45 protein-coding genes and 2 pseudogenes (2 of these 47 running past the window's edge) are annotated in these 57,671 nt (G+C 74.8%); 31 read left to right on the top strand and 16 right to left on the bottom strand.

Features of this window, described 5'->3' with window-relative positions; genetic code table 11:
* The 8 genes from BS72_RS05195 to BS72_RS05160 all read left to right on the top strand — a co-directional run.
* Positions 1–1,676, top strand: the 3' portion of a protein-coding gene (locus BS72_RS05195) for a S53 family peptidase (RefSeq protein ID WP_078901023.1). 286 nt of this gene lie to the left of the window's left edge; the window shows 1,676 of its 1,962 coding nt (coding positions 287–1,962); its start codon lies off the left edge, out of view; it ends in the stop codon at positions 1,674–1,676.
* Positions 1,677–2,114: 438 nt separating this feature from the next.
* Positions 2,115–5,021, top strand: coding sequence for a leucine--tRNA ligase (leuS, locus tag BS72_RS05190; RefSeq protein ID WP_037906761.1), 2,907 nt, complete (start codon positions 2,115–2,117; stop codon positions 5,019–5,021).
* Positions 5,022–5,345: 324 nt separating this feature from the next.
* On the top strand, positions 5,346–6,065 hold the full coding sequence (locus tag BS72_RS05185) for a hypothetical protein (RefSeq protein WP_232792216.1): 720 nt from the start codon (positions 5,346–5,348) through the stop codon (positions 6,063–6,065).
* Positions 6,066–6,358: 293 nt separating this feature from the next.
* Positions 6,359–7,204 (top strand): DegV family protein, encoded by an 846-nt coding sequence (locus BS72_RS05180; RefSeq protein ID WP_037906759.1) that lies wholly within the window; start codon positions 6,359–6,361, stop codon positions 7,202–7,204.
* Between the two features lie 939 nt (positions 7,205–8,143).
* On the top strand, positions 8,144–8,866 hold the full coding sequence (locus tag BS72_RS37750) for a ComEA family DNA-binding protein (protein WP_232792215.1): 723 nt from the start codon (positions 8,144–8,146) through the stop codon (positions 8,864–8,866).
* Between the two features lie 713 nt (positions 8,867–9,579).
* On the top strand, positions 9,580–11,922 hold the full coding sequence (locus BS72_RS05170; RefSeq protein ID WP_407638941.1) for a ComEC/Rec2 family competence protein: 2,343 nt from the start codon (positions 9,580–9,582) through the stop codon (positions 11,920–11,922).
* A 262-nt stretch (positions 11,923–12,184) separates the two neighbouring features.
* The gene (locus BS72_RS05165) at positions 12,185–12,865 is read left to right on the top strand and encodes a winged helix-turn-helix domain-containing protein (RefSeq protein WP_063835963.1); all 681 of its coding nucleotides are present in this window, start codon (positions 12,185–12,187) and stop codon (positions 12,863–12,865) included.
* The gene (locus BS72_RS05160; RefSeq protein WP_063835962.1) at positions 12,862–14,304 is read left to right on the top strand and encodes an MFS transporter; all 1,443 of its coding nucleotides are present in this window, start codon (positions 12,862–12,864) and stop codon (positions 14,302–14,304) included. The genes BS72_RS05165 and BS72_RS05160 overlap by 4 nt, the downstream gene beginning before the upstream one ends.
* A gap of 312 nt (positions 14,305–14,616) precedes the next feature.
* On the opposite strand, the gene BS72_RS05155 is transcribed toward BS72_RS05160, so the two are convergent.
* Positions 14,617–14,868, bottom strand: a complete 252-nt coding sequence (locus BS72_RS05155; RefSeq protein ID WP_037906756.1) for a hypothetical protein — start codon at positions 14,866–14,868, stop codon at positions 14,617–14,619.
* An 83-nt stretch (positions 14,869–14,951) separates the two neighbouring features.
* Between BS72_RS05155 and holA the strand changes: the two genes are divergently transcribed.
* A complete protein-coding gene (gene holA, locus BS72_RS05150) occupies positions 14,952–15,941 on the top strand; it encodes a DNA polymerase III subunit delta (protein ID WP_037907726.1) in 990 nt (329 codons plus the stop codon).
* Between the two features lie 99 nt (positions 15,942–16,040).
* Here the strand turns inward: holA and BS72_RS05145 are convergent, their stop codons facing one another.
* Together BS72_RS05145 and rpsT are read right to left on the bottom strand one after the other, a co-directional pair.
* Complete coding sequence (locus tag BS72_RS05145) at positions 16,041–16,619, bottom strand: hypothetical protein (protein ID WP_157856151.1); 579 nt, start codon at positions 16,617–16,619, stop codon at positions 16,041–16,043.
* Positions 16,620–17,496: 877 nt separating this feature from the next.
* Positions 17,497–17,763, bottom strand: a complete 267-nt coding sequence (gene rpsT / locus BS72_RS05140; RefSeq protein WP_037906750.1) for a 30S ribosomal protein S20 — start codon at positions 17,761–17,763, stop codon at positions 17,497–17,499.
* A gap of 447 nt (positions 17,764–18,210) precedes the next feature.
* Here rpsT and lepA point away from each other — a divergent pair, with 447 nt between their 5' ends.
* From lepA to BS72_RS05125, 3 genes and pseudogenes are all read left to right on the top strand, one after another.
* The gene (gene lepA, locus BS72_RS05135; protein WP_051950685.1) at positions 18,211–20,106 is read left to right on the top strand and encodes a translation elongation factor 4; all 1,896 of its coding nucleotides are present in this window, start codon (positions 18,211–18,213) and stop codon (positions 20,104–20,106) included.
* Positions 20,107–20,450: 344 nt separating this feature from the next.
* On the top strand, positions 20,451–22,334 hold the full coding sequence (locus BS72_RS05130) for an AMP-dependent synthetase/ligase (protein WP_037906746.1): 1,884 nt from the start codon (positions 20,451–20,453) through the stop codon (positions 22,332–22,334).
* A 163-nt stretch (positions 22,335–22,497) separates the two neighbouring features.
* A pseudogene (locus tag BS72_RS05125) lies at positions 22,498–23,333 on the top strand (DUF3097 domain-containing protein).
* Between the two features lie 137 nt (positions 23,334–23,470).
* Here BS72_RS05125 and hemW read toward each other — a convergent pair.
* The gene (gene hemW / locus BS72_RS05120) at positions 23,471–24,703 is read right to left on the bottom strand and encodes a radical SAM family heme chaperone HemW (RefSeq protein ID WP_037906744.1); all 1,233 of its coding nucleotides are present in this window, start codon (positions 24,701–24,703) and stop codon (positions 23,471–23,473) included.
* A 90-nt stretch (positions 24,704–24,793) separates the two neighbouring features.
* Entirely contained in the window at positions 24,794–25,696 is a 903-nt protein-coding gene (locus BS72_RS05115; RefSeq protein WP_063835961.1) for an MBL fold metallo-hydrolase, read from the bottom strand.
* A gap of 292 nt (positions 25,697–25,988) precedes the next feature.
* On the opposite strand from BS72_RS05115, the gene hrcA reads away from it, so the two are divergent.
* The 4 genes from hrcA to BS72_RS05095 all read left to right on the top strand — a co-directional run bounded on the left by hrcA (position 25,989) and on the right by BS72_RS05095 (position 30,050).
* Positions 25,989–27,005 (top strand): heat-inducible transcriptional repressor HrcA, encoded by a 1,017-nt coding sequence (gene hrcA, locus BS72_RS05110; RefSeq protein ID WP_037906742.1) that lies wholly within the window; start codon positions 25,989–25,991, stop codon positions 27,003–27,005.
* Positions 27,006–28,139 (top strand): molecular chaperone DnaJ, encoded by a 1,134-nt coding sequence (dnaJ, locus tag BS72_RS05105; protein ID WP_037906740.1) that lies wholly within the window; start codon positions 27,006–27,008, stop codon positions 28,137–28,139.
* An 88-nt stretch (positions 28,140–28,227) separates the two neighbouring features.
* Entirely contained in the window at positions 28,228–29,310 is a 1,083-nt protein-coding gene (locus BS72_RS05100) for a nitronate monooxygenase (protein WP_037906738.1), read from the top strand.
* On the top strand, positions 29,307–30,050 hold the full coding sequence (locus tag BS72_RS05095; RefSeq protein ID WP_037906737.1) for a 16S rRNA (uracil(1498)-N(3))-methyltransferase: 744 nt from the start codon (positions 29,307–29,309) through the stop codon (positions 30,048–30,050). Before BS72_RS05100 ends, BS72_RS05095 begins: the two co-directional genes overlap by 4 nt.
* 44 nt (positions 30,051–30,094) lie before the next feature.
* Here the strand turns inward: BS72_RS05095 and BS72_RS05090 are convergent, their stop codons facing one another.
* The 3 genes from BS72_RS05090 to BS72_RS05080 all read right to left on the bottom strand — a co-directional run bounded on the left by BS72_RS05090 (position 30,095) and on the right by BS72_RS05080 (position 34,796).
* The gene (locus BS72_RS05090) at positions 30,095–30,610 is read right to left on the bottom strand and encodes an NUDIX domain-containing protein (RefSeq protein ID WP_232792214.1); all 516 of its coding nucleotides are present in this window, start codon (positions 30,608–30,610) and stop codon (positions 30,095–30,097) included.
* A gap of 137 nt (positions 30,611–30,747) precedes the next feature.
* Positions 30,748–34,164 carry a S41 family peptidase gene (locus tag BS72_RS05085; RefSeq protein ID WP_037907718.1) on the bottom strand — a complete coding sequence of 1,139 codons (3,417 nt, stop codon included), beginning with the start codon at positions 34,162–34,164 and terminating at the stop codon, positions 30,748–30,750.
* Positions 34,165–34,424: 260 nt separating this feature from the next.
* Positions 34,425–34,796, bottom strand: coding sequence for a hypothetical protein (locus BS72_RS05080; protein ID WP_037907715.1), 372 nt, complete (start codon positions 34,794–34,796; stop codon positions 34,425–34,427).
* A 212-nt stretch (positions 34,797–35,008) separates the two neighbouring features.
* Between BS72_RS05080 and BS72_RS05075 the strand changes: the two genes are divergently transcribed.
* Both BS72_RS05075 and BS72_RS05070 read left to right on the top strand, forming a co-directional pair.
* Positions 35,009–35,365 carry a histidine triad nucleotide-binding protein gene (locus BS72_RS05075; RefSeq protein WP_037906735.1) on the top strand — a complete coding sequence of 119 codons (357 nt, stop codon included), beginning with the start codon at positions 35,009–35,011 and terminating at the stop codon, positions 35,363–35,365.
* A gap of 24 nt (positions 35,366–35,389) precedes the next feature.
* Positions 35,390–36,328 (top strand): ribonuclease Z, encoded by a 939-nt coding sequence (locus BS72_RS05070; protein ID WP_051950684.1) that lies wholly within the window; start codon positions 35,390–35,392, stop codon positions 36,326–36,328.
* Between the two features lie 61 nt (positions 36,329–36,389).
* On the opposite strand, the gene BS72_RS05065 is transcribed toward BS72_RS05070, so the two are convergent.
* Positions 36,390–37,199, bottom strand: coding sequence for an HAD family acid phosphatase (locus BS72_RS05065; RefSeq protein WP_037906734.1), 810 nt, complete (start codon positions 37,197–37,199; stop codon positions 36,390–36,392).
* Between the two features lie 313 nt (positions 37,200–37,512).
* A pseudogene (locus BS72_RS05060) lies at positions 37,513–38,843 on the bottom strand (family 4 glycosyl hydrolase).
* 158 nt (positions 38,844–39,001) lie between these two features.
* Between BS72_RS05060 and BS72_RS05055 the strand changes: the two are divergent.
* The 4 genes from BS72_RS05055 to BS72_RS05040 all read left to right on the top strand — a co-directional run bounded on the left by BS72_RS05055 (position 39,002) and on the right by BS72_RS05040 (position 43,240).
* On the top strand, positions 39,002–40,183 hold the full coding sequence (locus BS72_RS05055; protein ID WP_051950683.1) for a carbohydrate kinase family protein: 1,182 nt from the start codon (positions 39,002–39,004) through the stop codon (positions 40,181–40,183).
* Between the two features lie 103 nt (positions 40,184–40,286).
* The gene (locus BS72_RS05050; protein WP_037906732.1) at positions 40,287–41,366 is read left to right on the top strand and encodes a PhoH family protein; all 1,080 of its coding nucleotides are present in this window, start codon (positions 40,287–40,289) and stop codon (positions 41,364–41,366) included.
* A 13-nt stretch (positions 41,367–41,379) separates the two neighbouring features.
* Entirely contained in the window at positions 41,380–41,874 is a 495-nt protein-coding gene (gene ybeY, locus BS72_RS05045; protein WP_037906728.1) for an rRNA maturation RNase YbeY, read from the top strand.
* A 22-nt stretch (positions 41,875–41,896) separates the two neighbouring features.
* Positions 41,897–43,240: a hemolysin family protein gene (locus BS72_RS05040; RefSeq protein ID WP_037906725.1), complete on the top strand. Its 1,344-nt coding sequence runs from the start codon at positions 41,897–41,899 to the stop codon at positions 43,238–43,240.
* Between the two features lie 162 nt (positions 43,241–43,402).
* Here BS72_RS05040 and BS72_RS05035 read toward each other — a convergent pair whose 3' ends face one another.
* Positions 43,403–43,585, bottom strand: a complete 183-nt coding sequence (locus tag BS72_RS05035; RefSeq protein ID WP_157856150.1) for a hypothetical protein — start codon at positions 43,583–43,585, stop codon at positions 43,403–43,405.
* A gap of 214 nt (positions 43,586–43,799) precedes the next feature.
* On the opposite strand from BS72_RS05035, the gene BS72_RS05030 reads away from it, so the two are divergent.
* Positions 43,800–44,177: a cytidine/deoxycytidylate deaminase family protein gene (locus BS72_RS05030; RefSeq protein ID WP_037906721.1), complete on the top strand. Its 378-nt coding sequence runs from the start codon at positions 43,800–43,802 to the stop codon at positions 44,175–44,177.
* Between the two features lie 117 nt (positions 44,178–44,294).
* Here the strand turns inward: BS72_RS05030 and BS72_RS05025 are convergent, their stop codons facing one another.
* Together BS72_RS05025 and BS72_RS05020 are read right to left on the bottom strand one after the other, a co-directional pair.
* Positions 44,295–44,633: a P-II family nitrogen regulator gene (locus BS72_RS05025; RefSeq protein ID WP_037906720.1), complete on the bottom strand. Its 339-nt coding sequence runs from the start codon at positions 44,631–44,633 to the stop codon at positions 44,295–44,297.
* Complete coding sequence (locus tag BS72_RS05020) at positions 44,630–46,000, bottom strand: ammonium transporter (RefSeq protein WP_407638939.1); 1,371 nt, start codon at positions 45,998–46,000, stop codon at positions 44,630–44,632. Before BS72_RS05020 ends, BS72_RS05025 begins: the two co-directional genes overlap by 4 nt.
* Before the next feature lie 191 nt (positions 46,001–46,191).
* Between BS72_RS05020 and era the strand changes: the two genes are divergently transcribed.
* A complete protein-coding gene (era, locus tag BS72_RS05015) occupies positions 46,192–47,190 on the top strand; it encodes a GTPase Era (RefSeq protein ID WP_037906717.1) in 999 nt (332 codons plus the stop codon).
* Between the two features lie 58 nt (positions 47,191–47,248).
* Here the strand turns inward: era and BS72_RS05010 are convergent, their stop codons facing one another.
* Positions 47,249–48,283: an Lrp/AsnC family transcriptional regulator gene (locus BS72_RS05010; protein WP_051950749.1), complete on the bottom strand. Its 1,035-nt coding sequence runs from the start codon at positions 48,281–48,283 to the stop codon at positions 47,249–47,251.
* Between the two features lie 216 nt (positions 48,284–48,499).
* Between BS72_RS05010 and BS72_RS05005 the strand changes: the two genes are divergently transcribed.
* Both BS72_RS05005 and BS72_RS05000 read left to right on the top strand, forming a co-directional pair.
* A complete protein-coding gene (locus tag BS72_RS05005) occupies positions 48,500–49,942 on the top strand; it encodes an MFS transporter (RefSeq protein WP_051950682.1) in 1,443 nt (480 codons plus the stop codon).
* 275 nt (positions 49,943–50,217) lie between these two features.
* Positions 50,218–50,616: a YkvA family protein gene (locus BS72_RS05000; protein WP_063835960.1), complete on the top strand. Its 399-nt coding sequence runs from the start codon at positions 50,218–50,220 to the stop codon at positions 50,614–50,616.
* A gap of 66 nt (positions 50,617–50,682) precedes the next feature.
* Here BS72_RS05000 and BS72_RS04995 read toward each other — a convergent pair whose 3' ends face one another.
* Positions 50,683–50,949 carry a protealysin inhibitor emfourin gene (locus BS72_RS04995; protein WP_037906715.1) on the bottom strand — a complete coding sequence of 89 codons (267 nt, stop codon included), beginning with the start codon at positions 50,947–50,949 and terminating at the stop codon, positions 50,683–50,685.
* Positions 50,950–51,183: 234 nt separating this feature from the next.
* Between BS72_RS04995 and BS72_RS04990 the strand changes: the two genes are divergently transcribed.
* Positions 51,184–51,750 (top strand): DJ-1/PfpI family protein, encoded by a 567-nt coding sequence (locus BS72_RS04990; RefSeq protein ID WP_037906713.1) that lies wholly within the window; start codon positions 51,184–51,186, stop codon positions 51,748–51,750.
* Positions 51,751–51,866: 116 nt separating this feature from the next.
* Here BS72_RS04990 and BS72_RS04985 read toward each other — a convergent pair whose 3' ends face one another.
* On the bottom strand, positions 51,867–52,985 hold the full coding sequence (locus BS72_RS04985) for a M4 family metallopeptidase (RefSeq protein ID WP_078901020.1): 1,119 nt from the start codon (positions 52,983–52,985) through the stop codon (positions 51,867–51,869).
* A gap of 296 nt (positions 52,986–53,281) precedes the next feature.
* Between BS72_RS04985 and leuA the strand changes: the two genes are divergently transcribed.
* The 4 genes from leuA to BS72_RS04965 form a co-directional block, all read left to right on the top strand.
* Entirely contained in the window at positions 53,282–55,069 is a 1,788-nt protein-coding gene (gene leuA / locus BS72_RS04980) for a 2-isopropylmalate synthase (RefSeq protein WP_037906711.1), read from the top strand.
* Between the two features lie 662 nt (positions 55,070–55,731).
* Positions 55,732–56,433 (top strand): TerB family tellurite resistance protein, encoded by a 702-nt coding sequence (locus BS72_RS04975; RefSeq protein ID WP_037906709.1) that lies wholly within the window; start codon positions 55,732–55,734, stop codon positions 56,431–56,433.
* A gap of 151 nt (positions 56,434–56,584) precedes the next feature.
* Positions 56,585–57,388, top strand: a complete 804-nt coding sequence (gene recO / locus BS72_RS04970; RefSeq protein ID WP_051950681.1) for a DNA repair protein RecO — start codon at positions 56,585–56,587, stop codon at positions 57,386–57,388.
* A gap of 158 nt (positions 57,389–57,546) precedes the next feature.
* Positions 57,547–57,671, top strand: partial view of an isoprenyl transferase gene (locus tag BS72_RS04965; RefSeq protein WP_037906707.1) — the start only. The gene runs 673 nt beyond the window's last position; the window shows 125 of its 798 coding nt (coding positions 1–125); it begins with the start codon at positions 57,547–57,549; its stop codon lies beyond the right edge, outside the window.

Genomic DNA, 57,671 nt, shown 5'->3' with positions numbered 1-57,671 from the left:
ACTACCTGACGGCGGCCCAGGCTCAGGCCCGCTTCGGCGCCACCGCCGCCCAGCGGGAAGCCGTGCGCTCGTGGTTGACCTCCTCCGGCCTGAAGGTCACCGGCTCCAACCAGCACTTCCTGACCGTCACCGGCACCGTGAAGTCCGCCGAGAAGGCGTTCGGCACCCAGCTGCACAACTACGCCAAGGGCAGCCACACCTACCACGCCCCGGCCGCCACGGCCTCGGCGCCGGCCTCCCTCAAGGGCGCCGTGCTCACCGTGACGGGCCTCGACAACGCCCCCAGGCAGGCCACCCACGACGACACCCTGCCCCCGCCCGAGGCCGCGTTCGTCAACTCCGGGCCGTTCTCCACCTACTACGGCTCGAACGTCGACAAGAAGCTCCCCTCGGCGTACGGCAGCAAGGCCGCTTACACCATCCAGGGCTACTCCGGCGACCAGCTGCGCGCCGCCTACGGCGCCGGCAAGTACACCGGCGCGGGCGTCACCGTGGCGATCACCGACGCCTACGCCTCGCCGAACATCGTCTCCGACTCCGCCCGCCTGGCCAAGGACACCGGCGGCCAGAAGTACCGCAAGGGCCAGCTGACGCAGGTCACCCCGGCGGCCGACGGCTACAACAGCGTCGACGAGTGCGGCGCCTCCGGCTGGTACGGCGAGGAGTCGCTGGACGTCGAGTCCGTGCACGCCGTGGCCCCCGACGCCGACATCGTCTACGTGGGTGCCGCCTCCTGCGGCGACGACGACCTGCTCGACGCGCTGCAGAAGGTCGTCGACAACCACCTGGCGACCATCGTCAGCAACTCCTGGGGCGACGTCGAGGCCGACGCCACTCCGGACTCCCAGGCCGCCTACGACCAGGTCTTCGAGACCGGGGCCGTGGAGGGCATCGGCTTCTACTTCTCCTCCGGTGACGACGGCGACGACGCCATCGACGAGAACGGCGCGACCGACGTCTCGACCCCGTCCGACTCCCAGTGGGCGACCTCGGTCGGCGGCACCTCGCTGGCCGTCGGCAAGAACGACAAGTACCTGTGGGAGACCGGCTGGGGCACCGAGCGGGCCCCGCTGTCGGCCGACGGCAAGAGCTGGGACGGCTTCCCCGGCCCGTTCACCTCGGGCGCCGGCGGCGGCACCAGCAAGCTGGTGGGGCAGCCGTACTACCAGCGCGGCGTCGTCCCGGACTCGCTGTCCAAGGAGAACGGCTCCACCGCGATGCGCGTCCAGCCGGACATCTCCGCGGTCGCCGACCCCAACACCGGCTTCCTCGTCGGTGAGACGATGACCTTCCCCGACGGCACCGCGAAGTACAACGAGTACCGCCTCGGCGGCACCTCGCTGGCCTCCCCGGTCATCGCCGGCGTCCAGGCGCTCGCCGAGCAGGCCCGCGGCGGCGTGCCGATCGGCTTCGCCAACCCGGGCATCTACTCCCGGTACGGCACGTCCTCCTTCCACGACGTGACCGACCACCCGCTCGGCCAGGGCCAGGGCATCGCCAACGTCCGCGTCGACTACGCCAACACCACCGACGCGTCCGAGGGCACCATCACCTCGCTGCGCACCTTCGGCGCGGACAGCTCGCTGCACGCGACCGTCGGCTACGACAACGTCACCGGAGTCGGCACCCCCGGCACCGACTACGTGAAGTCCTACAAGCCGGCGAAGAAGAACTGACCGAGACATCGGCGCCTGGGCGGCCTTCCTCCTGAAGGGCCGCCCGGCACTGCCTCTCAGGGGTGCCGGTCCGGAGACACTCGGACCGGCACCCCTGGTGCGTTTCCGACCCCTATAGGCCGGTCTCCGATTCGGGCCCCAGTAGGTCGCCGGACCGCCGCTTCCCATAGGTCGCCCGGCTTCCTGGGGGCAAGCCCCAGCTGCCCCGGCTCGTGCGGCCCCGCACACCCCTGGGGTACCCTGAGCCCATGCGAGCCGTGAGCCTCCTGCTTAGCCAGCCGCGCTGACCACGAAACACGTCAGTGCGGCACCCCTCCTGTGCGAGGGGCTTTTTTGTTTCCGGTTTCATCCCGGAGACCCGCCCCCACGAGGGGCCGGCGAGGGCATCAGGCGATCCGGCGGCGCGGCCGTCACGACAGCGATGGAGTACCGAGGACGATGAGCGACACCACCCCGGCCGGCGAGACGGCCGCGCCCCACCGCTACACGGCCGCCATGGCCGAGCGGATCGAGAGCAAGTGGCAGGACTTCTGGGACGCCGCCGGCACCTTCGACGCCCCCAACCCCAGCGGCGAGCTGGACGGGGCGCCCGAGCTGGCCGCGCGCCCCAAGAAGTTCATCATGGACATGTTCCCGTACCCGTCGGGCGCGGGCCTGCACGTCGGTCACCCTCTGGGGTACATCGCCACCGACGTCTACTCCCGCCACCAGCGGATGACCGGCCACAACGTCCTGCACACCCTGGGCTTCGACGCCTTCGGCCTGCCCGCCGAGCAGTACGCCGTGCAGACCGGCACCCACCCCAGGGTCTCCACCGAGGCGAACATGGTCCGCATGAAGGAGCAGCTGCGCCGGCTGGGCATGGCCTACGACCGCCGCCGCTCCTTCGCCACCATCGACTCCGACTACTACCGCTGGACGCAGTGGATCTTCCTGCAGATCTACAACTCCTGGTACGACGAGGCCGCCGGCCGGGCCCGCCCCATCGCCGAACTGGTCGAGCAGTTCGCCTCCGGTGCCCGCCCCGTCCCCGGCCACGACCGCCCCTGGGCGGAGCTGACCGGGGCCGAGCGCTCCGACGTGCTGAGCGGCTTCCGGCTGGCCTACGCCGCCGAGTCCCCGGTGAACTGGTGCCCCGGCCTGGGCACCGTGCTGGCCAACGAGGAGGTCACCGCCGAGGGCCGCTCCGAGCGCGGCAACTACCCCGTCTTCAAGGCCAAGCTGCGCCAGTGGATGATGCGCATCACCGCCTACGCCGACCGCCTGCTGGACGACCTGGACGACCTGGACTGGCCCGAGGCGATCAAGCTGCAGCAGCGCAACTGGATCGGCCGCAGCGAGGGCGCCCGCGTCGACTTCCCGGTCCACGAGGCCGACGGCACCGCCGGCACCGGTCCGGAGCGGGCCGTGACCGTCTTCACCACCCGCCCCGACACCCTGTTCGGGGCCACCTACATGGTGCTGGCCCCCGAGCACGAGCTGGTGGACGCCATCGTCCCGGCCGTCTGGCCGGAGGGCACCCACTCCGTCTGGACGGGCGGCCACCCCACGCCCGCCGACGCCGTCGCCGCCTACCGCAAGGAGGCCGCGGCCAAGTCGGACGTCGAGCGGCAGGCCGACGCCAAGGAGAAGACCGGCGTCTTCACCGGAGCCTTCGCCGTCAACCCGGTCAGCGGCCGGCCCGTCCCGGTCTTCATCGCCGACTACGTGCTGATGGGCTACGGCACCGGCGCGATCATGGCGGTGCCCGCGCACGACAGCCGGGACTTCGCCTTCGCCCGCGCCTTCGAGCTGCCGATGCGCTGCGTCGTCGAGCCCACCGACGGCCGCGGCACCGACCCCGCCACCTGGGACGACGCCTTCGTCTCCTACGACGCCGTGATCACCGGCTCCACCGCCGAGGGCCCCGACGGCATCAGCCTGGACGGCCTGGGCGTGGTGGCGGCCAAGGCGGCCGTCACCACCTGGCTGAGCGAGCGCGGCATCGGCGAGGGCACCGTCAACTACCGGCTGCGCGACTGGCTGTTCAGCCGCCAGCGGTACTGGGGCGAGCCGTTCCCGATCGTCTACGACGAGGACGGCGTGGCGCACTCGCTGCCGGACTCGATGCTGCCGGTGGAACTGCCCGAGGTCGACGACTACAGCCCGCGCACCTTCGACCCGGACGACGCCGACACCTCGCCCGAGACGCCGCTGTCGCGCAACCAGGAGTGGGTCAACGTCACCCTGGACCTGGGCGACGGCCCGCGCGCCTACCGGCGCGAGACCAACACGATGCCCAACTGGGCCGGCTCCTGCTGGTACGAGCTGCGCTACCTGGACCCGCGCAACGAGCGGGAACTGGTCTCCAAGGAGGCCGAGGCGTACTGGATGGGCCCGCGCGAGGGCCAGCCCGCCGGCGGCGTCGACCTGTACGTCGGCGGCGCCGAGCACGCCGTGCTGCACCTGCTGTACGCCCGCTTCTGGCACAAGGTGCTGTTCGACCTGGGCCACATCTCGTCCTACGAGCCGTTCCACCGCCTGTTCAACCAGGGCATGATCCAGGCGTACGTCTACCGCGACGCGCGCGGCATCGCGGTGCCCGCCGCCGAGGTCGAGGAGCGGGACGGCGCCTGGTACTACCAGGGCGAGAAGGTCTCGCGACTGCTGGGCAAGATGGGCAAGTCGCTGAAGAACGCCGTCACGCCGGACGAGATCTGCGCCGAGTACGGCGCCGACACGCTGCGGCTGTACGAGATGGTGATGGGCCCCCTGGACGCCTCCCGTCCCTGGGACACCCGCGCCGTCGTCGGCCAGTACCGGCTGCTGCAGCGGCTGTGGCGCAACATCGTCGACGAGTCCACCGGCCGGCCCACCGTCACCGAGGCGGAGCCGGACGAGGAGACGCTGCGGCTGCTGCACAAGGCGATCGACGGCGTCAGCGGTGACATGGAGGCGCTGCGCTTCAACACGGCCATCGCCAAGATCACCGAGCTGAACAACCACCTGGTGCGTATCGCCGGCGCGGGCCTGCCCCGCTCGGTGGCCGAGCCGCTGGTGCTGATGGTCGCGCCGCTGGCGCCGCACGTCGCCGAGGAGCTGTGGACCCTGCTGGGGCATGACGGCTCCCTGGCGAACGAGCCGTTCCCGGTGGCCGACCCGGCACTGGCCGAGGACCCGAGCGTCACCTGTGTCGTCCAGGTCAAGGGCAAGGTCAAGGCCCGCCTGGAGGTGCCGCCGTCGATCAGCGACGCCGAGCTGGAGGCGCTGGCGCTGGCCGCGCCCGGCGTCGTGGAGGCGGTGGGCGACGCGCCGGTGCGGAAGGTGATCGTGCGGGCGCCGAAGCTGGTCAACGTGGTGGTGTGACCCCTGGGGCGCCACCGGGGTACCGGGGGCTCCCGGGCCGAGGGGCCGTGTCCGCGCACGCCGCGGGCACGGCCCCGGTCCGTTTCGGGAGCTGTTCGCCGCGTGGGCACGGGAGACCGGGTATCCCGGCCCTCCGGTATCCCGGTATCCGGGTATCCCGGCGGCCCGGTCTTCCAGGGGCCCGGCGGCCCGGTGGTCTGCTGGTCTCCGCGGTCTGGGGGCGGTCGACGCGGGTCCGGTGGCCTCGGCACCCGGCATCGGCATCAGGGGAAGTCCAGGGCCGGAGCGGCTCGGCCCGGCCGTCGGGACGGCTACGGTGGAGGCGTGCGGGCTTTCTCGCCGCACACCGTCCGCCGCCCTTGGGAGACGCTCGTGGAGACTGTCGGCCTCGTCGTCCTGGTCATCTTCCTGCTGCTGGTGACGGTGGCCGTGGTGGGGACCGTCAAAGGCGCGCGGGCGCTCAAGCGCGGCGTCGAGCGGCGCACCGACCAGGCCCGGCGGGCCGTCGAGGAGCAGAAACTGCGCGCCCGCCGGTTCGCCGCACCCGGTCCCGCGGGCGAGCTGGCCTCGCTCCGGCTGAGCCTGCGCACCTCGATCGACAGCACCTTCGAAGCACTGGACGGCGCCGGCCTGCCCGAGGCCGCCGCCCTGCTCGACCGGCTCAACGGGCACGCCCGCGACCTCGACGCCGAGCTGAGGATGCTGGAGCGCGAACCCGACCGCTCCCGCGTCACCTCCCAGCTGCCGTCGCTGGCCGACCGGGCCCGCCGGATCACCCACTCCGCCGACTCCCTGCGCTGGGCGGCCCAGGACCGGGCCCGCCACGCCGCCTCCGACGACCTCGCCGACCTGACCCGCGAGATCGACATGGAAGCAACGGCGCTGCGGCACTGGGAGCCCGGATACGGCGACGCCCCGCTCGGCGGCTCCCCGCTCGCCGCACCGGTGCTCGGCGCGGCCGACCGGGACCCGGACCCGCTGCGGGGCCGGCCGGGCACCGCGGCCCGCGAAGGTCTGCGGAGGAACCGCAGGCCGGGCGCCTGACCCCGCGGCTCCCCGACCTCGCTGTCCTGCCCCGCCCTGTCCTGCCCTCGCCGCTCTTGCCGCGCCCCGACCTCGGGGACCTTGCCCACCTCGCCGACCTCGCCGACCTCGCCGAGGGAGCGGACGGCGTGGCGCGGCCGGGCCCTCCGGACCATGGACGCAGGCCGGGCCGGCGGTTCGCGTCGGGGTGTCGGGGGCGCCCGTAACGGCGTCTGCCCGCCCGGCGTCCCCGCTCCTGGCGGCCTTGCGAGCCCGTGCGGAGTCGGCACGGCGCGCCCGGGTAGTCTCCGAGCATGCCGCCGCACGTCGCCATCCTCACGGACTCCACGGCCTACCTGGGCCACGAGGCCATCGCGCGGCACCACGTGCGAGTGGTTCCGCTCACCGTGGTGATCGGTGACGAGGCGTTCGAGGAGGGCACCGAGATCTCCGCGCCGGCCGTCGCCCGAGCCCTCCAGAAACGCCACCCGGTCACCACCTCCCGGCCCAGCCCCGCCGAGTTCACCGCCGCCTACGAGGCCGCTGCGGCCGCCGGGGCGGACGCCGTCGTCTCCCTCCACCTGTCGGCCGACATCTCCGGTACGTACGACGCCGCCACCGTCGCCGCCAAGGAGGCACCGCTGCCGGTGCGGGTGGTGGACACCGGCCTGGTGGCGATGGCGCTGGGGTTCACGGTGCTGGCCGCGGCCGAGACCGCCGAGGCCGGCGGCACGGTGGACGAGATCGTGGCCGCCGCGCAGAAGCGGGCGGCGGACACGTCCGCCATCTTCTACGTCGACACCCTCGACTACCTGCGCAGAGGCGGTCGGATCGGCGCCGCGCAGGCGCTTCTCGGGTCGGCACTGGCGGTCAAGCCGCTGCTGCGGCTCGCGGACGGGCGGATCGAGCTGCTGGAGAAGGTACGCACCAGCTCCAAGGCGGTCTCCCGGCTGGAGGAGATCGTGGTGGAACGGGCGGGTACGCGGCCGGTCGCCCTGGCCGTCCACCACCTCGCCGCGGCCGACCGGGCGACCGCGCTCGCCGACCGGCTGCGCACCAGGCTTCCGGCCCTGGAACACCTCGTGGTGAGCGAGGTGGGCGCGGTGATCGGCGCGCACGCGGGCCCGGGGCTGCTGGGCGTCGTCGTCGCGCCTCTCTGAGCGGCCCTCCGCGGGGGCTTCCAGCGGGATACGGGGTGTACGGGTACGGGGCGGTTCCGGGTGGACTGAGGCGGGACCGCGGGGGGCGGCGTCACCCACACGAGTGGCGGACTTATCCACAAGCAGTGGGTTGTCCACAGATCCGGTCGGCGCCCGTTCCGGGGCTTCGGCGCGGGCCAGGATCGAGCCATGGAACGCATGAACGGTTCAACCTCGTCGACCCTGTCGCCCTCGTGCAACACCTTCGATTTCGGCTCCTCCGGCCTCTTCGACTCTCGCGCGTTCGGCTCCTGCGAGCCCTTTCCCCCTCGTGAGCCCGCCGATTCCTCGCTCCCGCCGGGCCCCGGCGGGTCTGTGCGGCAAGGCCCCGAGCCGCAGCCGCCCTATCCAGGTCCTGGCCGGTCGACCGGCCGACTGCCGGTGGCTGGACCGTCACCGGGCGCCATCCTCTTCGGCAGCGCCGGGGCGGCGGACGCCGACGTGGTCGGGCGGGCGCAGGGCGCTCCCGGGTCGGTCGTGCAGGGTGTTCCCGGGCCGGTCGTGCCGGTCGTGCCGGTCGTGCCGGCCGAGCGCGTCGGCGGCGAGAGCGCGGAAGCGCAGCCGTCGCCCGCGCGCCCGCGCTCCACCGGCCGGGCGGAGGCTGGGGAGGCGGCGAGCGGAGCCGATTCCGCCCGGCCGCCGGGCCGGGCCGCGCTCTCTTCCTGGGCCAAGCCCGAGGCGGAGCAGGGAGTTGTGCGCGGGGGTGCGCGCAGCCGGGCCGTGGCGCTCTTCGGTCCGCCCGCCGACCCTCTCGCCCCGACGCCCGAACCCTCCGTGCCTTCCGCTCCTTCCGTACGTTCCGAGCGCCTTGCCGCCGCCCCCGCGTGGGCGGCGGTCTCGACGGGCCCGGGCGCGGCTCGGACTCCACCGCTCGCGGAGGGCGGGGCAGACGGTGACGTGGTGCCCGAACCGGTCGAGGGCCCGCCGTACTTCGGCGACGGGCGGCTCAGCCGCGCCCGCACGTGGCTCTACCTCCGCTGCGGGCTCGAAGCGCGGACCGTGCTCGCCCTGGCCGTCGTACTGGCCGTGGCCGGCGGCCTCGCCCTGCACCACTTCTGGACGGGGCGCCCCCGCACGGTCCGCGTCGCTCCCGCGAGCGCGTCCGCACTGCTCCCGAGGGCCGGGTTCGCCACCTCCTCCGCCACGTTCCCGTCCGCCGCCCCCGCCCCCTTCCTGTCGGTGGGCCCGTCGGTGAGCCCGTCGGCGGTCACCGTCGACGTCGCCGGGAAGGTGGCCAGGCCGGGCCTGCGCCGCCTGCCCAGGGGTGCCCGGGTCGCGGACGCCCTCACCGCGGCCGGCGGCCCACTGCCCGGCACGGACACCACGGCTCTCAACCTCGCCCGCCCACTCGCCGACGGGGAGCAGATCCTCGTGGGGATCGCCCCGCCACCACAGGCACCCGGCGCCGAGGCGCCGTCCGGTGAGGCGGCCGGCCCCGTCCACCTCAACACCGCGACCGAACCCCAGCTCGACGCCCTGCCCGGTGTCGGCCCGGTGCTGGCCCAGCACATCCTGGCCTTCCGTGCCGCACATGGCTCCTTCTCCTCGGCTCAGCAGCTCAGGGAGATCCCGGGCATCGGGCCTCGCAAGTTCGCCATGCTCCAGCCGTTGGTCCAGCCGTGACCAGCCGCGGCATCCTCCGCGGCCTCCGCCGTGAGGTCCTCCGCCGAGGCGGGGGAGGGCGACCCCCGGCGTCCGGCCGCCCCGCAGGTCGCCCCGCACGTGGCGGGGGCCGGCCAGCCGCCCCGCCGCGGCCTGCGCCGTACCGCCCGCCGGGCGCTCCTGGCGGTGCCGACCGTGCCGACCGTGCTGTCCGCCCGCTGTCCGCAGGGGAGTCGCCGGAAGAGCGCAGTGGGACCGCCGTTCCGGCGGTGGCCGAACCGATCAGCCCTGTGGAGGGCGGGCGCGCCATGGCCGAGCCGTCGGCCGGCGGTCGCGCGTCCGGTGCCCCCGTGCCGCCCGCGCGGGGGCCGAGGCTCGGGCCGGGCGGAGCACGTCGTGCGTCCCTCGCGGCGGGACAGACGGTGGTTCGGCGTCCAAGGGGCGGTGCCCGGAGGCTCGGTGCCCTCGGCGCCGAAAGGTGCGCGACGGCGCTGACCCCTCCCGCGTGGGGCGGGGCGCGCCCTCTCGGGCCGGAGGAGGCCGGTGAGCGGGGCGGACATGTGCCGGGCGGCGGCACGCGGCGGGAAAGGGGCAGCGTACGCGCTGAGGCTTCCGCACCGGCCGAGGGAGCGGAGGACGGCCGGTCCCCGGTGCACGCGGCGGCGTCCTCACCCCTGGGAGCGTCCAACCCGAGGCGCGAGGGTCCGCCCGACCTGCGGCTGGTGGCACCCGCGCTGGCGGCCTGGGCGGGCGCGGCGCTCACCGCGCAGGTGGGGACGGCCGCGGCGGTGGCCGTCCTGGCGGCGGTGGCCGCGACGTCGGCCGTCCTCGCGGGGCGGCGGCCCGGCCTCTCACTGGCCGTTGGCGCGGCGCTGCTGTGCGGGGTCACCGGAGCGGGGTCGGCGGCGCTGGCCGCCGCCGACCTGACGCGGGGCCCGGTACCGGAGCTGGCCCGGCACCGGTCGACGGCGCAGGTGGTGCTGCGGGTGACCGGAGACCCGTCCCGAGCCGGAGGGGGGCCGACGGCGCGGCCGTTGGCGGTCGTCCCGGCGGTCGTGGAGCGGGTGGGGCCGGTGCGGGTGCGCTCCCAGGTCGTGGTGATGGCGTCCGACCGGCTGGACGCGTGGCTGCGGCTGGTCCCGTCGTCCAGGCTGCGCGCGGCCGCCCGGTTCGCGCCGGACGACCGGGGGCAGACGGCCGCCCTGGTGCGGATCAGCGGGGCGCCGTCGGTCGTGGCCGGCCCGAACAGCGCGCAGCGGGTGGCCGCAGGGCTGCGCGCCGGGCTGCGGAAGGCCGCCGCCCCGCTGCCTGCGGATGCCAGGGCGCTGCTGCCGGGCCTGGTGGTCGGTGACACCTCGGCTGTGCCGGAGGATCTGGCGGACGCCTTCCGGGCGACCGACCTGGCCCACCTGACCGCCGTGTCCGGCGGGAACCTCACCGTCCTGCTGGTGCTGCTGATCGGGCCACCCGGCCTGGCAGCCCGCCCCGAACGCAAGGGGCTCGCCGCCCGACTGGGCCTGCCGCTGCGCTGGACCGCGGTCGCCGGGGCGGCGCTGACCCTCGGCTTCGTGCTGGTGTGCCGTCCGGACCCGAGCGTGCTGCGGGCGGCGGCGTGCGGGCTGGTCACGCTGCTCGCCGTGGGCACCGGGCGCCGCCGCTCGCTGCTGCCGGCGCTGGCCGCGGCGGTGCTGCTGCTGGTGCTGTACCAGCCGGGGCTGGCCACCTCGCCGGGCTTCGTACTGTCCGTGCTGGCCACCGGCTCACTGCTGGTGCTGGCCCCGCCATGGGCGGAGGCGCTGCGACGGCGCGGAGTGCCGCCGCGGCTTGCGGAGGGGGTGGCGGTGGCGGCTGCCGCGCAGGCTGCCTGCGGTCCGCTGATCGTGCTGCTGTCCGCCCGGGTCAGCCTGGTCGGAGTCCCGTGCAACCTGCTGGCCGAGCCGGCCGTGGGCCCGGCCACGGTACTCGGGTTCGGCGCCACGCTGGCGGCGCCCGTGGCACCCCCGGCCGCCGCCGCGCTGGCCTGGGTCGCGGGCTGGCCGGCGTGGTGGGTCGCGGCGGTCGCCCGCCGGGGTGCCGCGCTGCCGGGCGCGGACGTGGGCTGGCCGGGCGGTTGGCCGGGAGCCGCGCTGCTGGCCCTGGTCACGCTCGCGGCGGTGTGCTGCGGCCGGTGGCTGCTGCACCGGCCCTGGGTGTGCGCGGCGCTGGCCCTGGCGCTGCTCCTGGCCCTGCTCCGCCCGCTGCCCGTGCCCAGGATGACGGCGTCCTGGCCACCTGGGGACTGGCGGTTCGCGATGTGCGACGTCGGACAGGGGGACGCGCTGGCGCTGTCGACGGGACCGGGCGCCGCCGTGCTGGTGGACACCGGGCCCGACCCGGCGCCCGTCGACCGGTGCCTGCGGGCGCTGCGGGTGAGGACGGTGCCGGTGCTGGTGCTCACCCACTTCGACGCCGACCATGTGGACGGCCTGCCGGGCGTCCTGCGGGGGCGGCGGGTCGGGGAGATCGAGACGACCCTGCTGGACGAGCCGGCGCGGGGCGTGGCCAGAGTGCGTGGGCAGGCCGCCGCATCGGGGGTGCCGGTGCGCAGGGTGGTGCCGGGGGAGGAGCAGCGGGCGGGTCCGCTGTCCTGGCAGGTGCTCTGGCCGCCGCCCGAGGGGTTGCCGGACGCGGAGTCGAACGACGCGAGCATCGTGCTGCTGGTCCGCGACGGCGGGCTGAGGCTGCTGCTCCTGGGAGACGCCGAACCCCCGGTCCAGGAGGAGCTGCTGGCCCGGAACCCCGACCTGCCCCCGGTCGACGTGCTGAAGGTGGCGCACCACGGCTCGGCCTACCAGAGCGCGGCGCTCCTCGCCCGGGTCCGACCCCGGCTGGCTCTGATCAGCGTCGGCGCCGGCAACCCCTACGGCCATCCGGCCGCCCGGACGGTGCGGGCGCTGAGAGGGTTCGGGGCCACCGTCCTGCGCACCGACGAGGACGGCCCGATCGCCGTCACCGGCGACTCGTCCGCCGACCTGAGCACCACCTTCGTGCCGAAGGGCACCGCCCACCCGGACGGCCCGCTGGCCGGCCCCGGGTGAGCCGGGAGCACCTTGGGGCTGCTATCCGTCGGCCCATCCGGTCGGCGGTCCTGGAACCACGGCCCTGCCCTGCCCTGCCCTGCCCTGCCCAGGCCAGGCCAGGCCAGGCCAGGCCAGAGCAGAGCAGAGCAGAGCAGAGCAGCCCTAGCCAGAGCAGCCCTGCCCCGGCCTGGCTTCGGTCCCAGGCTCGGCCCGGGGCGCCCCGAGAGGAGGTCTAAAGAAACCTTTACAAAGTAGCCTTTCTAAAAATATCTTTACACGCATGTCCGAGAAACCAGCTCCCCGCAAGGTCCGGCTCACCGATCCCAAGGCCCTGCGCGCCTACGCCCACCCCACGCGGATGGCCCTGGCAGGGCTGCTGCGGCGCGAGGGCCCGCTCACCGCCACCCAGGCGGCCGGGCTCACCGGCGAGTCCGTGGCCAGCTGCTCGTACCACCTGCGTGTGCTGGCGAAGTACGGGCTGGTCGAGGAGGCCGATCCGGACGGGCCCGGCCGGGAGAAGCCGTGGCGTGCCACCGCCGAGTACACGGACTGGCCGAGCTGGTCGGAGGACCCGGTGACGGCGGAGGCGGCCGAGGCGCTGACCCTCGCGGTCGCCGAGAACTTCCTCCACCGCATGGCACGAGCCGTCGACACGCGCCGGGGACTGTCCCGGGAGTGGCAGGAGGCCGAGCGCTTCACCGACGTCACGCTCTACCTGACCCCGCAGGAGCTGTCGGCCCTGGGGGAGCGGATCGACGCCCTGATCGACGAGTACACCGACCGCGCCGCCGACCCGTCGCTGCGCCCGCCCGGAGCCCGCCGCGTGCCGTACCTCCAGATCGGCTACGTCGCGCCGGAGCCGCCCGCCGGCCGGCCCGCCGAGCAGGTGGGCGAGCAGTCGGGCGAGGGGGCCGACGGCGGGCCGTACGACGCCCGCGGCGCGGGTGAGGCGCAGCGGTGACCGGCGTCGGGCGGCAGCTCGCGGACCGCATACCCCCGCTGCTGCGGGAGACCGCCTTCCGCCGCTACTGGACCGGGCAGGCGGTCTCCTCCCTCGGCGACGAGGTGACCTTCCTGGCGCTGCCGCTCGCCGCCGTGGTGGTGCTGCACGCCGACGCCGCCGAGATGGGCTGGCTGTCCACGGCCGCGCTGCTGCCCGCGCTGCTGCTCTCCATCCCGGCCGGCGCCTGGGCCGACCGGCGCGGCCGCCGCCGGCGCACCATGATCGCCGCAGATCTGTGCCGGGCGGTGCTCATGGCGTCCGTCCCCGTCGCGTACGCCTTCGGAGCGCTCACCCTGGGGCAGTTGTACGCGGTCGCCTTCGCTGTCGGGGCGCTGGCCGTCGTCTTCGACGTGTGCAACGCGGCGCTGTTCGTCTCGCTGGTCGACCCGCCCCGGTACGTGGCCGGCAACTCGCTGACCAACGGCAGCCGGGCCTTCGCCTTCACCGCCGGGCCGAGCCTGGGCGGCCTGCTGGTCCAGGTCCTGGCCGCGCCGCTGGCGCTGCTCGTGGACGCGCTGTCCTACTGGGTGTCGGCCCTGACGCTCTCCCGGATCGCGCCGGCCGAACCGCCCGCCGCCGCACCGCGCGAGGGCCGGCTGTCGGAGGGGCTGCGGTTCGTCGTCCGGTCCAGGCCGCTGCGCGCGATGCTCGCCGCGGCGGCCACGGTCAACTTCTTCAACTTCGTCTTCCACACCCTCGTGATCCTCTACGCCGTCCGGGAGCTGGGGCTCGACGCCGGCACACTCGGCGTGGTCATCGGGGCGGGCGCGGTCGGCGGGGTGCTGGGCGCGGTGCTGACCGGGCGGATCGTGCGCGCGATCGGCATCGGTCCGGCGGTGCTGCTCGGGTACGTGGGCTTCCCCGCCCCGCTGGTGCTGGTGCCGATGGCCGACGGGTCCCACGCGCTGGAGCTGGCGGCGTTCTTCGCGGCGGAGTTCCTGTCCGGGATCGGCCTGATGCTGCTGGACATCGGCAGCGGCTCGCTCCAGGCGGCACTCGTCCCCGACACGCTGCGCTCGCGGGTCAGCGGGGCCTGGCGCACCGTCAACTACGGCATGCGGCCGCTGGGCGCCGTCGTCGCGGGCCTGTGCGGCAGCACACTCGGGCTGCGCCCGACCCTGTGGGCCGCGACGGTCGGCGGGGTGCTCGGCGTGCTGTGGCTGCTGCCCTCGCCGGTGCCGTCGATGCGCGAACTCCCGGAGAAGGCCCGCGATCCGCAGGACCCGTCCGAGCCCGAGCCCGAGCCCGAGCCCGAGCCCGAGCCCGAGCCGGCGTCCAGCCTCGACGGCACCCTCCGTGCCCGGCGGCCGCGGCCGCCGCGCCCCCGACCGAGCCCCGGCGGGCACCCCCGCACAGCCGCCCGGTCGGCACCGCCCGGCCGCCCCACCCGTCCGTAGGACTCCACGCCCTCCGCACCCCCGCACCCACCCGCACACCCGACCGCAAGGGGCACGGAGCGCCTTCGGCGGGCGGGGAGCGGAGAGGCCGAGCGGAGGACCGGGACGCCGGGCAGGGCCGAGGAGTACGCGTGCGCGGCACGTCGGCCACGCAGACGTGCTCCGTGAGGGCGCTCCCGGCCCCTGACGACGTGATCCCGCCGGACCGGCGGCAGCCGCCCCCGGCACGGCTCCGGGCTCGGGCCGAGCCGGGTGCGAAGCAGCACCGGGGTGAGGGGGGGCGGGGCAGCCTGAGCCGGGCGGGCGCGGGGGCTACTCGTCCTGCTCCTCCAGCCAGCCGCCGAAGTCGGCGGCGATCTCGTCCAGTACGGCGGGGTCGAGGTCGCTGTCCTCGTCCTCCACCACCACGAGCCACTGGGCGTCCTCGGCGTCGTCCTCACCGGCGAGGGCGTCGCGTCGTACCTGCGGCTCGTCGGGCAGGTTGAATCGTTCGGCGAGGTGGTCGGCCACCTCTTCCGCGGTGTCGCGGTCGGGCAGCACGAGGACATGGCGTACGTCGGTCACTGGGGAATTGTGCACGAGGCCCGGGAGCTCGCTCCACCGGGTCGTCCCTCACGCTGTCCGACCCCCGTGGGATGCTGTCCCCGATGGCCAGGAAGACCGCAGCAGACGACGACCCGCTCGCCCCGCTCACCCTCGCGGTGGGCCAGGAGGAGCTGCTGCTCGACCGTGCGGTGCGTGAGGTGGTGACCGCCGCGAGGGCCGCCGATCCGGACACCGACGTGCGCGAACTCGCCCCGGAACAGCTTCAGCCCGGCACCCTGGCCGAGCTGGTCAGCCCCTCGCTCTTCGCCGAGCGCAAGGTCATCGTGGTGCGCGCCGCGCAGGACCTCTCCGCCGACTCCGTCAAGGACGTCAGGGCGTATTTCGCCGCGCCCGCCGAGGAGACGGTCCTCGTGCTCCTGCACGCCGGCGGGGCCAAGGGCAAGGCGCTGCTGGACGCGGCCCGCAAGGCCGGCGCCCGCGAGGTGGCCTGCCCGAAGATGACCAAGCCGGCCGACCGGCTGGCCTTCGTCCGCCAGGAGTTCCGCGCGCTGGGCCGGTCCGCCACCCCCGAGGCCGCCCAGGCCCTCGTGGACGCCCTCGGCAGCGACCTGCGGGAGCTGGCCTCCGCCTGCTCCCAGCTGGCGGCGGACGTGGACGGCACCATCGACGTCGAGACGGTCGCCCGCTACTACACCGGGCGGGCGGAGGCCACCGGCTTCGAGGTGGCCGACCTGGCCGTCACCGGCCGGGCCGCCGAGGCGCTGGAACGGCTGCGCTGGGCCGTGTCCGTCGGCCAGCCGCTGCCCGGCATCACCTTCGCGCTCGCCTCCGGGGTGCGCTCCATCGGCCGGCTCGCCTCCGCGCCCCGCAACGCCAACCCCGGCCAGCTCGCCCGGGAGCTGGGCATGCCGCCGTGGAAGATCGACCGGGTCCGGCAGCAGATGCGCGGCTGGTCGGCGGAGGGCGTCTCCGACGCGCTGCGGGCCGTGGCCGAGGCCGACGCGGCGGTCAAGGGCGGTGGCGCCGACCCCGGGTACGCGCTGGAGAAGGCCGTCGTGGCCATCGCCCGTGCGGCCCGCTCCCGTACCTGACCCGGCCGCCAGAGGGCCGGGGGGAGCCCCCGGCCGAGCCCCGTCCGGCCCGTCCCCGCGGCATTCCCTTCGCGCCGCCCCCGGACGACCCTCCACGGGCTACTTCAGCTTCGGCAGTGTCGCCAGCGTCGCCTTCCTCATCCACGCCGACGCCTCGCTGACCGAGGGCGGGACGACGGTTCCGAGCGACAGGGTGCTCCAGTCCAACCGGTAGGTCATCCAGCCGTCCCGCACCGCCAGCGTCATGTCCTCGTTGCTGCTGTTCTGCATGGTCACGACCAGGTACGCCTCGTCGCCGATACCGCTGACGGCGTTGACCTGGTAAGAGGTCCCGACGGCGCCGCGCCGGGCGTAGGAGCGCCAGGTGTCGCCGAACTCCGCCTTCGGGTCGCTCTCGCGGTGCAGTTCCACCTCGACCGTCACCCAGGCGTCGGTGCTCAGGGCGGCGATGTCGCGCATGCCCCGCTGGCAGTACATCGTCTCCACCGACGGGGTCGTGATCGTGTAGTGGAAGGCGTTGTCCTGATCGGGGTACGTGGCCTGGAAGGCCGACAGCTGGGCCGAGGAGCACAGGTCGCTCCTCACGCGGTAGCCGCGCAGGTCGGCCTTGCTGCCGCCGCCCCGCAGCAGCACCCCGCCGGCCCACAGTGCCGAGGCCGCCACCGCGCCGACCGCCACCCACAGCACGGCCCGCCCGGCGCCGCTACGGCTCCCGGGCGCCCCGGCCGACGCCCCCGGCGTGGCCGGCGGCTCCGATCGGCCGTGGTCCTCCGGGTCGTCCCACTGGACGCCCGGGCCCGGGAGCGGCCGCTCGTACGGGCCCGGCGCGAACCGTGGGGGCCGCGGGGGCTCCGGAGGAGGTGGCGGCTGCACCGGCCGCGCGTACGGGTTGTGCTGGGGCGGAACGGGCGTCCCGTAGCCGCCCCCGGAAGGCGGCGCGTCCGGCGCGGGCGCGGGGGCGGCGGGTGCGGGTGCTGTCAAGGGCTCAGGGCCGGTCAAGGACTCGGCGCTCAAGGAGCCGTGACCGGTCGAGGGCCCGGAGGAGGCCCCGGGCCCGCCGGGCTGGGGTATTCCCGGGGAAGGCTGGTACGGCGGAGGCTGCTCCGGCGGCGTGGACATGGCGCGAGGATAGGTCCGCGGAGCACCCACCGGACACGGTCCGCCATGGAACGCATACCAGCTTGTGACCTCGCCGCTACGGCCGACGCTGAGCGGCTCCAGGGACCGGGGCGCCCCGGGAAGCACAGGGAAGCGCCGGAAGGCCCCGGGAAGTGCCGGAAAACGCGACCGCCCGCCCCCGGTGTCCGGGGGCGGGCGGTCGGTTGCGTCGCGGGACCGCGCTGGGTCCTGTCCGCTGAGCTTGTCCTGCCGGGTGGTGGTCACCCGCGTCGGGCGCCGCTGCCACGTGGCGAACGTCCGCGTGCGGCGCGCTGGTGGGGCGGCGATGCCGGTCCGGGCGGTAGAGGGGCCGCTGGTTCCGGTTGTCGGCGGTGCCGCTTCCGTGGCGCGGGTCACACCTCCGTACGGCTCCCGTGGGGGCCGTACGGCAGCGGGATCAGGCCTGGAGGGCGGCGACCGAGGAGGCGAGCGCCGACTTCTTGTTGGCGGCCTGGTTCTTGTGGATGACGCCCTTGCTCACGGCCTTGTCGAGCTTCTTGGCGGCGACGCGGGCGGCGGCGGTGGCCTTCTCGACGTCACCGGCGGCCACGGCCTCGCGGGTGCGACGCACCGCGGTCTTCAGCTCGGACTTGACGGCCTTGTTGCGCTGGCGCGCCTTCTCGTTCGTCTTGATGCGCTTGATCTGGGACTTGATGTTCGCCACGAAAGAGCCTTCTCAGCTTCGGTCGGATGTTCGATCTCGTGCCGCGACCCGACCGGTACCGGGTGACCGGTGTCCTGCCGGGGCGCCATGCCCCGGGAAGTGGTCACGAGGCACAGCGCCCCACGTTACCAGCCGCCCGCGCGCGCTCCCAAACCGGTGCCGGGCCCCGTCCGTGGGACTATGGGGGCGAGCCCGCGCGCGGGCCGCAGCCCGCACCGTCAGCCAGCCACCAGCCCGCCGCCACCGCAAACCGTCCCGGAGACGCGTCGCCGAACGGACGCGGCCACCGCCCCAGCCGTACGCGGGGGCGCACCGCAACCGTACGACCGCCGCTCACCGGCCGCCCGAGAAGCCCGACCGCGACCGCCCGAGAAACCGACGCCCGAGAAGTCGACCTCACCAGAAGCCGACCGCCCGAGAAACCCCGATCGAGAAACTGGACCCTGCGTGCCCGCCACCTCCTCTGCCGCTAGCTCCCCCGCGCCCGACCGGGTCCCGGAGCCCAGCCGGACCGATCCGGCGCTGATCCGCAACTTCTGCATCATCGCCCACATCGACCACGGCAAGTCGACGCTGGCCGACCGGATGCTCCAGATCACCGGCGTCGTCGACCCGCGGCAGATGCGCGCCCAGTACCTCGACCGGATGGACATCGAGCGCGAGCGCGGCATCACCATCAAGTCGCAGGCCGTGCGCCTGCCCTGGGCGCCCAACAGCGGTGAGCAGCAGGGGCGCACCCACATCCTCAACATGATCGACACCCCGGGCCACGTGGACTTCACCTACGAGGTCTCCCGCTCGCTGGCCGCCTGCGAGGGCACGATCCTGCTGGTGGACGCGGCCCAGGGCATCGAGGCGCAGACCCTGGCCAACCTGTACCTGGCGATGGAGAACGACCTCGCCATCGTCCCGGTGCTCAACAAGATCGACCTGCCCGCGGCCCAGCCGGAGAAGTTCTCCGAGGAGCTGGCGAACCTCATCGGCTGCGACCCCTCCGACGTGCTGCGGGTCTCGGCGAAGACCGGCCTCGGCGTCGAGGAGCTGCTGGACCGGGTGGTGCGGGAGGTGCCGGCCCCGGTCGGTGTCGCCGACGCGCCCGCCCGCGCGATGATCTTCGACTCCGTCTACGACTCCTACCGCGGCGTGGTCACCTACGTCCGGGTCGTCGACGGCCAGCTCAACAAGCGCGAGCGCATCCGGATGATGTCCACCGGCGCGACCCACGAGCTGCTGGAGATCGGCGTCAGCTCCCCGGAGATGCTGCCGGCCGACGGCCTGGGCGTCGGCGAGGTCGGCTACCTGATCACGGGTGTGAAGGACGTCCGCCAGTCCAAGGTCGGTGACACCGTCACCAGCCAGAGCAGCGGTGCCACCGAGGCGCTGGGCGGCTACAAGGACCCCAAGCCGATGGTCTTCTCCGGCCTGTACCCGCTGGACGGCTCGGACTACCCGGAGCTGCGCGAGGCGCTGGACAAGCTCCAGCTCAACGACGCCGCGCTGGTCTACGAGCCGGAGACCTCCGCCGCGCTCGGCTTCGGCTTCCGCGTCGGCTTCCTCGGCCTGCTCCACCTCGACGTGATCCGGGAGCGGCTGGAGCGCGAGTTCGGCCTCGACCTGATCGCCACCGCGCCCAACGTGGTCTACCGCGTGGTGATGGAGGACGGCACCGAGCACGTGGTGACCAACCCCAGCGAGTTCCCCGAGGGCAAGCTCGCCGAGGTGTTCGAGCCGGTGGTGCGCGCCACCGTGCTGGCCCCGACGGAGTTCATCGGCGCGATCATGGAGCTGTGCCAGAACCGGCGCGGCTCGCTGCTCGGCATGGACTACCTCTCCGAGGACCGGGTGGAGATCCGCTACACCCTGCCGCTGGCCGAGATCGTCTTCGACTTCTTCGACCAGCTGAAGTCCAAGACCCGCGGCTACGCCTCGCTGGACTACGAGCCCACCGGCGAGCAGAGCGCCGCCCTGGTCAAGGTCGACATCCTGCTGCACGGCGACAAGGTCGACGCGTTCTCCGCCATCACCCACAAGGACAAGGCGTACGCCTACGGGGTGCGGCTGGTGGCGAAGCTGCGCGAGCTGATCCCGCGGCAGAACTTCGAGGTGCCCATCCAGGCCGCCATCGGCGCGCGGGTGATCGCCCGTGAGACGGTCCGCGCGATCCGCAAGGACGTGCTGGCCAAGTGCTACGGCGGCGACATCTCCCGCAAGCGCAAGCTGCTGGAGAAGCAGAAGGAGGGCAAGAAGCGGATGAAGATGGTCGGCAACGTCGAGGTGCCGCAGGAGGCGTTCATCGCGGTGCTGTCCACCGACTCCGACGGGGACTCCAAGGCCAAGAAGTAGCAGCAGCAAGAGCGGTCGCGAGGGGCCGGTCCGGGAGTTCCCGGGCCGGCCCCTCGTCGTATGCCGGGGGGATGCCGTACGCGCGCCGGACATATGTCGTACGCAGGCCGTACGTGTTCCGGACGGGTGCTGTACGGGTGCCGTACGCGGGCCGCCGCGTCGTCCTTCGCATGCCCGGCCGGGATGCGGGAAGGCGCGCGAGGGCCCCGGCGCCCGGGGACCCCGGGAGGGTGGAGTGGCCGATCGGCCGGGGTGGGGCCCTTACGTACGGGCCTCCGGGCCTCTACCCTGGCGTCCGAAGGTTACCGGTGAGTTAATAAACGTGTGACGCCCCGGAGGTACTCGTGACCGACACGAAGACGCTGATCGATAGCCGACCGCCGTCCGTGGCGGTCCTCTTCCTGGAGCGGGTCGCGGCCACGCCCGACGCGGAGGCGTACCGCTACCCGGTGCCGCCGGAGTCCGGCGCGGGTCCCGACGGCTGGCGGTCGCTGACCTGGCGCCAGGCCGCCGACCGGGTCACCGCCGTCGCGGCCGGGCTGATGGACCTCGGGGTGCTCCCGGAGGAGCGGGTGGCCATCGCCGCCGGCACCAGCGTGGAGTGGATCCTCACGGATCTCGGCGTCCTGTGCGCCGGCGCCGCCACCACCACCGTCTACCCGACCACCAACGCCGACGAGACGGTCTTCATCCTCTCCGACTCCGGCTGCCGGGTGCTGGTCGCCGAGGACACCGCGCAGCTGGAGAAGGTCCGCGGCCACCGCGCCGAGCTGCCGGAGCTGGCCCACGTCGTGGTCATGGACCCCGAGGCGGCCGTGGACCAGGAAGGCGACGGCTGGGTGCTGTCACTGGCCGACCTGGAGAAGCGCGGCGCCGCCTACCTGGAGCAGCACCCCGAGGCGGTCGCCGACACCGTCGCCTCGCTCACCAGGGACCAGCTCGCCACGCTCATCTACACCTCCGGCACCACCGGCCGCCCCAAGGGCGTGCGGCTGCCGCACGACGCGTGGTCGTACATGGCCCGCGCCATCCAGGCCGTCGGGCTGCTCGACGGGGACGACGTCCAGTACCTGTGGCTGCCGCTGGCCCACGTCTTCGGCAAGGTGCTCACCGCCGGGCACATCGCGGTCGGGCACGTCACCGCGGTCGACGGCCGGGTCGACCGGATCATCGAGAACCTGCCGGTGGTGCGCCCCACCTACATGGCGGCCGTGCCGCGGATCTTCGAGAAGGTCTACAACGGCGTGGCCGCCCGGGCCCGCGAGGGCGGCGCGGCGCAGTACCGGGTCTTCCAGTGGGCGGCCGCCGTCGCCCGCGACTACGCCAGGGCCACCCAGGAGAGCCTGCGGCTGACCGGCACCCGCTCCGCCCCGGCGGCACTGCGCGCCAAGCACGCCGTCGCCGACCGGCTGGTCTACTCCAAGCTGCGGGAGGCGTTCGGCGGCCGGCTGCGGGCCTGCGTCTCCGGCTCCGCGGCGCTCGCGCCCGAGATCGGCTACTTCTTCGCCGGCGCCGGCATCCACATCCTGGAGGGCTACGGCCTCACCGAGTCCAGCGCGGCCAACTTCGTCAACCCCGGCGAGTCCTACCGCACCGGCACCGTCGGCAAGGCGCTGCCCGGACTGGAGGTGCGGATCGCGGAGGACGGCGAGGTGCTGCTGCGCGGCCCGGGCATCATGCAGGGCTACCACGGGCTGCCGGAGAAGACCGCCGAGGTGCTGGAGCCCGACGGCTGGTTCCACACCGGCGACATCGGCGAGCTGTCGCCCGACGGCTACCTGAAGATCACCGACCGCAAGAAGGACCTGATCAAGACCTCCGGCGGCAAGTACATCGCGCCGGCCGAGGTGGAGGGCAGGTTCAAGGCGGTCTGCCCGTTCGTCAGCAACGTGCTGGTGCTCGGCGGCGGCCGCAACTTCTGCAGCGCCCTGGTGGCCCTGGACGAGCCGACGATCCTCGGCTGGGCCAGGGAGAACGGCCTCGGCGGCCGCTCCTACGAGCAGGTCGTCACCAGCGACAAGGTGCGCGAGCTGATCGCCGGGCACGTCGCGGAGCTCAACGCGGGCCTCCAGCGCTGGCAGCAGGTGCGGCAGTTCCGCATCCTGCCGCGCGACCTCGACATCGAGCACGGCGAGCTGACCCCGAGCCTGAAGCTCAAGCGGCCGGTCGTGGAGCGCGAGTTCGCCCCGCTCATCGACGAGATGTACTCCGGATCGCGCGAGTCCTGACCTCCCGTCAGGGCTGCTCCCGCTCCCGCGTCCCCACCACCGTCGCCGTCGTTCCGGAGCGTGGGGCCCGGGCCCGGGCGTGGGCGTGGGGTCCGGACGCGGGGCTCGGTAGCGCGGTGCCGCCGGCGCGATCCGCGGCGCCCCCGCGGCTACGATGCCCCGCATGCACAAGCGGAGCTACGAACCGGACCTGACGCCGCCGTGGAAGAAGTCCGCGCCCGCGCCCGAGGTGGCCGCCGAGCCCGACCTCGTGGTCGAGGAGGTGGTGACGGGCTTCTGCGGTGCCGTGGTGCGGGTGGAGAAGACCGCCGAGGGGCTGACGGTCACCCTGGAGGACCGGTTCGGCAAGCTCCGGGTCTTCCCGATGGTGCCGCGCGGCTTCCTCCTCGACGGCCGGACCGTCACGCTGGTGCGGCCCCGGTCCGCGCCGGCCCCCGGGGGCCGCTGCTGTCCGCCTCCGGCTCGATCGCCGTCCCGGACGCCCCCGCCCGGGTGGCCCGCGCCGGCCGGATCTACGTCGAGGGCAGGCACGACGCCGAACTCGTCGAACGGGTCTGGGGCCACGACCTGCGGGTCGAGGGCGTCGTCGTGGAGTTCCTGGAGGGTGTGGACGACCTGCCCGCCATCGTCTCCGCCTTCGCCCCGCAGCCCGGCGCCCGGCTCGGCGTGCTGGTCGACCACCTGGTGCCCGGCTCCAAGGAGTCCGCCATCGCCGCGTCGGTCACCGGCCCCGACGTCCTGGTCGTCGGCCACCCCTACATCGACGTGTGGGAGGCGGTGAAGCCGTCGTCGGTGGGCATCCCCGGCTGGCCCCGGGTGCCGCGCGGCCAGGACTGGAAGACGGGCGTGTGCCAGGCCCTGGGCTGGTCCCACCTGACCACCGGGGAGGCGTGGCAGCGCATCCTGGCGTCGGTCGGCTCCTACCGCGACCTCCAGCCGGAGCTGCTCGGGTCCGTCGAGCGGCTGATCGACTTCGTCACCGAGCCGGCCGAGCGGTAGCCGGCCGGTCTACCGCGGTGGCCGGGGGCGCTGCCGCCGGACCCGGCGCGGACCGGGCGCGGACCGAGCGCGGGCTCAGAGCGGACCCAGAACGGACCCAGCACGGACCCAGTGTCCGCGACGCCCGGGCCCGGCGGTCAGTCCACCAGGTCGCGGATGACGGCGTCGGCCAGCAGCCGGCCGCGCAGGGTCAGTACCGCCCGGCCCTCCGCGTAAGGGGCGGGTTCCAGGAGCCCGTCCCTTACCGCGTCGGCGGCGGCCTGGGTCCCGTCGGCGGCCAGCAGGTCCAGCGGGCAGCCGTCGGCCAGCCGCAGCTCCAGCATGATCCGCTCGACCCTGCGGTCCTCGGCGGACAGCACCTCCCGGCCGGCCCCCGGGGAGCGTCCCTCGGCGAGCGCCTGCGCGTAGGCGCCGGGGTGCTTGGCGTTCCACCAGCGCACCCCGCCCACGTGGCTGTGCGCCCCCGGACCCGCGCCCCACCAGTCCGCGCCGGTCCAGTACAGCTCGTTGTGGCGGCAGCGGGCCTCCCGGGAGGCCGCCCAGTTCGACACCTCGTACCAGGTCAGCCCGGCCGCGCTCAGCCGCTCCTCGGCGATGAGGTAGCGGTCGGCGTGCTCGTCGTCGTCGGTCGGCGGCACCTCGCCGCGCCGGATGCGCCGCGCCAGCTGCGTGCCCTCCTCCACGATCAGCGCGTACGCGGAGACGTGGTCGGGCCCGGCGGCCAGCGCCGCGTCCAGGGAGGCGCGCCAGTCGTCGTCGGACTCGCCGGGGGTGCCGTAGATCAGGTCGAGGTTGACGTGCTCGAACCCGGCGGCGCGGGCCTCGGCCACGCACGCCTCCGGGCGGCCGGGGGTGTGGGTGCGGTCCAGGACGCGCAGCACGTGCGGGCGGGCGCTCTGCATGCCGAACGAGACCCGGTTGAAGCCCTGGGCGCGCAGCTCCGCCAGGTAGTCCGGGTCGACCGACTCCGGGTTCGCCTCCGTCGTCACCTCGGCATCGGCCGCGAGCCCGAACTCGTCCCGGATCGCGGCGAGCATCCGGCCCAGGTCGGCGGCGGGCAGCAGGGTGGGGGTGCCGCCGCCGACGAAGACCGTGCTCACCTCGCGCGGATCGTCGCCCAGCACCTTCCGGGCCAGCCGCACCTCCTCGGCCAGCACGCCCGCGTAGTTGTCCCGCGAGGCCAGGGCGCCGCCCTTGCCGCGCAGCTCGGAGGCTGTGTAGGTGTTGAAGTCGCAGTAGCCGCAGCGGGTGGCGCAGTACGGAACGTGCAGGTAGAAGCCGAGGGGGCGGTCGGCGGCGCGCTCCAGGGCGGACGCCGGGAGGGCGCCGTCCGGCGGGACGGGGGCGCCGTCGGGAGTTGCGGAAGGCATCTGTTCAGTATCCGCCACCGCGCACGGGAACCGTCCCGCCGCGGAGGCGCCCCTGCGGCGGCTCCGGTTTCACCCCGGGGCGGCCGAGCCTCACTCCGGGTCGGAGGCGCCCTCAGGGGCCGAGTCCGCGGGCCCGGCGGGCGCGGACGGGCCCGGACCGGCGGGCGTGGAGGCGCCAGGGCCGGCGGGTGCGGAGCCGGGTCCGGCCGCGCGCCGGGCCAGCTCGTCGCGCTGGGCCCGCAGGAACCTGGCGTCGACCACCGCGCCGTGGCCGGGCACGTACCGGGCCGTCTCGCCGCCGAGGGCCAGCAGGGTGTCCACCGCGGCCGGCCACCCGGACGGGACCGCGTCGGGGCCGGCCTGGGGCTCGCCGGACTCCTCGACCAGGTCGCCGCAGAAGACCACCGCCGGATCGCTCGCGGTCGCCCCCGGCACGAACACGGCCAGGTCGTGGCGGGTGTGCCCGGGACCGGGGCGCACCAGCAGCACCGCCCGGCCGCCCAGGTCGAGCTCCACCCCCTCGGCCGTGCCGTCCCCGGCGCCGTCCCCGCCCACCTCCGTGGTCGGCGGCGCGAGCAGCAGCGCCGCCACGGCCTCGGCCGCCTCGGCGGGGTCGGTGCCCAGCTCGACCGCCTCCGCCCGCAGCGCCTCGGCCTCGCGGGCCAGGCGGGCACCCAGGCCGCGCGCCGCGTACACCTCGGCGCCCTCGAAGGCGGCCGAGCCCAGGACGTGGTCGACGTGCCCGTGGGTGAGCACCACATGGGTCACCGACCTGCCGCCGGTGAGGTCGGCCACCTGGGAGCGCAGCTCCGCGCCCTCGCGCAGGGTGGAGCCGGTGTCCACCAGCAGCACCCCGTCGGCGCCCACCACCAGCCCGATCGTCACGTCCAGGTGCGGCAGCCGCCGCCGGGCCACGCCGGGCCCCAGCTGCTCCCACACCGAGCCGTCGCCCTCGGGCTGTCCCGTGTCCGCCGCGTTCTCCGAGTCCCGCACAAGGGCGACGCTATCGCCGTGGCCCCGCCGCCGCCCGCCGCGCCCCTGTCCGGGCCCGCCGGAGGCGCCGCCCGGCGGGCCCGGACAGCGGGCGCCCCGCATCGCGCCGCCCCGCCGCTTAACGGTCGTTCCGGTGCGTACCGCCCGAACCGGTCGCCCGGACGGCGCCGTGTCGCTGCCGCTCTTGCCGAGCCCTTGTGCCATCGCCGTACACTGGCTGCGGGATTGCTGGCACTCGAAACAGCGGAGTGCCAGGTCGGACGGCCTGAGAGGCCCGGGCAGGAGGTGCGCGATGCTGAGCGAACGCAGACTCGAAGTCCTGCGCGCCATCGTCCAGGACTACGTCGGCACCGAGGAGCCGGTGGGCTCCAAGGCGCTGACCGAACGGCACCACCTGGGTGTCTCGCCGGCCACCGTCCGCAACGACATGGCGGTGCTGGAGGAGGAGGGCTACATCGCCCAGCCGCACACCAGCGCCGGGCGCATCCCCACCGACAAGGGCTACCGGCTGTTCGTGGACCGGCTGGCCGGGGTGAAGCCGCTGTCGGGCGCCGAGCGCCGGGCCATCCAGAACTTCCTGGACGGCGCCGCCGACCTCGACGACGTGGTGGCCCGCACCGTCCGCCTGCTCGCGCAGCTGACCCGGCAGGTCGCCGTGGTGCAGTACCCGTCGCTGACCCGGTCGTCGGTGCGGCATGTGGAACTCCTCACACTCTCCCCCTACCGGATGATGCTGGTGCTGATCACCGACACCGGCCGGGTGGAGCAGCGGTTCATCGACAGCCCCGTCGCCGTCGGCGAGATCCTCCTCGCGGATCTGCGGGCCCGCCTCAACAGCCGGGTCGTCGGCCTGCGCTTCGCCGACGTACCCTCGGCGGTCCAGGACCTCACCGAGAGCTTCGACGCGGACGACCGGCCCGCCGTGGCCGTCGTCCTGGCGACGCTGCTGGAGAACCTGGTGGAGGAGAAGGAGGAGCGGATCATGCTCGGCGGCGCCGCCAACCTGACCCGCTTCCACCACGACTTCCCGATGACGATCCGGCCGGTGCTCGAAGCACTGGAGGAGCAGATGGTGCTCCTGAAACTGCTCGGCGAGGCCACGGACTCGGCGATGACGGTCCGGATCGGTCACGAGAACTTTCACGAGGGCCTCAATTCCACCTCCGTGGTGGCGGTCGGCTACGGTTCGGGCGACGAGGCCGTCGCCAAGCTAGGCGTGGTCGGACCGACCCGCATGGACTACCCCGGAACGATGGGAGCGGTACGCGCAGTGGCACGTTACGTCGGACAGATCCTGGCGGAGTCGTAGGTGGCCACGGACTACTACGCCGTGCTCGGCGTGCGCCGCGACGCGGGCCCGGACGAGATCAAGAAGGCGTTCCGCCGCCTCGCCCGCGAGCTGCACCCGGACGTCAACCCGGACCCGAAGACCCAGGAGCGGTTCAAGGAGATCAACGCCGCTTACGAGGTGCTCTCCGACCCGCAGAAGAAGAAGGTCTACGACCTCGGCGGCGATCCGCTGTCGGCCAACGGCGGAGCCGGAGCGGGCTTCGGCGGCGCGGGCTTCGGCAACTTCAGCGACATCATGGACGCCTTCTTCGGGCAGTCCTCGCAGCGCGGCCCGCGCTCGCGCACCCGGCGCGGGCAGGACGCGATGATCCGGCTGGAGGTCGAGCTCAACGAGGCGGCCTTCGGCACCACCAAGGACATCCAGGTCGACACCGCGGTGACCTGCGGCACCTGCAACGGCGAGGGGGCCGCCCCCGGCACCTCCGCGCAGACCTGCGACATGTGCCGCGGCCGGGGCGAGGTCTCCCAGGTGACCCGCTCCTTCCTCGGCCAGGTCATGACCTCGCGGCCGTGCCCGCAGTGCCAGGGCTTCGGCACCGTGGTGCCCACCCCGTGCCCGGAGTGCGCCGGGGACGGCCGGGTCCGCTCCCGCCGCACCCTCACGGTCAAGATCCCCGCCGGCGTCGACAACGGCACCCGCATCCAGCTGGCCGGCGAGGGCGAGGTCGGCCCCGGCGGCGGCCCGGCCGGCGACCTGTACGTCGAGATCCGGGAGCTGCCGCACCAGGTCTTCCAGCGGCGCGGCGACGACCTGCACTGCACGGTCACCATCCCGATGACCGCGGCGGCGCTCGGCACCAAGTGCCCGCTGGAGACGCTCGACGGGCTGGAGGAGATCGACATCCGGCCCGGCACCCAGTCCGGCCAGTCGGTACCGCTGCACCAGCGCGGCATCACCCACCTGCGCGGCGGGGGCCGCGGCGACCTCATCGTGCACGTCGAGGTGGTCACGCCCAACAAGCTCGACGCCGAGCAGGAGGACCTGCTGCGGCGGCTGGCCCAGCTGCGCGGCGAGGAGCGGCCGACCGGCCAGTTCGCCCCCGGCCAGCAGGGGCTGTTCTCCCGCCTGAAGGACGCGTTCAACGGGCGCTGACCCGATGCCGCCCGCCCCCGCCTCGCCTCCGGGACCGTCCGGGCCCGGAGGCGAGGGGCCGGCGATCGACGCGTGACACGATGAACGCATGAACGTGTCCTCCGATCTCTCCGCGTACTCGGCGTTGTCGGCGTTCTCGGCGTACCCGATCGTCCAGGCGCCGATGGCCGGCGGCGGGTCCAACCCGAGGCTGGCCGCGGCGGTCTCGGCCGCCGGCGGCCTGGGGTTCCTGGCGGCCGGCTACAAGACGTCCGAGGCCATGTACGAGGAGATCCGGCAGGTGCGCGACGCCACGGCGCGGCCCTTCGGGGTGAACCTGTTCATGCCGCAGCCGGCCACCTGCGACCCCTCGGCCGTCGCGGTGTACGCCGAGCAGCTCCACGGGGAGACCGCCTGGTACGCGGCGGACCTCGGCGACCCGGAGGCCGGCGGCGACGACGCCTACGAGGCCAAGGTGGCGGTGCTGCTGGAGGACCCGGTGCCCATGGTCAGCTTCACCTTCGGCTGCCCCGAGCCGTCCGTCCTGCGGGCGTTCGCGCGGGCCGGCACCTACACGATGGTGACGGCCACCACCGTCGCGGAGGCGGTGGCCGCCGAGGAGGCCGGCGCCGACGCGGTGTGCGTGCAGGGCGTGGAGGCCGGCGGCCACCAGGGCAGCCACCGCGACGACCCGCAGCTGGACTGCGCCGGGGTGGGCCTGCTCACGCTCGTGCCGCTGGTGCGCGAGGCGGTCCGGCTGCCGCTGGTGGCCGCGGGCGGCCTGATGCGCGGTCGGCAGATCGCCGCGGTGCTGGCCGCCGGGGCGGACGCCGCCGCGCTCGGCACCGCCTTCCTGGTCTGCCCCGAGTCCGGCGCGCACACCCTGCACAAGCGGGCGCTGACCGACCCGGTCTACGCCCGTACCGAGATCACCCGCGCCTTCACCGGGCGTCCGGCGCGCGGCCTGCTCAACCGGTTCGTCCGCGAGCACGGCCGCTACGCCCCGCCCGGCTACCCGCAGATCCACCACCTCACCCAGCCGGTGCGGCGGGCGGCCGCCGCGGCCGGCGACCCGCAGGCGATGGCGCTGTGGGCCGGGCAGGGCCACCGGCTGGCCCGGGAACTGTCCGCCGGCGCCCTCGTCGAGACGCTGGCCGCCGAACTCCACGAGGCCCAGGAGGCATTCGCATGACGGCACCGGTCTTCCTCGTCGACCCCGCGGCGCTGGACGGCTCCCCGTCCGCCGTGGTCCTCGACGGGCCCGAGGGGCGGCACGCCGTCGCCGTGCGGCGGTTGCAGCCCGGTGAGGAGGTCGTCCTCACCGACGGCGCCGGCCGGGGCGCGGCCGGCGTGGTGGCCGCCGTCGAGGGCCGCGACCGGCTCACCGTCGAGGTGCGCGAGCTGCGGGCCGAGCCGGCGCCGGCGCCCACCGTCACGGTGGTGCAGGCGCTGCCGAAGGGCGACCGCGGCGAGCTGGCGGTGGAGACGATGACGGAGGCGGGGGTGGACGCCGTGGTGCCCTGGGCGGCGGCCCGCTGCGTCACCCAGTGGCGCGGCGACCGCGGTACGAAGTCGCTGGCGAAGTGGCGTTCCACCGCGCGCGAGGCGGCCAAGCAGGCCCGCCGGCTGCGCTTCCCCGAGGTCGCCGAGCCGGTGACGACCCGGCAGCTGCTGCCGCTGCTGGCCGCCGCCGACTTCGCGGCCGTCCTGCACGAGGAGGGCGCGGCGCCGCTGGCCACCGCCCCGCTGCCGGCCGCCGGTTCGCTGGTGCTGGTGGTCGGTCCGGAGGGCGGGGTGGCGCCGGAGGAGCTGGCCGCGTTCGCCGAGGCGGGCGCGGGCGCGTACCGGCTCGGGCCCACGGTGCTGCGCACCTCGACGGCGGGCGTGGCGGCGGCCTCCGTGCTGCTGGCCCGCACCGGCCGCTGGAGCTAGTGCCGCGACCGGCAAGGGCGGCCGGCCGCCGCGGGCCGCGGCCCTCAGGCCCAGCCGCGCAGGGTGAGCCCGGCGCGGGCGGGGGCGCCGCCGGAACGGGCGGCCAGGTAGGAGGCGAGGGCCTCGCCGGCGGAGGGCACGAACTCCGACGGGAGCGCGTCCGTGCTGGTCCACTCCACCCGGGCGTGCTTGTGCGGCTCGCGGTTGGCGGCCCGTCCGGCGAACCGCCGCGCGGCGAACACCACGGTGAGGTAGCCGCCCGGCGAGCCCACGGCCCGGGCGCCGTGGACGAGGTGCGCCACGGCCAGGTCCGCGGGGGCCACCACCAGCCCGGTCTCCTCGCGCAGTTCGCGTACGGCGGTGGCGGTGACCGGCTCGCCCGGCTCGTGCTTGCCGGTCGGCAGGTCCCAGAGGCCGGGTGCGAAGGCGGCGTCCGGGCCGCGCTGGAGGAGCAGCACCCGGTCCTCCGCCACGTCGTGCACGATCACCGCCGCCACCAGCAGCGTCATCGACGCGGTGGCGGACGGCGGCGCCCCGGCGGACTCCGGCCCGGCTACCATCCCCGCTCCGGCGGCGCCACGACGGCCGCGCTGACCGGCGCCGCCACCACGGTCGCGCCGGTCGTGCCGATCGCGGCCTCCTCACGTCCGGACTCCACGCCGCCCAGCCCTTTCCGCCCGCCCCGCCCGCCGGCCGCCTACTCCCGTCCGGGCAGCGGCGGGGCGGACTTCGCCGGAGTGCGCTCCAGTGCCTCCAGGGCCATGGCGACGGCCCGGTCCAGCTGCGGGTCGCGGCCGGCCGCCCAGTCCTGCGGGGCGAACGGCACCTCGACGTCCGGGTCGACGCCGTGGTTCTCCACCGACCAGCCGAAGCCCTCCAGCCAGATCGCGTACTTGGGCTGGGTGACCAGCGTGCCGTCCACCAGCCGGTAGCGGCTGTCGATGCCGACCACGCCGCCCCAGGTGCGGGTGCCCACCACCGGCCCGATGCCGAGGGCGCGGACGGCGGCGGTGACGATGTCGCCGTCCGACCCGGAGAACTCGTTGGCCACCACGACGACCGGGCCGCGCGGCGCGTCCAACGGGTAGCTGTACGGGTGGCCGTAGCGCGGGACGTCCCAGCCGACGATCCGGCGGGCCAGCTTCTCGACGACCAGCTGCGAGGTGTGGCCGCCGCGGTTCTCCCGGACGTCCACCACCAGGCCCTCCCGGGCGACCTCCACCCGCAGGTCGCGGTGGAGTTCGGCCCAGCCGGAGCTGACCATGTCCGGCACGTGCAGGTAGCCCAGCCGGCCACCGGACGCCTCGTGCACGCGGGCCCGCCGCCCCGCCACCCAGTCGTGGTAGCGCAGCGGCTCCTCGTCGGCCAGCGGCACCGCCACCACGTGGCGGTGCGGGCCGCCGCCGGCCGGGGCCACCGTCAGCTCCACCGGTTTGCCGGCCGTGCCGACCAGCAGCGGCGCCGGGCCGGTCAGCGGGTCCACCGGGTGCCCGTCGACGGCCACCAGCACGTCCCCGGCCCGCACCGCGACACCCGGCGCGGCCAGCGGGGAGCGGGCGTGCGGGTCGGAGGACTCGCCGGGCAGCACCCGGTCGACCCGCCAGGCGCCCTCCGGGGTGCGGGACAGGTCGGCGCCGAGCAGCCCCTGGCGGTGCAGCGGGTCGCGGCGGCCGCCGGGCGGGCTGACGTACGCGTGGGAGGTGCGCAGCTCACCGTGGAGCTCCCACAGCACGTCCACCAGGTCGTCGTGGGTGGCGATCCGCTCCAGCAGCGGCCGGTAGCGCTCGGCGGCGGCGTCCCAGTCCAGGCCGCCCAGGTCGGGGCGCCAGAAGTTGTCGCGCATCAGCCGGTGCGTCTCGTCGAACATCTGCCGCCACTCGTCGGCCGGCCGCACGGTGACGCGCACCCGCGACAGGTCGATGGTGACGGAACTGTCCGAGTCGTCGTCCGACTTGGCGTCCGAGGGCGCCACCCGCAGCCGGCCGCCGGAGGTGACCAGCACCTTCGAGCCGTCGCCGGTGACCGCGAAGTCGTCGGCCTCGTCGGCGACCACCTCGACTCGCAGCCGCCGCAGGTCGTAGCGCTCCAGGACGCTCTCCGGCGGGTGCGCCTCCGGCGTGGCCAGGGACGTGCCCAGCACGCCGGCCAGCGGGTGGCGCAGCCACAGCACGCCGCCGCGGGCCGCGCGCAGGTCGGAGTAGCGGCCGGCCTCGACCGGGAAGGGCACGATCCGGTCGGCCAGCCCCTCGGCGTCCACCTGGGTGCGGTGCGGGCGCTCGGCGGGCTTCGTGCCGCCCGCCGCGCCGCCGGAGCCCTCCGTGCCGCCGGAGCCCGCCGTGCCGCCGGTGCCCTCGCCCGCGCCGCCGCCGGCCTTCTCCTCGGCCGCGCCGTCGCCGCCCTCCCGCTCGGCGGCGGCGTCGTCGCCGTCCGCGCCGTCCTCGTCGTCGTCCCCGTACGGGCGGCCGTGCCGCTGCGGGCCGAACGGTGACGGCGTGGTGGCCGCCAGCGTCAGCAGGTACGGGCGGCAGGCGTTCGGGAAGGACAGGTCGAAGACGTGGGCGTCGTAGACCGGGTCGAAGTCGCGTTCGGAGAGGAAGGCCAGGTGCCGGCCGTCGGCGGTGAAGGCGGGCGCGTAGTCGTTGAACCGCAGCGGCGTCGCGGCGACGACGGTGAGGTCGGCGGTGGCGGCCAGCTTGATCTGGCGCAGCGTGCCGGGGCCGGGCTGGGACCAGGCCAGCCACCCCGAGTCGGGGGAGAAGGCCAGGTCGGTGGCGTCGGCGCGGGCGGCGGGCGCGCCCTCGGCGGCCGTGTCCTCGGCGTCCCCGGCACCGGTCGGCACCTCGCGGACCTCACCGGTCTGCGTCTCCACCAGCAGCACCCGGCCGTCGTGGGTGGCGACGGCGATGCGGTGCCCGTCCGGGGAGACCTCCAGCTCGTGCACCCGGCCGAGCCGCCCGGCCGCCAGCCGCCGGGGCGCGGTGCGCGGGGTGGTGAGCGGCACACCGTCGGCGGGCGCCACCTCCAGGGCGTCCTCACCCTCGGCGTCGGTCACCCAGACGACGTACTCCTCACCGCTCTGGGTGAACACCCTCGGGTGGCGGGTGCGCACCCCCGGTTCGGCCGCCAGCGCCCGGGCCGGGCCGCCGCGGTGGGTGACCCAGTGGGTGGTGCCGCGCACCTCCACGGCGCTGCCCCGGCCGGTGCGGTCCGGGCGGGCCTCGCCCAGGTGGGCGGCGGCGCGCACCGGGTGCGGCTGGAGGTCGGCGCGCTGGCCGCCGAGGCGGACGTCGAGCAGGCGGGGGCGGGTGGCGGCGTCGAGGCTGTCCAGCAGCAGGACGCGGCCGCCCGCGGTGTACGCGACGCGGGTGCCGTCGGTGGCGGCCTGCCGGGCGTAGAAGCCGGCTCCGGACTCGTCCTCCCCGGCGTCCTCCGGCCGCGGCGCGAGCGGGGTGTGGCGGCGCAGGTCGGAGCCGTCGGGCAGGCTGGAGTACAGCGCGCCGAGGCCCTCGTGGTCGGAGAGGAACGCGATCCGGTCGCCCACCCACAGCGGGCACTCGATGTTGCCGCCGAGGCCGGTGTGGACCGGGGCGAACTCGCCGCCGCCGTCCGGGTCCAGCCACAGCCGCCCGGCGGTGCCGCCGCGGTAGCCCTTCCAGTGCGCGGCCTCCCGGCCCATCGTCACCGACTGGAGCAGCACCGCCCCGCCGGGCCCGAACGCCAGGTCGCCGACCGGGCCGTACGGCAGCCGCTCGGCCGGGCCGCCGTCCAGCGGCACCAGGTGCGCCCAGGGGCGGCGGGAGGACGCCTCGCCCGCCGAGGTGACGACGGCCAGCCGGCCGTCGGGCGTCCAGCCGCGGACCGAGGTCAGTCCGCTGCCCCAGTACGTCAACCGCTCGGCCGGGCCGCCCTCCAGCGGCGCCACGTGCACCTCGGGGGCGCCGTCGCGGGTCGAGGCCCAGGCCACCAGCGAGCCGTCCGGCGAGATCCGCGGCCGGCGCACCGGCATGTTGTCCGCGCTGACCCGCCATGCCCGACCGCCGTCGACCGGGGCCACCCATACGTCGTCCTCGGCCGTGAACGCCACCGACCCGCCGTGCGGGTGCGGGTTGCGCAGGTACGACGGGCCCGCGACGGGCGGCGGGGAGGACGGAGCGGACGTGGAGCCGGGCCTGGAGGCTGCGGAACGCGCGGAGTTCGAGGACTGGGTCACGGCGCCAACCTAATCACGATCGCACCCCCGGACGGGGGCAGACCTCGGCACTTCCCACGGCCGAGGCAGCGGTGGGGAGTTCGGCCGGGGACACTCGGTCGGGGGCGTTCGGCCGGCGGGGTTCGGCTGGGGGGTCCGGCCGGCGGGGCCCGGCCGGGAGCGGTTCAGCAGACGCCGAGCCCCCGCACGTCGAAGACGGTGACGCCGTCGACCTCGGCGGTGAGGTGCCCCCACAGGCACTTCAGGTCCTGCTGCCGGGTGACGTCACCCCTGACGGTGATCCGCCGCTGGTCGTCGGTGTACCCGGTGCAGTTCACGCTGGGCGCCGACGGGTCCTCGGACGCGCCGCACGACAGCCACTGCACCCCCACGTGGTCGGCCGTCAGCTGCCTGGTGGCCAACTGGTCGGTCGCCACCGACACGTTGGCGCTGTCCAGCCCGTTGACGGGGTCGCAGCCGGCGAGCGCCGCGCAGGCCGCCGCCGCGGCGAGGACGACGGCCGCACCCGCGCCCCGATTCTTCCCGGAGTGTCCCATTCCCTTACGGTGACGCGTCATTCGCCCCCCGTACATCCCCCACACGACGGACAGCTGAGGACGGCACAGGACGGCCGGGGGCGTCCCCGGCAGCCAGGGGGACGCGGCCGGGACCCGCGGACCTCGGCCCGCGGCCGGCCGGCCGGTACGATGCGGGACGCGGCACCCGAGGCGGGCGCCGGGCGGCAACTGGAGCGGAGAGGGGCCAGCACGTGGCGGGAGAAGCGCAGCCGGACTGCCTGTTCTGCAAGATCGCGGCCGGGGAGATCCCGGCGCAGGTCGTGCGGGAGACCGACACCACCGTGGCGTTCCGCGACATCGCCCCGAAGGCCCCCACGCACGTCCTGGTGATCCCCCGCGCGCACTACCCCGACGCGGGCGAGCTCGCGGCCGGCGACCCCCGGGCCGCGGCGGCGGTGCTGCACGAGGCGGCGCTGGTGGCCGAGCAGGAGGGCGTGGCCGGCACCGGCTACCGGATCATCTTCAACACCGGTGAGGGCGCGGGCCAGACGGTCTTCCACGCGCACGCCCACGTGCTGGGCGGGCGCGACCTGCACCAGCTGGTCTGAGGCCGCCGACCGCACGCCACCGGGATGTCGCCGCGCGAGTTCGTCGTCCTGGGCACCGCCAGCCAGGTGCCCACCCGTGACCGCAACCACAACGGCTACGTGCTGCGTTGGGACGACGAGGGCATCCTCTTCGACCCGGGCGAGGGCAGCCAGCGGCAGATGCTGCGGGCCGGGGTCAGCGCGCACGACCTCACCCGGATCTGCGTCACGCACTTCCACGGCGACCACAGCCTGGGCCTGGCCGGGACGGTGCAGCGGATCAACCTGGACCGGGTGCCGCACCCCGTCGCCGTGCACTACCCGGCGAGCGGGCAGCGGTACTTCGAGCGGCTGCGGTACGCGACCGCCTACCGGGAGGCGGCCGAGCTGCGTCCGGAGCCGGTGGCGGCGGACGGCCCCGTCGCGCGGACGCCCGGGTTCACCCTGAGCGCGGCCCGGCTCTCGCACCCGGTGGAGGCGTTCGGCTACCGGCTGGACGAGCCGGACGGGCGCCGGATGGTGCCCGGACTGCTGGCCGAGGCCGGCGTCGCCGGGCCGGACATCGGCCGGCTCCAGCGCGAGGGCGAGCTGCGCGGGGTGCGGCTGGCGGACGTGAGCGTGGCCCGGCCGGGGCAGTCCTTCGCGTTCGTGATGGACACCCGGCTGTGCCCGGCGGTGCCGCTGCTGGCCCGCGGCTGCGACCTGCTGGTGATCGAGTCGACCTTCCTGGACGAGGACGCCGCGCTCGCCGAGGACTTCGGCCACCTGACCGCCGGCCAGGCCGGGCGGGTCGCCGCCGAGGCCGGGGTGCGGCACCTGGTGCTCACCCACTTCTCGCAGCGCTACGCCGACCCGGAGGAGTTCGGCCGGCAGGCCCGCGCGGCCGGCTACCGCGGCGGGCTGACCGTGGCCCGCGACCTGGACCGGGTGCCGGTGCCCAGGCGCCGGACCGCGCACGGCGGTCCGGGCCCGGGCGGCGGCTGACCCGCGCGGGGACCCTCGGACAGCTGTCAGGACAGCGTCAGCGCGGGTGTGAGGGCAGCCGTCAGGGCAGGTAGTACATCGGGTTGGGCAGCTTGAACGACGCGTCGGAGGAGCCGCCGGACAGGTCGCTGTACTGGTCGCCGAAGTTGGCCACGATGTCGTAGCCCAGCGACTCGATGTGCGCCCGGGTGCCGGACTTGTACTCGATGGTGCTGCATGCCGCGCCGCACGCCAGGTAGGACGGCGGGTTCGCGGTGTTCTTCAGGTACAGGTGCGCGGTGTCCGGGTCGGCGGTGTAGCCGACGGCCTTGAGGTTGCGGACGGTGTCGGCGCGCTGCGCCTCCGGCCGGCCGGTGATCCAGAAGACCGTGACGCCGTGCGCGGCGGCCCAGTTGGTGAGGGTGTCCATACCGAAGACGGCCGGCATGTCCTTGGTGTCGAGGTACGCCTGGTTGGTGGCGGTGGTGTAGTTGAAGCCCACCTCCAGCTCGTAGTTGTACGTCAGCACGCTGGTGTCGTCGACGTCGAGCACGATGGCCGGCTTGCCGTGCGCCTTGCCGTGGCCCTTGTCGAGCCCCTTGGCCAGCGACTTCTCGATGGACGCCTTGGCCTTGGCCTCGACCCCCGCGACCTGCTTGGCGTAGTTGCCGGTCGGCGACGCCTGGTGCTCGCCGGAGGCGTCGACCGTGTCGCCGTAGTACGCCTTGATCTGGTTCACGACGTCGGTGAGGTTGGGGATCTGCTGGTCGCTGCGCGGTACGGAGTTGTCGGCCGTGGCGGCGCTCACGCCGTAGACCGTGAGGCCCAGGGTGAGGGCCGCTGCGGACATCGTCAGGGCGCGGGTGCGCAGGGACAGTCGGGCGCGGGGCATGGCGGTGCTCCTTAGGGCTGGTGTGATGCGGCGGAATGTAGCCCTCTGTATCGGAGCAGGTCAAGGAGCATCTACGCGCGTGGCAGCGAAGTAGTGGTTTCCCAGGTGTTACGCCGCAGTTCAGACGCCGTTCACCAAGCGCGCAGGGTGCGGCGGAGGGTTCGGGGCGCCCGCGGCAACGGCCGTACGGGCGGGGGAAGTCCGGCGCCGGGGCGTCGGGAACCCCCGCGGGCCCGGGGGCGCGGGCGGACTCAGCACCGCCCCGCGGGCTCCCGCGCCGTGCCGCCGTGCGTCCCCTCGCGGCCCCCGGCGGTCACCAGCCGGCGGCGTCCAGCAGCCGGGAGGCCGCGGCGGCGGAGTCCACCAGGGGGTGCCCCGCCAGCGCGCGCAGCGCCGCCACCCGCGAACCCGTCGCCGCCGCCTCGATCGCCGCCCGCTCCACCGCCTTGACCGCGAGCATCAGCCCGGCCTGGTGGGCGTCCGGTGCCGCCGCCGGCAGCGGCCGGGCGCCGAACGCGCCGACCTCGCAGGGCACCTCCACCACGGCGTCCGGGTCGAGCAGCGGAACGGCCCCGCCGCCGGGCACGTTGAGGATGAGCACCGTGCGCTCGTCCCGGGCGATGGCGCGCATCAGGGCCAGCGCCACCCGGTCGTAGCCGCCGCCGTCGAGGTCGTGCGGGTCGCGCTGCCAGCCGCCGGTGGCCGCGCGGTTCTCCGCCATGTACGTCTCCTCGCGCTCGCGGCGGGCGCCCCGCCACAGGTCGAGGGCGGCCGGGCCGTCGAGGCCGTCCGCGGCCGCGTAGAAGTCCGACTGGCGGCGGTGCAGGAACGCGCCCCGGGGCTCGCCGGCCGAACGCACGGCCGCCAGCGCCTCCCGCCGGAAGTAGTAGTAGTGCAGGTACTCGTTGGGCAGCGAGCCGAGCGCCGCCAGCCACTCCGGGCCGAACAGCCGCCCCTCCTCGAAGGTGCCGAGCGCGGCCGGGTCCGCCAGCAGCCCCGGCAGCAGGTCGGTGCCGTCGACGGTGAGCCGGCGCAGCCATCCCAGGTGGTTGAGGCCCACGTAGTCGAAGCCGAAGCCGGGCGCGTCCGGGTCGGCGCCGGCCGCGCGGGCGGCGCGGCGGACCAGGCCGACGGGGGAGTCGCAGATCCCGATCACCCGCGGGCCCAGCACCCGGGACATCGCCTCGGTCACCATGCCCGCCGGGTTGGTGAAGTTGATGACCCAGGCGCCGGGCGCGACCGCGCGCACCCGCTCCGCCAGGTCCACCGCGAACGGCAGCGTGCGCAGCCCGTAGAGCACACCCCCGGCGCCGACCGTCTCCTGCCCGAGCAGCCCCTCCGCCAGCGGCAGCCGCTCGTCGCCGACCCGCCCCTCGGTGCCGCCGACCCGGACGGCCGAGAAGACGAAGTCCGCGCCGCGCAGGGCCCGGTCGAGGTCGGACTCCACCCGCACGACCGGCGCCGGCCCCCGCGGGCGGCCCGCCACGCGGCGTCCTGCGCCGCCACGACAGCGGCCGTCACCCGCAGCCGCCGGGCGTCCGTGTCGTGCAGGACGAGCTCACCGACGGTCTCGTCCCCCAGCAGGGCGGCATGTACGAGGGGCACGCGGAAGCCGCCGCCCCCGACTACGGTCAACCTGGTCACGCGCCCATCCTCCCGCACCCCGGCCCGGCGCCGCGAGCAACACCCGCCGGGCGCCGGCCGGGAGGACCAGGAGCACCAGGAGTCCCAGGACCGTGGGAGAACCCCCGCGGCGGGGAGCCGTCGACCGGATACGCCCCCTCCGCGTGCAAGAGTTGAGCATGGACGACCAGCCCGTTCTCGACCCCCTCCGGAACCTGCGCGCGCCGGGCGACCCGGCGACCGACGTCTACCTCACCGGCACCGTCTTCCTCGACATCATCTTCACCGGCCTCGACCGCGCCCCGGTGCGCGGCACCGAGACATGGGCCCGCGGCATGGGCTCCAGCCCCGGCGGCATCGCCAACATGGCCACCGCCCTCGCCCGGTTGGGCCTGCGCACCACCCTGGCCGCCGCCTTCGGCGACGACATGTACGGCGACTACTGCTGGGACAGCCTCCAGACGGGTGAGGGCATCGACCTCACCCCGTCCCGCCGCATCCCCGGCTGGCACTCCCCGGTGACCGTCTCCATGGCCTACGAGGGCGAGCGGACCATGGTCAGCCACGGCCACCAGGCGCCGCCCCCGCACGACGCCGTGCCGCACTGCCCGCCGCCGGCCCGCGCCGCCGTCGCCTCGCTGGGCCGCGCCCGCGAGGAGGAGACCGGCACCCAGGGCTGGATCGCCGAGGCCGCCGCCGGCGGCACCAAGGTCTTCGCCGACGTCGGCTGGGACGACACCGGCCGTTGGGACCCCGCCGACCTCGACGGCCTGCGGCACTGCGCCGCCTTCCTGCCCAACGCCGACGAGGCCGTCCGCTACACCCGCGCCGACGACCCCCGGCAGGCCGCCCGCCGCCTGGCCGAGCGGGTCCCGCTGGCGGTCGTCACCCTGGGGGAGCGCGGCGCCGTCGCGGTGGACTCCGGCACCGGCGAGACCGCCGAGGTGCCCGCCCTCGCGGTGGACGCCCTGGACCCCACCGGCGCCGGCGACGTCTTCGTGGCCGGCTTCACCACCGGCACCCTGGCCGAGTGGCCGCTGGCCGACCGGCTGGCCTTCGCCTCGCTGTGCGCGGCCCTGTCGGTGCAGGAGTTCGGCGGTTCGCTCTCCGCGCCCGGCTGGATCGAGATCGCCGGCTGGTGGGAGCAGGCCAAGGCGTACGCCGGCCAGTCCCCGGAGCACCGCGAGCCGCTGCGCCGGTACGGCTTCCTGGAGGACCTGCTGCCGGCCGCCACCCGCCCGTGGCCGCTGCGCCGGGCGGTGCCCACCATCGGCTTCCGCGCCGCCCCGCAGCAGCCCTCCGGACGGGACGCGGCGGCCGCCGCCGAGGGGTCCGGGTCCGCCGGGAGCCGGGAGCCGTAATCCCCTCGGCGGCGGGCGACCCGCGTCGTACCCTTGGAACACCAGAGCCCACCGGGCCCGTCGATGAGCAGAAAGCGGGATGAGCAGGCCCAAGCGCCGGCCCATGACACAGACACCCATTCAGCAGCAGGCGGACGCGCGGCAGGCCCGCGCACACGTCGTCGTCCCGGCCAAGCACCCGATGGTCACCGTCCTGGGCTCCAGGGACTCCCTGCTCCGCGTTATCGAGAACGCCTTCCCCGAGGTCGACATCCACGTCCGGGGCAACGAGATCAGCGCCGTCGGCGAACCCGCCGAGGTCGACCTGGTCCAGCGGCTCTTCGACGAGATGATGCTGGTGCTGCGCACCGGCCAGCCGATGACCGAGGACGCGGTGGAGCGCTCCATCGCCATGCTGCGGGCCAACGGCGCCGCCGGAGCCGACCCGGAGGCGGAGACCCCGGCCCAGGTGCTCACCCAGAACATCCTGTCCAGCCGCGGCCGCACCATCCGCCCGAAGACGCTCAACCAGAAGCGGTACGTCGACGCGATCGACAAGCACACCATCGTCTTCGGCATCGGCCCGGCCGGCACCGGCAAGACCTACCTGGCCATGGCCAAGGCCGTGCAGGCGCTCCAGTCCAAGCAGGTCAACCGGATCATCCTGACCCGCCCCGCGGTCGAGGCCGGCGAGCGGCTGGGCTTCCTGCCCGGCACCCTGTACGAGAAGATCGACCCGTACCTGCGCCCGCTGTACGACGCGCTGCACGACATGCTCGACCCGGACTCGATCCCCCGGCTGATGGCGGCCGGCACCATCGAGGTCGCCCCGCTGGCCTACATGCGCGGCCGTACGCTGAACGACGCGTTCATCATCCTGGACGAGGCGCAGAACACCAGCGCCGAGCAGATGAAGATGTTCCTGACCCGGCTGGGCTTCGACTCCAAGATCGTCATCACCGGCGACGTCACCCAGGTGGACCTGCCCGGCGGTACCAAGAGCGGGCTGCGCCAGGTGCAGGACATCCTGGGCGACGTGGAGGACGTGCACTTCTCCCGGCTCACCAGCACCGACGTCGTGCGCCATAAGCTGGTGGGGCGCATCGTGGACGCCTACGAGCGCTACGACAACGCCCAGGACGCCCAGCAGGGCGAGCCGGCGGACGGCCGCGGCGGCCCTGCCCGGTCGCGGAGAAGAAAGTAGCTGCACCAGCACTATGGCGATCGACGTCAACAACGAGTCCGGCACCGAACTCGACGACGAGGCGGTGCTGGACGCCGCCCGTTACGCCCTCCAGCGCATGCGTATCCACCCGCTCTCCGAACTGTCGGTGATCCTGGTGGACGAGGCCGCGATGGAGCAGCTGCACATCCAGTGGATGGACCTGCCCGGCCCCACGGACGTGATGTCCTTCCCGATGGACGAGCTGCGCCCGGGCAAGGAGGACGAGGAGCCGGTGCAGGGCCTCCTCGGCGACATCGTGCTGTGCCCCGAGGTGGCGAAGCGGCAGGGCCAGGAGGCGCCGAGCCAGCACTCGATGGACGAGGAGCTGCAGCTCCTCACCGTCCACGGTGTCCTCCACCTGCTGGGGTACGACCACGAGGAGCCGGACGAGAAGGCCGAGATGTTCGGCCTGCAGAAGACGATCCTGGACGAGTGGCGGGCCGAGCGCGGCATGGCCGGCCCGTCTCCCGCCCCCACCACCCGCTGAGCGGGCGGCCGGGTTCCCCGCCATGATCGTCTCCGCGGTCCTGCTGCTGATCGTCGCCTGGCTGGCCGCCTGCGCCGAGACCGGAATGGCCCGCGTCTCGCGGTTCCGCGCCGAGGAGGCCATGCGGTCCGGCCGGCGCGGCGCCGTGCGGCTGCTGCTCGTCGCCTCCGACCCCACCCGCTACCTGAACGTCGCGCTGCTGGTCCGTGTGGCCTGCGAGACGGCGGCGGCGGTGCTGATCACCGTGGAGGCGGACCGGCACTTCGACCACACCTGGCAGGTGCTGTGCGTGGCCATCGGGGTGATGGTGCTGGTGTCGTACGTGGCCGTCGGCGTCTCCCCGCGCACCATCGGCCGCCAGCACCCGGTGGGCACCGCCACGGCCGCCGCGTACGTGCTGCTGCCGCTGGCCCGGGTGATGGGGCCGGTGCCGGGGCTGCTGATCCTGCTCGGCAACGCGCTCACCCCCGGCAAGGGCTTCCGGCGCGGCCCGTTCGCCAGCGAGGCCGAGCTGCGGGCGGCGGTGGACCTGGCCGAGTCGGAGTCGCTGATCGAGGACGAGGAGCGCCGGATGGTGCACTCGGTCTTCGAGCTCGGCGACACGATCGTGCGCGAGGTGATGGTGCCGCGCACCGAGCTGGTGATGATCGAGCGGTTCAAGACGGTCCGGCAGGCCATGACGCTGGCGCTGCGCAGCGGCTTCTCCCGTATCCCGGTCACCGGGGACGGGGAGGACGACGTGGTCGGCTTCGTCTACCTCAAGGACCTGGCCCGGCGGGTGCACATCAACCGCGAGGCGGAGTCCGACCCGGTCTCCTCGCTGATCCGGCCCGCGTACTTCGTGCCCGACACGAAGAACGCCGGCGACCTGCTGCGGGAGATGCAGCAGCAGCGCAACCACGTGGCCGTGGTCGTCGACGAGTACGGCGGCACGGCGGGCATGGTGACGATCGAGGACATCCTGGAGGAGATCGTCGGCGAGATCACCGACGAGTACGACCGCGAGCTGCCGCCGGTGGAGGACCTCGGCGGCGGCCGCTACCGGGTGACGGCCCGGCTGGACATCGGCGACCTGGGGGAGCTGTACGGGGTGCCGCTGGACGACGACGACGTGGAGACGGTCGGCGGCCTCCTGGCGAAGTCCCTCGGGCGGGTGCCGATTCCGGGGGCGGTGGCGGTGGTGCCGCTGCCGGAGCCGGCGGGCGGTTCCGGGCTCTCCGGCTCCTTCGCGGGAGCCGAGGCCACGGCGCTGCGGCTGACCGCGGAGACGCAGGCGGGACGGCGGAACCGGATCGGCACGGTCCTGGTGGAGCCGATCACGCCGGACGGCCCGGCCGGCGACGGCGGGGCGACCGTCGGCGCCTGAGGCCCGGCGGCGCGGGTGGGCGTGGCCGCGCGGGCGGAACCGGCTGGAAGGCGTGCGGCGAAGGCGAGTTGCCCACCTCGTGCGGCTGACTCCCGGTTCGGCGCGGCCGGTTGGCGGTCAGGCCGGCAGGAGTTCGGGGCCGACCGGGGCTGACCGGGCCTGTCAGGGGCCGACTTGGCCGATCATGCCGAGCAGGTTCGCGCCGGCCGAGTGGATCGACGTGGCCAGGCTGGTGTCGGCGAGGTAGAAGCCCAGCGCGCCGCAGGTGATCGCGTGGGTCGCTTTGAGCTGGGCTTTGCGGCTCAGGAAGTACGTGGCCGCGGAGAGGACGAGAATCACGGGCATGTGCAGAAACATGGGCAAACCACCTCGAAGTGAGGACGCTGCTCGCTCCAGGCTAGGTGTCGATCGCCGTGCTCGCATGTTCGACCACGGAGAGTGAAATCCCGCGCCGCGCGCCCACCCCGGGCAGGCGCGGCGCGGCATGGTCGCGGGGGCGCGCGCCTTCGTCCGCGTTCATCCCGGCCTGCGCGGCGCGGGGTTGACGGCGGTGCGCCCTATGATCGCGCGTATGACCGAAGAGCAGCCGCACGCCGCCCCCGAGAACCCCGAGGACCGCAAGCTCCTGACCCTCGCCCGGTCCGCGCGGGCCCGCAACGGGGTGCCCGAGGGTGCCGCCGTCCGCGACGAGACGGGCCGCACCTACGTCGCCGGGACGGTGGAGCTGCCGTCGCTGCGGCTGACGGCCCTGCAGACCGCCGTCGCGATGGCGGTCGCCAGCGGCGCCCGCTCCCTGGAGGCCGGCGCGGTGGTCACCGCCGCCGAGGCCCCCGCCGACGCCGACCGGGCCGCCCTGCGCGACCTCGGCGGTCCGGACACGGTGCTGCTGCTGGCCGGCCCGGACGGCGCGGTGCGCACCGCCACCACCGCCGGCTGAGCGCGCGGGTCCCCCGGACGGCTGACACGGCCGTCCGGAGAACCTGGCCGCCATCCCGGTTCGAGCGCGCCGGGGCCGCCACGCCGCTTGAGCGCGCCGGGGCCGCCACGCCCGCCGTCAGAGCGCGTCGGGGCCGCGCTCGCCCGTCCTGACCCGCACGGCGGTGTCCACCGGGACCGTCCACACCTTCCCGTCGCCGATCCGGCCGGTGCGGGCCGCGGTCACCACCGCCTCGACGACGGCCTCGGCCTCCGCGTCGTCCACCAGCACCTCGATGCGCGCCTTCGGCACCAGGTCCACCCGGTACTCCGCGCCCCGGTAGACCTCGGTGTGCCCGCGCTGCCGGCCGTAGCCGCTGGCCTCGGTGACGGTCAGGCCCTGCACGCCCATCTCCTGCAGCGCCGTCTTCACGTCGTCCAGCTTGTGCGGCTTGACGACGGCGGTGACCAGCTTCATGCGAACGGGCTCCTGTCGGTGGCGGGCGGCGCCGGGCGGACGGCCCCGGGGTGGCCCGCGTGCAGGGCCCCGTGCGCGGTGCCGTGGGTGAGTACGCCGTGATCGTAGGCGGTCTCGGCGTGCAGGGTCAGGTCGAGGCCGGTGCGCTCCTCCTCCTCGCTGGCCCGGAAGCCCACCAGCCGCTCCAGGGCCCAGCCGATCCCGTACGTCACCGCGAACGCGTACGCGCCGACCGCCGCCACCGCGACCGCCTGCCGCCACAGCTGGCCGAGGCCGCCGCCGTAGAGCAGGCCGCGCGGGCCGCCGGTCATGGTGCGGGTGGCCAGCAGTCCGACGAGCACGGTGCCGATCACGCCGCCCATCATGTGCACGCCCACCACGTCCAGCGAGTCGTCCACGCCCCAGCGGAACTTCCAGCTCACCGCGTACGAGCAGACCACACCCGCGGCCAGGCCGACGGCCACCGCGCCGAGCAGGTCCACGCTGCCGCACGACGGGGTGATCGCCACCAGCCCCGCCACCGAGCCCGAGGCGGCGCCCAGGGTGGTGGCGTGGCCGTCGCGGCGCTTCTCCACCACCAGCCAGCCCAGCAGGCCCGCGCAGCCCGCCGCCTGGGTGTTGAGGAAGGCGGAGGCGGCCAGCCCGTTCGCGGCCAGCGCCGAGCCGGCGTTGAAGCCGAACCAGCCGAACCACAGCAGGCCCGCGCCCAGCAGCACCAGCGGCAGGTTGTGCGGGCGCATGGCCTCCTTGCGGAAGCCGAGCCGCGGCCCGAGGACCATCGCCAGGGCCAGTCCGGAGGCGCCCGAGCAGACCTCGACGACGGTGCCGCCGGCGTAGTCCAGCGCGTGCAGCCGGGCCGCCACCCAGCCGTGCGGGCTGAACACCCAGTGCGCCACCGGCACGTACACGGCCAGTGTCCAGACCGTCACGAAGGCCGTCCAGGCGCCGAACCGGGTACGGTCCGCGACCGCCCCGCTGATCAGCGCCGCGGTGATGATCGCGAAGGTCAGTTCGAAGGCGGCGAAGAGCGGCGTCGGCACGTGCCCGGTGACGTCCCGCGGCCCCACCCCGCGCATCCCCAGGTGGCTGAGGTCCCCGATCAGCCCGAGCCCGCCGGCGTCCGGGCCGAAGGCCAGGGTGTATCCGGCGACCAGCCACACCACCGTGACCAGCGCGATCGAGACGAAGCTCATCATGAACATGTTGAGGACGCTCTTGCTGCGGACCATGCCGCCGTAGAAGAGCGCGAGCCCCGGTGTCATCAGCAGCACCAGCGCGGTGGCCGCCAGCAGCCAGGCCGTGTCGCCCGGGTCGACCGCCGGGGCGTGGGAGGCCGGAGCGGCCAGGAGGGCGCGGCCGGCGGTCAGCAGGATCACGGGGGGTCCCTTCGGTCGGCTCGGGCGGGCCCTCGCGGGCACAGGCCAGCAACGAGAGTCGGTCGTGCGCGTTTCCGGACGTGGGCGCGGAGGTTTCCGCCGTGTTTCATGTTGCGTCCCGGTTGCTCCCGGGTTTCGCCCGGCGAACGGCGCGGTCGGGCCCGGCCGCCGGATCGGGGAGAATGGGGGCCATGAGCGCTCGTACCCCCGCATCCGGTCCCGCGGCGACGCCCGGGGCGGCCGCCACGCCCGCTTCGGCCGGCGGGGCGCCGCACCGGTCCGGCTTCGCCTGCTTCGTGGGCCGCCCCAACGCCGGCAAGTCCACCCTCACGAACGCTCTGGTGGGCCGGAAGGTGGCCATCACCTCCAACCGGCCGCAGACCACCCGGCACACCGTGCGCGGCATCGTGCACCGGCCCGAGGCGCAGCTCGTCCTCGTCGACACCCCCGGCCTGCACAAGCCCCGCACCCTCCTGGGCGAGCGGCTCAACGACGTGGTGCGCACCACCTGGGCCGAGGTCGACGTGATCGGCTTCTGCCTGCCCGCCGACCAGAAGCTCGGCCCGGGCGACACCTACATCGCGCGCGAGCTGGCCGAGGTCCGCAAGACGCCCAAGGTGGCGATCGTCACCAAGACCGACCTCGTCGACGGCGACCAGCTCGCCCGCCAGCTCATCGCCATCGACCAGCTCGGCCGCGAGCTGGGCTTCGAGTGGGCCGAGATCGTGCCCGTCTCGGCGGTGGCCGACCAGCAGGTGGGGCTCCTCGCCGACCTGCTGGTGCCGCTGCTGCCCGAGGGCCCGGCGCTCTACCCGGAGGGCGACCTCACGGACGAGCCGGAGCAGGTGATGGTGGCCGAGCTGATCCGCGAGGCCGCGCTGGAGGGCGTGCGCGACGAGCTGCCGCACTCCATCGCCGTCGTGGTGGAGGAGATGCTGCCGCGCGAGGGGCGCCCCGCCGACCGGCCGCTGCTCGACATCCACGCCAACCTCTTCATCGAGCGGCCCAGCCAGAAGGGCATCATCATCGGCCCCAAGGGCGCGCGGCTGAAGGACGTCGGGTCGAAGTCCCGGAAGCACATCGAGGCGCTGCTGGGCACCCCCGTCTTCCTCGACCTGCACGTGAAGGTGGCCAAGGACTGGCAGCGCGACCCGAAGCAGCTGCGCCGCCTCGGCTTCTGACGCCCCTCGGGGGCCTCGGCCGACGGGTCCGGCCGACGGGTCCGGCCGGCGTTCCCGGTCAGCGGGCCGGGCGCTCCGCGCGCCGGACGTCGGCGCGCGGCCCGGCGCCCTTGAGCACCCGCAGGATCGGCGCGGTCTCGGTGCGGCGGATGCCCGGCAGCGCCGCCACCGGGCCGGTCAGGTAGCGGTAGAGCGCGCCGGGGCCCTGGCAGGTGACCGCCGCGTAGACGTTCGCGGTGCCGGTGGTGGCCGCCGCGAACGCGACCTCCTCGTGCTCGGCCAGCGCCCGGCCCACCTCGGCCAGCCGGGCCGGCTCCACCTCCAGCCACAGCCCCGCCCGCAGCTCCGGGCCGAGCCGGTCCGTCTCGACGTCCACGTCGAAGTAGAGCGCGCCGGACGAGCGCAGCTGGGCCAGCCTGCGGCGCACCGTGGTCTGCGACCAGCCGGTGGCGGCGGCCAGTTCGGCGGCCGGCGCGCGGCCGTCCACCGACAGCAGGTCGAGCATCCGGCGGTCGCCGTCGTCCAGCGGGAAGGGCTCGGCGGCCTCGGCGGGCCGCTGGCTCGGGGCGTCCGGCGACACCAGCGCCGCCGCCTCGTCGTCGGTGAGCGGTCCCAGCCGGCTGACCGGGCTGAGGTCCTGGCCGAAGAAGACGTGCAGCATCGCGTGCGCGTCCACCTGCACCACCCGGGGGGTGCGCGGCAGCTTCTGGAGCAGCAGCGACGAGCCCTGCCCGGGCGCCTCCGACTGCATGGTGCAGGAGATCTCCGTGCCCCCCGAGATCAGGCTCACCCAGCGGGTGTCGGTGCGCCGGGCCAGTGCCTCGCCGACCGACGCGGCGGCGTCCGGGGTGCAGCGCACCCGTACCAGCCACGGGGTCAGCCCGATCCGCAGCGGGTCGGTCAGGCCCAGTACCCGGGCGACACCGTCCCGGCGCAGCCGGGCGTAGCGGCGGGCGATCGTCTGGTCGGAGACCCCGAGCACCTCGCCGATCCGGGCGAAGGACACCCGTCCGTCGATCTGGAGGGCGTGCAGGACGCGGCGGTCCAGGAGGTCGAGAACCGCCAGCGGCGCCCACGGCAGGACGTTTTTCACCACACCACGCTAGCCTGTGTCGGATTCCGCCGCCCGGGGTCCGCCGGCTGCGGGTGAGGGGCCGGTGTCCCGGACAGTTGGACGCGCGGCCGCAACGCCCCGCCGGACCCGGCCGCGCCCTCTCCCACGACCTCGCGGGCACCCGGCGGCCCCCGACGTGCCCGCCGCGCCTCTCCCCGCCTCTCCCCGCCTCTCCTCCGGAACGGAGTCCCATCCATGCGCAAGTGGCTGCCCCTGGTGGCGATATGCCTGGGCGCCTTCATCCTGCTGGTCGACGTCACCATCGTGAACGTCGCCCTGCCGAGCATGGCGTCCGACCTCCACGCGTCCTTCTCCTCCCTCCAGTGGGTGATGGACATGTACGCCCTCGCGCTGGCCGCGCTGCTGCTCGCCGCCGGGTCGCTCGCCGACCTGTTCGGGCACCGGCGGCTGTACGCGATCGGCCTGGCCGTCTTCGCGCTCGCCTCGCTGGCGGCCGCGCTCTCCCCGAACGCGGCCGCGCTGATCACCGCGCGGGCGGTGCAGGGAGTCGGCGGCGCGGCGATGTTCGCCACCTCGGCCGGGCTGGTGGCCGCGACCTACCAGGGCCGCGACCGCGGTATGGCCTTCGGCGTCTGGGGCGCGGTCAACGGTGCCGCGGCCGCGCTCGGCCCGGTGCTCGGCGGGCTGCTCACCCAGGGCATCGGCTGGCAGGCGATCTTCCTGGTCAACCTGCCGATCGCGGTGGTCGCCGTCGTCCTCACCCTGCGGGTGCTGCCCGCCGGGCGGCGGGGGGCGGGGCGGCTGGACGTCCCGGGCGCGGTCACCTTCACCGTGGCCGCCGCGGCGCTCACCTACGCGCTGATGCGCGGCGGCGACCACGGCTGGACCGACTCGCTGACGGTCATCGCGTTCGTGCTGGCCGGGGTGGCCGCCGCGGCCTTCGTGGTCGCCGAGCTGATGACCTCGCACCCCATGCTCGACCTGTCCCTGCTGCGCCGTCCCACCTTCTCCGGGCTGCTCGGCGGCGCCCTGCTCTACCAGGCGGGCGCGTTCGGCGGGCTGGTGTACGTCTCCCTGTGGCTCCAGAACGTGCTGGGCCTCAGCCCGATCCGCGGCGGCCTGGCGCTGATGCCGCTGGCGGGTGCGGCGTTCGTGGCCGCGGCCGTCGCCGGCAAGCACAGCCACCGGTTCGCGCCGGCGCTGCCGATCGGCGGCGGGCTGGTGCTGATCGGCGCCGGTGCGGCCGTGCTCTGGCAGTCGGTGTCGGCCGGTTCGCACGCGACCTCGCTGATCGCCGGCCTCGCCGTGATCGGCGTCGGGGTCGGCCTGGCCACGCCGGTGCTGGTCTCCACCGCCGTCGACGCGGTCCCGGCGAACCGCGCGGGCATGGCCGGCGGCGCCGTCAACACCTTCCGCCAACTCGGCATGAGCCTGGGCATCGCCCTGTTCGGTTCGGTGTTCACCTCCCGGATGCGCCACGTCGTCAGCCACGGCGGCGGGGTCCGCGCGGCCTACGCCTCCGGGCTCGACCGGATCTTCCTGGCCTCGGCCCTGGCCGCGCTCGTGGGCGGCGTCCTGGTCTTCCTCACCGTCCACCGCCCCACGCCGGGCGGCGACGCCGGGGCCGGGCACCGACCCGCCGCCGCACCGGAGGACGCGGCCGTGTCGGCGGGCTGAGGCCCTGCCGGATCCCGGGTCCCGCCGTCCGCTCTCCGCCCCTTCCCGGTTCTCGGAGTGCTTCGGAGTGCTTCCGTGCGCCTCCGAGGGGGCGGGACCCGGCTCCGTCACCCTGCCGCGTCCTGCCACGTCCCGTCCCGGCCCGCCCCGTTGGCGCGGTGCCTCGGCCTCCCGGCCCGCGCGTACGGGGGGCTCGCCGCCGGGATCGGGCACGCGGCGTCCGATGCGGGGTAGGAGCCCTTCGACGGAAGCGGTGTCCACCGGGGAGGGACGAGGTGCACCAAGGCGACGTGAAGGTGCTGCTGGTGGTGGCCGGGGTGCTCGCGCTGGCCACCCTGGTGCTGGCGGTGCGGCTGGCGTTCCGGCTGGTGGGCGCCCGCAGGCTGCTGCGCTCCTCGCAGATCCCGCTGTCGAGCAAGGCGCTCTTCTGGGGCTCGCTGATCTACCTGGTCTGCCCGGTGGACCTGCTGCCCGACCCGATCTACCTGGACGACGCGGGTTTCCTGCTGCTGGCCCTGCGCTCGCTGCACAAGGCCGCGCTCCGGGCGGGCCTGGACGACCGCCTCTCCCGCCGCATCCGCGCCGACCGGCCCGGCCCGGCGCCGTCCAAGCCCCGCCGCACCCGCGCCGACCGGCCCGGCCCGGCGCCGTCCAAGCCCCGCCGCGCCCGCTGAACCCCGTTCGACCCGCTGGCGCCCCGTCCGGCCGGTTGTCGGCAGCCCGCAGCCGGGCACGCGGGGTTACGCCTCCTCGCCCAGCACCATCCGCACCAGCAGCCGCTGCGTGTCCGTGAGATCGGGCTCGGCGACGACCGCGGTCGAACCGCCCGCGGTGATCCGGTAGGTGAAGCCGTCCGGGACCGGGCGGCCCGCGGCCGAGGGGTGCGGGGCGAGCGCGGCCTGGGCGAGGGCGGCCAGCCGGGAGCCGTCAGGCTGGTCCGCCGTCTCCAGCGCGGACCGCCGGACCAGCCCCGCGAACCCGCCGGAGCGGACCACCTCGATACGCATCCCGTCCACTCCTCGCCCGATGCCGCACCCGCCTCGCCCGGCTGCGCCGCCCGGGAAGCCCGGCGGCCGACTGCCTCCTGGGCTCCGAGTCTCGCACCGACGGAGGCGATACGGAGGGACCGCTGCCCCGGGATCAGCCGAAAGTGGAGCCGTCCCGATTCCGGAGTGCGGAGTGGGGCATGGTGGGAGGAGCACGCCGGACCGGCGTGCCGGGCTGAAGGAAGGGACCGGACGATGGCGGTGAAGATCCTTCTGGTGACCGGGGACGCCGGGGAATCCCTGGAAGTGCTCTATCCCTACCAGCGCTTGCTGGAGGAGGGCTACGCGGTGGAGGTGGCCGCGCCGACCCGTAAGACGCTCCAGTTCGTGGTGCACGACTTCGTCGACGGCTTCGACACCTACACGGAGAAGCCCGGCTACACCTGGCCCGCGGACCTCGGCTTCGACGACGTCGACCCGGCGGACTACGCCGCGTTGGTGATCCCGGGCGGCCGCGCACCCGAGTACCTGCGCAACGACCCTCGGCTGCGGCGGATCGTGGCCCACTTCTTCACGGAGGGCAAACCGGTCGCGCAGATCTGCCACGGTCCGCTGATCCCGGGCGCCGCCGGGGTGCTCGGCGGCCACCGTACGGCCGCCTATCCGGCGCTGGAGCCGGACGTCACGGCGGCCGGCGCGCGGTACGAGGACGGCGACGGGGTCGTGGACGGCACGCTGGTCTCCGCGCGGGCCTGGCCCGACCACCCGACGTGGATGCGGGCGTTCATCGAGGTACTGCGGAAGTCCGCCCCGGCCGCGTAGCCGTCGGGGCGCGGCAGGGCGGGCGGTGGGGCGGAGCCGCGTACGGACGACTTCGCTCCACCGCCCGATGCCGCACCCGCCCCGGCTCCACCCGCCCCGCGTGTCCGCGCCGCGCGCTACGCCTGCTGGGTCTGCTGCCCCGTCTGCTGCCCGGGAAGCTCGGAGGCCGCCGCCTTCGCCGCCCCCGACGTCACGCCGACCGTGGTCCACGCCGCGCGGACGGCCTGGACCTCGGCGCCGTCACCGTAACGGTCCTGCGCGGCGGCGGTGGTGGCCGCGGCGAAACCGGTGAAGTCCACGTCCGGGTCGAGCGAGCCGCCGGTCAGGGTGTCGTACCAGATCTGCCCGGCGCGCTCCCACGCGTTGCCGCCGAGCGCCGAAGCCACCAGGTAGAACGCGTGGTTGGGGATGCCCGAGTTGGTGTGGACGCCGCCGTTGTCGTCCGGGCCGTCCACGTAGCCGGCCATCGTGGCCGGCTGCGGGTCCTTGCCCAGGTGCGGGTCGTCGTACGCGGTGCCGGGCGCCTTCATGGAGCGCAGCGCCACGCCGTTGATGCCCGGCGCGAGCAGCCCGGCGCCGATCAGCCAGTCGGCCTCGTCGGCGGTCTGGCCGAGGGTGAACTGCTTGACGAGGCTGCCGAAGACGTCCGAGACCGACTCGTTGAGCGCGCCGGACTGCCCCTGGTAGGTGAGGTTCGCGGTGTACTGCGTGACGCCGTGGGTGAGTTCGTGGCCGATGACGTCGATGGGGATGGTGAAGTCGAGGAAGACCCGGCCGTCGCCGTCCCCGAAGACCATCTGCTCGCCGTCCCAGAAGGCGTTGTCGTAGCCCTTCAGGTAGTGGACGCTCGCGACGAGGGGCAGCCCGCGCCCGTCCACCGAGTGGCGGCCGTACGCCTTGAGGTAGGTCTGGAACGTGTCGCCCAGGCCGTCGTAGGCGCGGTTGACGCTGACGTCCTTCACCGCGGCGGAGCCCTCGACGCGCACCTCGTGCCCGGGGAGGTCGTCCCGGTGGCGGGCGTCGTAGATGGAGCGCACGGGCTGGTCGGTGAGGGCCTTGGCGGCGCCGGCGGCGGCGGCCCCGGCCGGGCCGACGGACGCCGTCAGCCCGCGCCGGGTGCGGTGCCTGGCGTCGTGCTCCAGGGTGTGGCGGGCGGTCGCGGCCAGCTCGCCGTCGGCCGAACGGGCCAGTCGGTCGAGGATGTGCGGCGGTACGATCGTGCAGAAAACTCCCATACGCGCACTGTGACATTCGCAGCACTCAGTGTCACTGATTCCTGGCTCACACCACGAGATGGGGGGAATTCCCAGCCCCGAGGTGGACGTCCGGCCGTCTTGCATGCTGAGAGGAACGGCCCACCGGGTGCGGCGGCGCGAAGGGAGTGGGCTAAGGTCAGGGTCATGCGTTTCGGGCTGCTTCTCCTTAGCTGCCGCGGCGAGGGCCTGTAGTTGTAGGCCGACCCCCTCCCCGCGGAGTTTTGGCGCGCCAAGCCGTCGGCCGTCCCCCGCGGACCCGAGGAGAGCCAGAGCCCATGAGCAGCACGCAGCCCGTATCCCCGTCCGGCGCGAACCGCGTAGGCCGCCGCACCCCGATCACCACCGCGACGCACACCCAGCGCCCGTCGGCGATGCCGATCCGCAAGTACAGCGGCTACGAGCAGGTCGACCTGCCCGACCGCACCTGGCCGGACGCCCGGATCACCAAGGCCCCGCGCTGGCTGTCCACGGACCTGCGGGACGGCAACCAGGCGCTGATCGACCCGATGTCGCCGGCCCGCAAGCGCGAGATGTTCGACCTGCTGGTGCGGATGGGCTACAAGGAGATCGAGGTCGGCTTCCCCGCCTCCGGGCAGACCGACTTCGACTTCGTGCGCTCCATCATCGAGCAGGACGCCATCCCCGAGGACGTCACCATCTCGGTGCTGACCCAGTCCCGCGAGGAGCTGATCGAGCGGACCATGGAGTCGCTGCGCGGCGCCCGCCAGGCCACCGTGCACCTCTACAACGCCACCGCGCCGGTCTTCCGCCGGGTGGTCTTCCGCGGCTCCCGCGAGCAGGTCCGCGACATCGCCGTGGACGGCACCCGGCTGGTCGTGGAGTACGCGGAGAAGATCCTCGGCGACCGGACCGTCTTCGGCTACCAGTACAGCCCGGAGATCTTCACCGACACCGAGCTGGACTTCGCGCTGGAGGTCTGCGAGGCGGTCATGGACGTCTGGCAGCCCGAGGACGGCCGCGAGATCATCCTCAACCTGCCCGCCACCGTGGAGCGCTCCACGCCGTCCACGCACGCCGACCGGTTCGAGTGGATGTCGCGGAACCTGTCCCGCCGCGGCCACGTCTGCCTGTCCGTCCACCCGCACAACGACCGCGGCACCGCCGTCGCCGCCGCCGAACTGGCCCTGATGGCCGGCGCCGACCGCGTCGAGGGCTGCCTGTTCGGGCAGGGCGAGCGCACCGGCAACGTCGACCTCGTCACCCTGGGGATGAACCTCTTCAGCCAGGGCGTCGACCCGCAGATCGACTTCTCGGAGATCGACGAGATCCGTCGCACCGCCGAGTACTGCAACCAGATGGAGGTCCACCCGCGCCACCCCTACGCGGGCGACCTCGTCTACACCTCCTTCTCCGGCTCCCACCAGGACGCCATCAAGAAGGGCTTCGAGGCCATGGAGGCCGACGCGGCCGCCGCCGGCACGACCGTCGACGACATCCCGTGGGCGGTGCCGTACCTGCCCATCGACCCCAAGGACGTCGGCCGCTCCTACGAGGCCGTGATCCGGGTCAACTCGCAGTCCGGCAAGGGCGGCATCGCCTACGTGCTGAAGAACGACCACAAGCTGGACCTGCCGCGCCGGATGCAGATCGAGTTCTCCCGCATCATCCAGGCGAAGACCGACGCCGAGGGCGGCGAGGTCACCCCCGCGCAGATCTGGTCGATCTTCCAGGACGAGTACCTGCCCACCCCGGAGAACCCGTGGGGCCGGCTCTCGCTGCGCTCCGCGCAGGCGTCGACCTCCAGCGACGGCACCGACCAGCTGACCGTCGAGGCCGAGGTGGACGGCACGGTCACCACCCTCACCGGCACCGGCAACGGACCCATCTCGGCGTTCTTCGACGCGCTGGCGGGCGTCGGGATCGACGCCCGGCTGCTGGACTACAGCGAGCACACGCTGAGCGAGGGCGCCTCCGCGCGGGCCGCCTCGTACATCGAGTGCGCCATCGACGGGCGGGTGATGTGGGGCATCGGCATCGACCCCAACACCACTCGCGCCTCCCTCCAGGCGGTCGTCTCGGCCGTCAACCGCGCGGGCCGCTGATCGCACGCCCGGGTGGTTTCCGGGCCCCACGCCGTCCGCCGCCGGCGATCCCGCGGGCGGACGGCCGGGCCCGGTCCCGGCGGCCGCACCGCGCCCCCGCGCGGCCCGGCCGCCGACCGGCTCCGCCACGGCTCCGTCAGGGCCCCGACCGGGTTCCGCGCGAGCCGTGCGCGTTCTGAGCGGGTTTCCCAGCAGGCCGCCAGCTCAGGGCCTGGTCAAGACCTGACCAGGCCCTGAGCTGGTGACGCGCCGTTCCGGGCCGATAGCGGCCCGGTTCTGCGCAGGCTCTGGGCGGGCTTCGGCCCGTTCCGCACGGGTCGGGAGCCGGCTGCGACCAGTTCCCGACCCGGCCCCGACCCGGCCCCGGAGCGGCCCCGAACGGTCCGGGAGCGGCCCCCGCCCGGCCCCCGGCCGGGCTCGGACCGGTTCCCGAACCGCCCCTCGGCGGCTCCCCGGTCGGCGCCGAACACCCCTCCCGTCGCGTTCCGGTGGCGAATTGCCCCCGTACGCGGTACTGACTGGGCCTCACCAGTGTGGCTAACATCACGCTGTACGGCACCGTGGCCGTGTCCCGGCGTCCCGGCCGATTCGGTCTGGGCCGTTCTCGCGCGTGCGCGGGCCGGCACGGGTGCGTACCGGGACGAGGACGGCCGGAGGGTGCGATGAAGCTGACGAGGGTCTGGGGTGTGCGCACGTCCTGGCACACCGAGGACGACGGTGAGTTCTACTGCCCCGAGTGCGGCGGTGACCGCGCTTACCACCGCAGGACGGGCACCCGCAGACTGACCGTCCTCAACGTGCCGCTGCTCGACCGCGGCCCGGCCGGCACCGTCGTGGAGTGCGCCGCCTGCCACCGGCAGTACGGCCCCGAGGTGCTGGTCTGCCCCACCACCGCGCGCTTCTCGGCCATGCTGCGGGACGCCGTGCACACCGTGGCGCTGGCCGTGCTGACCGCCGGCGGCGCCTCCGCCCGGCCCACCCGCGACGCGGCGGTGGGCGCGGTGCGGGCGGCCGGCTTCACCGACTGCACCGAGGACCAGCTGCTCGGCCTGCTCGCGGCGATCGTCGCCGACGAAGGCCGCTTCCGGCGGTCCGACGAGCTGGGCCCGGACTCCTTCGCCGAGGCCGTCGACGGGTGCGGCAGCTGGCTGTCGATCGAGCTCCACGAGGCGCTGGAGCCGCTGGCCGACCACCTGGCCCCCCAGGGCCGCGAGCGGGTCCTCCTCCAGGGCGCCCACATCGCGCTGGCCGACGGCCCCTACCTGCCCGCCGAGCGGGACGTCCTGGAGGCGGTGGGCCGCTGCCTGTCGCTGCACACCGACGACATCGACCGGTTGCTGCGCGCCGCCGCCACCACCTCCTGACCCCTCCGCGCCGCGGACCCGGACCTGCCCGGACCCGGCCCGGCCTGCCCGGACCCGGCCCGAACCGGGTCGGACCTGCCCGGACCCTGCCCGGACCCGGCCCGGACCGGGTCGGGTCCGCGCGGGGTCCCGGGTGGGCGAGAATGGGGCCATGACCCTGTTCCGCGACGACGGCATCGTGCTGCGCACCCAGAAGCTGGGCGAGGCGGACCGGATCATCACGCTGCTCACCCGGCGCAACGGCCGGGTACGGGCGGTGGCCCGCGGGGTCCGCCGCACGAAGTCGAAGTTCGGCGCCCGGCTGGAGCCGTTCAGCCACGTCGACGTGCAGTTCTTCACCCGCGGCGGGGAGCTGGTGGGCCGCGGCCTGCCGCTGTGCACCCAGAGCGAGACCATCGCCCCCTACGGCGGCACGATCGTCACCGACTACGAGCGGTACACCTCCGGCACCGCGATGCTGGAGACCGCCGAGCGGTTCACCGACCACGAGGGCGAGCCCGCCGTCCAGCAGTACCTGCTGCTGGTGGGCGCCCTGCGCACCCTGGCGGCGGGGGAGCACGCCCCGCGGCTGGTGCTCGACGCCTTCCTGCTCCGCTCGCTCGCCGTCAACGGCTACGCGCCCAGCTTCGACGACTGCGCCCGCTGCGGCCTGGCCGGCCCGAACCGTTTCTTCTCGGTCGGCGCCGGCGGCGTGATCTGCGCGGACTGCCGGGTGCCCGGCAGCGTCGTCCCCTCCAGGGAGGCGCTGGTGCTGCTGGGCGCGCTGCTGGGCGGCGACTGGGAGACCGCCGACGCGTGCGAGGCGCGGCACTGCCGCGAGGGCAGCGGCCTGGTGGCGGCCTACCTCCAGTGGCACCTGGAGCGCGGCCTGCGCTCGCTGCGCTTCGTCGAGAAGCCGCCTCCCAGACCCGTGGCGCCCGGTGCCGCGAGTCCGGTAGGCGCCGAAGGGCACTGACGGGTGCCCGCAGGCACTGACGGGCGCCGCCGGCCCGGCGGCCGGCGGCCCCGACGGTCGCCGGACGGCCCGGCGGGCGGCCCCGGCCGTCCCGGCCCTCCGACCCCCCGTACCCTGCTGACCAGCAGCACCGACCCACCCGCGGGAGACGTACGACCATGGCACGACGCGGAATCCTCAGCCGTCAGCGCACCACCTACCGCACCCCCGAGCCGCACCCCTCCGGGGAGCGGCCGCCGAAGATCCCCGGCGAGCTGGTGCCCAAGCACGTCGCGATCGTGAT

The organism is Actinacidiphila yeochonensis CN732 (assembly GCF_000745345.1).
Classification (GTDB): domain Bacteria; phylum Actinomycetota; class Actinomycetes; order Streptomycetales; family Streptomycetaceae; genus Actinacidiphila; species Actinacidiphila yeochonensis.
Note: the sequence above shows the minus strand (reverse complement) of the source record. Positions and strands in the feature narration are given on the sequence as shown.

Excerpts from the sequence above, each read along its gene's own strand:
- leuS (WP_037906761.1), top strand. The coding sequence starts at position 2,115 with ATGAGCGACACCACCCCGGCCGGCGAGACGGCCGCGCCCCACCGCTAC.
- BS72_RS05180 (WP_037906759.1), top strand. The coding sequence starts at position 6,359 with ATGCCGCCGCACGTCGCCATCCTCACGGACTCCACGGCCTACCTGGGC.
- BS72_RS05165 (WP_063835963.1), top strand. The coding sequence starts at position 12,185 with ATGTCCGAGAAACCAGCTCCCCGCAAGGTCCGGCTCACCGATCCCAAG.
- holA (WP_037907726.1), top strand. The coding sequence starts at position 14,952 with ATGGCCAGGAAGACCGCAGCAGACGACGACCCGCTCGCCCCGCTCACC.
- hemW (WP_037906744.1), bottom strand. The coding sequence starts at position 24,703 with ATGCCTTCCGCAACTCCCGACGGCGCCCCCGTCCCGCCGGACGGCGCC.
- hrcA (WP_037906742.1), top strand. The coding sequence starts at position 25,989 with ATGCTGAGCGAACGCAGACTCGAAGTCCTGCGCGCCATCGTCCAGGAC.
- BS72_RS05100 (WP_037906738.1), top strand. The coding sequence starts at position 28,228 with ATGAACGTGTCCTCCGATCTCTCCGCGTACTCGGCGTTGTCGGCGTTC.
- BS72_RS05095 (WP_037906737.1), top strand. The coding sequence starts at position 29,307 with ATGACGGCACCGGTCTTCCTCGTCGACCCCGCGGCGCTGGACGGCTCC.
- BS72_RS05090 (WP_232792214.1), bottom strand. The coding sequence starts at position 30,610 with ATGGTAGCCGGGCCGGAGTCCGCCGGGGCGCCGCCGTCCGCCACCGCG.
- BS72_RS05080 (WP_037907715.1), bottom strand. The coding sequence starts at position 34,796 with ATGGGACACTCCGGGAAGAATCGGGGCGCGGGTGCGGCCGTCGTCCTC.
- BS72_RS05070 (WP_051950684.1), top strand. The coding sequence starts at position 35,390 with ATGTCGCCGCGCGAGTTCGTCGTCCTGGGCACCGCCAGCCAGGTGCCC.
- BS72_RS05065 (WP_037906734.1), bottom strand. The coding sequence starts at position 37,199 with ATGCCCCGCGCCCGACTGTCCCTGCGCACCCGCGCCCTGACGATGTCC.
- BS72_RS05055 (WP_051950683.1), top strand. The coding sequence starts at position 39,002 with ATGGACGACCAGCCCGTTCTCGACCCCCTCCGGAACCTGCGCGCGCCG.
- BS72_RS05050 (WP_037906732.1), top strand. The coding sequence starts at position 40,287 with ATGACACAGACACCCATTCAGCAGCAGGCGGACGCGCGGCAGGCCCGC.
- ybeY (WP_037906728.1), top strand. The coding sequence starts at position 41,380 with ATGGCGATCGACGTCAACAACGAGTCCGGCACCGAACTCGACGACGAG.
- BS72_RS05040 (WP_037906725.1), top strand. The coding sequence starts at position 41,897 with ATGATCGTCTCCGCGGTCCTGCTGCTGATCGTCGCCTGGCTGGCCGCC.
- BS72_RS05035 (WP_157856150.1), bottom strand. The coding sequence starts at position 43,585 with ATGCCCGTGATTCTCGTCCTCTCCGCGGCCACGTACTTCCTGAGCCGC.
- BS72_RS05030 (WP_037906721.1), top strand. The coding sequence starts at position 43,800 with ATGATCGCGCGTATGACCGAAGAGCAGCCGCACGCCGCCCCCGAGAAC.
- BS72_RS05025 (WP_037906720.1), bottom strand. The coding sequence starts at position 44,633 with ATGAAGCTGGTCACCGCCGTCGTCAAGCCGCACAAGCTGGACGACGTG.
- era (WP_037906717.1), top strand. The coding sequence starts at position 46,192 with ATGGGGGCCATGAGCGCTCGTACCCCCGCATCCGGTCCCGCGGCGACG.
- BS72_RS05005 (WP_051950682.1), top strand. The coding sequence starts at position 48,500 with ATGCGCAAGTGGCTGCCCCTGGTGGCGATATGCCTGGGCGCCTTCATC.
- BS72_RS04995 (WP_037906715.1), bottom strand. The coding sequence starts at position 50,949 with ATGCGTATCGAGGTGGTCCGCTCCGGCGGGTTCGCGGGGCTGGTCCGG.
- BS72_RS04990 (WP_037906713.1), top strand. The coding sequence starts at position 51,184 with ATGGCGGTGAAGATCCTTCTGGTGACCGGGGACGCCGGGGAATCCCTG.
- BS72_RS04985 (WP_078901020.1), bottom strand. The coding sequence starts at position 52,985 with ATGGGAGTTTTCTGCACGATCGTACCGCCGCACATCCTCGACCGACTG.
- leuA (WP_037906711.1), top strand. The coding sequence starts at position 53,282 with ATGAGCAGCACGCAGCCCGTATCCCCGTCCGGCGCGAACCGCGTAGGC.
- BS72_RS04975 (WP_037906709.1), top strand. The coding sequence starts at position 55,732 with ATGAAGCTGACGAGGGTCTGGGGTGTGCGCACGTCCTGGCACACCGAG.
- recO (WP_051950681.1), top strand. The coding sequence starts at position 56,585 with ATGACCCTGTTCCGCGACGACGGCATCGTGCTGCGCACCCAGAAGCTG.